General features: G+C 42.2%; 40 protein-coding genes and 1 tRNA gene. 23 read left to right on the top strand and 18 right to left on the bottom strand.

The features are described from left to right. Nucleotides 1–48 precede the first annotated feature (48 nt). From BM156_RS04430 to BM156_RS04475, 10 genes are all read left to right on the top strand, one after another. Entirely contained in the window at nt 49–1,407 is a 1,359-nt protein-coding gene (locus tag BM156_RS04430) for an alpha amylase family protein (RefSeq protein WP_093918595.1), read from the top strand. Nucleotides 1,408–1,436: 29 nt separating this feature from the next. After that, entirely contained in the window at nt 1,437–2,882 is a 1,446-nt protein-coding gene (locus BM156_RS04435) for a calcineurin-like phosphoesterase C-terminal domain-containing protein (protein ID WP_093918596.1), read from the top strand. 9 nt (nt 2,883–2,891) lie between these two features. After that, nucleotides 2,892–4,310, top strand: a complete 1,419-nt coding sequence (locus tag BM156_RS04440; protein WP_093918597.1) for a DUF5009 domain-containing protein — start codon at nt 2,892–2,894, stop codon at nt 4,308–4,310. A 58-nt stretch (nt 4,311–4,368) separates the two neighbouring features. Further along, the gene (locus BM156_RS04445; protein ID WP_093918598.1) at nt 4,369–6,201 is read left to right on the top strand and encodes a sodium:solute symporter family protein; all 1,833 of its coding nucleotides are present in this window, start codon (nt 4,369–4,371) and stop codon (nt 6,199–6,201) included. After that, a complete protein-coding gene (locus BM156_RS04450) occupies nt 6,188–6,898 on the top strand; it encodes a GDSL-type esterase/lipase family protein (RefSeq protein ID WP_093918599.1) in 711 nt (236 codons plus the stop codon). The genes BM156_RS04445 and BM156_RS04450 overlap by 14 nt, the downstream gene beginning before the upstream one ends. 39 nt (nt 6,899–6,937) lie before the next feature. Further along, on the top strand, nt 6,938–7,873 hold the full coding sequence (locus BM156_RS04455) for a DUF4434 domain-containing protein (RefSeq protein WP_093918600.1): 936 nt from the start codon (nt 6,938–6,940) through the stop codon (nt 7,871–7,873). 12 nt (nt 7,874–7,885) lie between these two features. Beyond that, nucleotides 7,886–9,070, top strand: a complete 1,185-nt coding sequence (locus tag BM156_RS04460) for a n-acyl-d-glucosamine 2-epimerase (protein WP_093918601.1) — start codon at nt 7,886–7,888, stop codon at nt 9,068–9,070. Between the two features lie 75 nt (nt 9,071–9,145). Continuing rightward, nucleotides 9,146–10,288 carry an SGNH/GDSL hydrolase family protein gene (locus tag BM156_RS04465; RefSeq protein ID WP_093918602.1) on the top strand — a complete coding sequence of 381 codons (1,143 nt, stop codon included), beginning with the start codon at nt 9,146–9,148 and terminating at the stop codon, nt 10,286–10,288. Nucleotides 10,289–10,361: 73 nt separating this feature from the next. Continuing rightward, nucleotides 10,362–12,083 carry an FAD-dependent oxidoreductase gene (locus BM156_RS04470; RefSeq protein WP_093918603.1) on the top strand — a complete coding sequence of 574 codons (1,722 nt, stop codon included), beginning with the start codon at nt 10,362–10,364 and terminating at the stop codon, nt 12,081–12,083. 217 nt (nt 12,084–12,300) lie between these two features. Continuing rightward, nucleotides 12,301–13,245 (top strand): hypothetical protein, encoded by a 945-nt coding sequence (locus tag BM156_RS04475; RefSeq protein ID WP_093918604.1) that lies wholly within the window; start codon nt 12,301–12,303, stop codon nt 13,243–13,245. On the opposite strand, the gene BM156_RS04480 is transcribed toward BM156_RS04475, so the two are convergent. The 4 genes from BM156_RS04480 to BM156_RS04495 all read right to left on the bottom strand — a co-directional run bounded on the left by BM156_RS04480 (nt 13,238) and on the right by BM156_RS04495 (nt 15,591). Further along, on the bottom strand, nt 13,238–13,963 hold the full coding sequence (locus BM156_RS04480; protein WP_093918605.1) for a permease prefix domain 1-containing protein: 726 nt from the start codon (nt 13,961–13,963) through the stop codon (nt 13,238–13,240). The two genes, BM156_RS04475 and BM156_RS04480, sit on opposite strands and share 8 nt — an antisense overlap. A gap of 291 nt (nt 13,964–14,254) precedes the next feature. Further along, nucleotides 14,255–14,327: transfer RNA gene (locus tag BM156_RS04485), tRNA-Gln, on the bottom strand. Nucleotides 14,328–14,461: 134 nt separating this feature from the next. Further along, entirely contained in the window at nt 14,462–14,983 is a 522-nt protein-coding gene (locus BM156_RS04490) for a hypothetical protein (RefSeq protein ID WP_093918606.1), read from the bottom strand. Between the two features lie 101 nt (nt 14,984–15,084). Next, the gene (locus BM156_RS04495) at nt 15,085–15,591 is read right to left on the bottom strand and encodes a hypothetical protein (RefSeq protein WP_093918607.1); all 507 of its coding nucleotides are present in this window, start codon (nt 15,589–15,591) and stop codon (nt 15,085–15,087) included. Nucleotides 15,592–15,797: 206 nt separating this feature from the next. Here BM156_RS04495 and BM156_RS04500 point away from each other — a divergent pair, with 206 nt between their 5' ends. Continuing rightward, nucleotides 15,798–16,322, top strand: a complete 525-nt coding sequence (locus BM156_RS04500; RefSeq protein WP_093918608.1) for a NanQ anomerase/TabA/YiaL family protein — start codon at nt 15,798–15,800, stop codon at nt 16,320–16,322. Between the two features lie 9 nt (nt 16,323–16,331). Here the strand turns inward: BM156_RS04500 and BM156_RS04505 are convergent, their stop codons facing one another. Genes BM156_RS04505 through BM156_RS04515 form a run of 3 tightly spaced genes read right to left on the bottom strand, consistent with a single transcriptional unit; the run spans nt 16,332 to nt 19,323 of the window. After that, on the bottom strand, nt 16,332–17,021 hold the full coding sequence (locus BM156_RS04505) for a lycopene cyclase domain-containing protein (protein WP_212733406.1): 690 nt from the start codon (nt 17,019–17,021) through the stop codon (nt 16,332–16,334). Beyond that, nucleotides 17,022–17,855 carry a phytoene/squalene synthase family protein gene (locus tag BM156_RS04510; protein WP_093918609.1) on the bottom strand — a complete coding sequence of 278 codons (834 nt, stop codon included), beginning with the start codon at nt 17,853–17,855 and terminating at the stop codon, nt 17,022–17,024. It abuts the gene before it with no gap. After that, entirely contained in the window at nt 17,833–19,323 is a 1,491-nt protein-coding gene (locus BM156_RS04515; RefSeq protein WP_093918610.1) for a phytoene desaturase family protein, read from the bottom strand. Before BM156_RS04515 ends, BM156_RS04510 begins: the two co-directional genes overlap by 23 nt. Nucleotides 19,324–19,433: 110 nt before the next feature. Between BM156_RS04515 and crtD the strand changes: the two genes are divergently transcribed. The 6 genes from crtD to BM156_RS04545 are packed head-to-tail and all read left to right on the top strand — an operon-like array spanning nt 19,434 to nt 24,647. After that, entirely contained in the window at nt 19,434–20,897 is a 1,464-nt protein-coding gene (crtD, locus tag BM156_RS04520) for a 1-hydroxycarotenoid 3,4-desaturase CrtD (protein ID WP_093918611.1), read from the top strand. Further along, a complete protein-coding gene (locus BM156_RS04525) occupies nt 20,894–21,538 on the top strand; it encodes a carotenoid biosynthesis protein (RefSeq protein ID WP_093918612.1) in 645 nt (214 codons plus the stop codon). Before crtD ends, BM156_RS04525 begins: the two co-directional genes overlap by 4 nt. After that, nucleotides 21,538–22,227 carry a fatty acid desaturase gene (locus BM156_RS04530; protein ID WP_093918613.1) on the top strand — a complete coding sequence of 230 codons (690 nt, stop codon included), beginning with the start codon at nt 21,538–21,540 and terminating at the stop codon, nt 22,225–22,227. The genes BM156_RS04525 and BM156_RS04530 overlap by 1 nt, the downstream gene beginning before the upstream one ends. Then, nucleotides 22,224–22,835 (top strand): 1-acyl-sn-glycerol-3-phosphate acyltransferase, encoded by a 612-nt coding sequence (locus tag BM156_RS04535; protein WP_093918614.1) that lies wholly within the window; start codon nt 22,224–22,226, stop codon nt 22,833–22,835. The genes BM156_RS04530 and BM156_RS04535 overlap by 4 nt, the downstream gene beginning before the upstream one ends. Next, nucleotides 22,828–23,931, top strand: a complete 1,104-nt coding sequence (locus tag BM156_RS04540; protein ID WP_093918615.1) for a glycosyltransferase family 2 protein — start codon at nt 22,828–22,830, stop codon at nt 23,929–23,931. The genes BM156_RS04535 and BM156_RS04540 overlap by 8 nt, the downstream gene beginning before the upstream one ends. Beyond that, nucleotides 23,904–24,647: a tetratricopeptide repeat protein gene (locus tag BM156_RS04545; RefSeq protein WP_093918616.1), complete on the top strand. Its 744-nt coding sequence runs from the start codon at nt 23,904–23,906 to the stop codon at nt 24,645–24,647. The genes BM156_RS04540 and BM156_RS04545 overlap by 28 nt, the downstream gene beginning before the upstream one ends. 11 nt (nt 24,648–24,658) lie before the next feature. Here BM156_RS04545 and BM156_RS04550 read toward each other — a convergent pair whose 3' ends face one another. The 4 genes from BM156_RS04550 to BM156_RS04565 all read right to left on the bottom strand — a co-directional run bounded on the left by BM156_RS04550 (nt 24,659) and on the right by BM156_RS04565 (nt 30,059). Further along, nucleotides 24,659–25,660, bottom strand: coding sequence for an SRPBCC family protein (locus BM156_RS04550; RefSeq protein ID WP_093918617.1), 1,002 nt, complete (start codon nt 25,658–25,660; stop codon nt 24,659–24,661). 105 nt (nt 25,661–25,765) lie between these two features. Next, on the bottom strand, nt 25,766–28,144 hold the full coding sequence (locus BM156_RS04555; protein ID WP_139218212.1) for a TonB-dependent receptor: 2,379 nt from the start codon (nt 28,142–28,144) through the stop codon (nt 25,766–25,768). A gap of 47 nt (nt 28,145–28,191) precedes the next feature. Continuing rightward, complete coding sequence (locus BM156_RS04560) at nt 28,192–29,172, bottom strand: glycosyltransferase family protein (protein ID WP_093918619.1); 981 nt, start codon at nt 29,170–29,172, stop codon at nt 28,192–28,194. 41 nt (nt 29,173–29,213) lie between these two features. Then, nucleotides 29,214–30,059 carry a UDP-2,3-diacylglucosamine diphosphatase gene (locus tag BM156_RS04565; protein ID WP_093918620.1) on the bottom strand — a complete coding sequence of 282 codons (846 nt, stop codon included), beginning with the start codon at nt 30,057–30,059 and terminating at the stop codon, nt 29,214–29,216. 347 nt (nt 30,060–30,406) lie between these two features. Here BM156_RS04565 and BM156_RS04575 point away from each other — a divergent pair, with 347 nt between their 5' ends. The 6 genes from BM156_RS04575 to tpx all read left to right on the top strand — a co-directional run bounded on the left by BM156_RS04575 (nt 30,407) and on the right by tpx (nt 38,686). After that, the gene (locus tag BM156_RS04575) at nt 30,407–31,027 is read left to right on the top strand and encodes an RNA polymerase sigma factor (RefSeq protein WP_093918622.1); all 621 of its coding nucleotides are present in this window, start codon (nt 30,407–30,409) and stop codon (nt 31,025–31,027) included. Between the two features lie 72 nt (nt 31,028–31,099). Then, entirely contained in the window at nt 31,100–32,296 is a 1,197-nt protein-coding gene (locus BM156_RS04580) for a FecR family protein (RefSeq protein ID WP_093918623.1), read from the top strand. A 162-nt stretch (nt 32,297–32,458) separates the two neighbouring features. After that, nucleotides 32,459–35,629, top strand: a complete 3,171-nt coding sequence (locus tag BM156_RS04585) for a SusC/RagA family TonB-linked outer membrane protein (RefSeq protein WP_093918695.1) — start codon at nt 32,459–32,461, stop codon at nt 35,627–35,629. Between the two features lie 19 nt (nt 35,630–35,648). Further along, nucleotides 35,649–37,181, top strand: a complete 1,533-nt coding sequence (locus tag BM156_RS04590) for a RagB/SusD family nutrient uptake outer membrane protein (RefSeq protein WP_093918624.1) — start codon at nt 35,649–35,651, stop codon at nt 37,179–37,181. 310 nt (nt 37,182–37,491) lie between these two features. Continuing rightward, entirely contained in the window at nt 37,492–38,067 is a 576-nt protein-coding gene (locus BM156_RS04595; protein WP_093918625.1) for a peptidylprolyl isomerase, read from the top strand. 100 nt (nt 38,068–38,167) lie between these two features. Beyond that, nucleotides 38,168–38,686, top strand: coding sequence for a thiol peroxidase (gene tpx / locus BM156_RS04600; protein WP_093918626.1), 519 nt, complete (start codon nt 38,168–38,170; stop codon nt 38,684–38,686). Between the two features lie 104 nt (nt 38,687–38,790). On the opposite strand, the gene BM156_RS04605 is transcribed toward tpx, so the two are convergent. The 7 genes from BM156_RS04605 to BM156_RS20670 form a co-directional block, all read right to left on the bottom strand. Continuing rightward, nucleotides 38,791–39,759 (bottom strand): PorP/SprF family type IX secretion system membrane protein, encoded by a 969-nt coding sequence (locus tag BM156_RS04605; RefSeq protein ID WP_093918627.1) that lies wholly within the window; start codon nt 39,757–39,759, stop codon nt 38,791–38,793. Nucleotides 39,760–39,777: 18 nt separating this feature from the next. Next, on the bottom strand, nt 39,778–47,562 hold the full coding sequence (locus BM156_RS04610; RefSeq protein WP_093918628.1) for an Ig-like domain-containing protein: 7,785 nt from the start codon (nt 47,560–47,562) through the stop codon (nt 39,778–39,780). Nucleotides 47,563–47,565: 3 nt separating this feature from the next. Then, nucleotides 47,566–48,258, bottom strand: coding sequence for a hypothetical protein (locus tag BM156_RS04615; RefSeq protein WP_139218213.1), 693 nt, complete (start codon nt 48,256–48,258; stop codon nt 47,566–47,568). A 19-nt stretch (nt 48,259–48,277) separates the two neighbouring features. Further along, the gene (locus BM156_RS04620; RefSeq protein WP_093918630.1) at nt 48,278–48,487 is read right to left on the bottom strand and encodes a hypothetical protein; all 210 of its coding nucleotides are present in this window, start codon (nt 48,485–48,487) and stop codon (nt 48,278–48,280) included. A 687-nt stretch (nt 48,488–49,174) separates the two neighbouring features. After that, on the bottom strand, nt 49,175–50,332 hold the full coding sequence (locus BM156_RS04625; protein WP_093918631.1) for a hypothetical protein: 1,158 nt from the start codon (nt 50,330–50,332) through the stop codon (nt 49,175–49,177). A gap of 48 nt (nt 50,333–50,380) precedes the next feature. After that, nucleotides 50,381–50,584: a hypothetical protein gene (locus tag BM156_RS04630; RefSeq protein ID WP_093918632.1), complete on the bottom strand. Its 204-nt coding sequence runs from the start codon at nt 50,582–50,584 to the stop codon at nt 50,381–50,383. A gap of 12 nt (nt 50,585–50,596) precedes the next feature. Continuing rightward, nucleotides 50,597–51,731 (bottom strand): HYR domain-containing protein (locus BM156_RS20670; RefSeq protein WP_170846859.1); only part of this gene is annotated, 1,135 nt, incomplete at its 5' end.

The following is a 51,731-nucleotide window of genomic DNA, read 5'->3' on the forward strand; positions in this document are numbered from 1 at the left end:
TAAGTGACTAAGAGATAACAACCTTTTAATTTTTTGAAACCTTTAAAGATGAGAAACTCAATTGTTTATTTACTGTTTTGTGTGGTAGCGGTATTTTCGGCCTGTAGTCCGAAAGCGGAGATAAAAAAGGCTAAAGTGGACAAGCCGGCTTTGTTGTGGTTTGATGCAGAAGCAAACTTTGAACGTTTTAGCGATCCTGACTCCATTGATTTTTACCTGGAGAAAATCAAGAATATTGGCTTTACGGATGCTGTTGTTGATATTCGCCCGATTACCGGCGAAGTACTATACAAAAGTAAGTATGCTCCACAGATGAAAGAATGGGCTGGTTTCGAGCGTCCTGACTTTGACTACCTAGGTCACTTTATTAGCAAAGCGCATGAGCTGGGAATACGTGTGCATGCTTCGATGAACACATTTGTTGGTGGACACAATTATTTTGACCGTGGGCAAACTTACACCACAAACCCAGAGTGGGCGACTATGGTGTATACACCCGACCAAGGAATTGTGTCGATCATGACTCAAAAGAAAAAATACTCAGCGATGATCAATCCGATTAATCCTGATTTCCAGGAACACATGCTGAACGTATTAAAAGAAGTAACAGCTAACTATCCGGACTTGGACGGTATTATTTTGGATCGTGTTCGTTACGATGGCATCATGGCTGACTTTTCTGATTTTTCAAAGAAAAAATTTGAAGAATACCTGGGCGAAGAAATTAAAAATTTCCCAACAGATATTTACGAATGGAAAACCAATGCGGACGGTAAGAGCGACTACGTTCGTGGAAAATACTTCAAAAAGTGGATTGAGTGGCGTACCCGCAATATTCACGATTTTATGGCTTTAGCTGGCAAAACAGTGAAGGCTGTTAATCCAAACATTTCGTTTGGGACTTACACTGGGGCTTGGTACCCTTCTTATTACGAAGTCGGTGTAAACTGGGCCAGCGATCAGTACGATCCTTCGCAAGAGTTTAACTGGGCAACTCCAGAGTATAAGAACTTTGGTTATGCCGAAGAGCTTGATCTGTTTACTGTTGGAAACTACTATACCAATGTTACCATGGATGAATACCTGAAGAACAACAACTTGGTGAGAAATGAAACAGATAGTAAAGCAACCCGCAGTACGTGGTATTGTGTTGAAGGATCTTGCGATAAGATTCGCGGCATTATGAATGGTCTGCCTTTCTATGGTGGTATTCTGGTTGATCAGTTTTACGATAACCGTCCTCAGCTGTCTCGTTCTATTGCCATGAACTTTCAGGCATCGGATGGTTTGATGATGTTCGACATCGTTCACATTATCGAGAAAAACATGTGGAAAGAGGTTGAAGATGGCTTTGAAATGGCTGCTGATCCAGATTATTTCAAGCGCGAACCAATATTAAATAACTAATACACATAACGAAAATCAATAGCTCAATCATGATACGAAAGCTTGGTCTAATTCTTATTCTGCTGGCTTGGGGATGGTCTGTTCCACATAGCAGTGTGGCTCAAAAGCAGGACATTTACAAGGGGAAAGTTTCTTGTGAAGGCAAGGGGATTGAGGGAGTCGCAGTTACGGATGGTTTTTCAGTTGTAACAACGGGTAAAAACGGGAAGTACAAATTACCAGCAAATCCAGAGGCGAGCATGGTGTACATTTCGTCTCCGGCAGGTTACACGGTTCCGGTGAATCGTTCTGCGCCTCAGTTTTTTCAGCCAGTTTCTTTTGGCGACAAGATGAAAGCTATTGATTTTCAGTTACAAAAAGAGAATGTCGATGACAGTCATCATGGCTTTGTTGTTTGGGCTGATCCACAAGTTAAAAAGCCGGAAGAGGCTTTGATGGCGCGGGAAGTAGCATCCGATTTACAAGACTTGCTGAAAGGTTATGGAACACGTCCTTTTCATGGAATAGGATGTGGTGATATTGTCGGCGATAACCCGGTACTTTATGATTCGATCAAGAGTTTGCTGACTCCGGTGGGTATCCCTTTTTATCAATCATTGGGAAACCACGATATGCATTACACCGATCGCTCTAACAAAGGAGCCGAAAAAGTTTTTGAAGAAAACTTTGGCCCAGCTTATTACTCATTCAATAAAGGAGAGATTCATTATGTGGTTTTGAACAATGTTTTTTACCTCGGACGCGACTATTTCTATATTGGCTACCTCACGGAGGAGCAATTGAGCTGGCTGGAGCAGGACTTGGCAATTGTTGAAGAAGGAAAAACAGTTGTGGTTGCTTTGCATATTCCAACAGCGCTGAATGAGCAGGATGTGAAGCAGTTTTCTTATTCAACTATATCCCAATCTGTTGTTAATAAGAGGACTTTGTACAAAATTCTTAAGCCCTACCAGGCTCATATTATTTCAGGTCACCTCCATCAAAATGGAAATTTGGAACTAGCTCCGAACTTGTTCGAACACAATGTGTCGTCAGTCTGTGGTGCGTGGTGGCAGGGTGATTATGCTGAAGATGGAACACCCAAAGGTTATGCTGTTTTTGAGGCCGATGGATCGAAACTAAGCTGGTACTATAAAAGTGCCGGAAAAGGGGAAGACTATCAGTTCCGGGCATATCCCGTAGGCGATAATCCTGAACAACCCGAGTTTTTTACGGTGAACGTGTGGAATTGGGATCCAGCATGGAAAGTGTTTTGGTATGAGAATGGGACGAAGATGGGTGAAATGGAGGCTTATTCAGGTACCGATCCCGAAACAGCAAAGGCTTACGCCGATAAAGAAAAACTGGATTATAAATGGGTTAGTGCTCGTAAAAATAATCACATGTTTCGTGCAAAATCAAAGTCCAATACGGCATCGATTGTAATTGAAGTGATTGACCGTTTTGGGAAATCCTATAAAACAAAATTGAACTAAGCACCCCGAATGAAAAGAGCCTTATCATTAGATGTCCTCAGGGGACTGTCCATCTTTGGAATGGTACTTTCGGGCACAATTCCTTTTGGAGGAGCTTTGCCTGCCTGGATGTACCATGCGCAATGTCCACCTCCAACACACGCGTTTAATCCTGCCGTTGCAGGAATTACTTGGGTTGACTTGGTATTACCTGTCTTCATATTTTGTATGGGGGCTGCTATTCCACTGGCTTTAAATCGTAAAATAGAAAAGGGAGCCAATGGAATCGTAATTGGAAAATCAATCGTTGCCCGCTTTTTCTCCTTGGTATTTTTTGCCATTTACATCGCTCATATTTTACCCTATGCGATTGGGACAGGTTTGGTTGACTTGGAGGTGTTTGGACAACAAATCTCTGGTTACGATTTACAATGGTTAACCCTGATTGGCTTTGGCTTGATGTTTCCCATGTTTGGGATTATTCGGGATCAGCATGAGAAACGCATCTGGCGACTGGCCGGGTGGGGAGGAGCTGTTATTTTACTGCTTATTTTTCGCTGGGGCTATGGGCAAGAGTTTAGTTTGCACCGAAGCAATATCATTATTCTTTTGCTGGCTAATGTTTATGTGCTGGGGGCTCTAAGTTGGTATTTTACACGGAATAACTGGCTGGCCCGTTCGGTGCTTTTTATCTTTTGGGCAGCTATTCAATTAACTTGTAAATACACTGGTTTTGACCAGGTCATTGATAGTTTTCAGGGAACGTCTTGGTTCTTTCTATTTCGAATGACGCATTATTCTCTGCTAATTATTCCAGCAACTTTCGTCGGTGACCTTTTGCTGAAACGCTTGCAGGAAACACCTGAAAAAGCACAGAAAAAGCCCGCAATTGTTTGGGAGCGTTTATTTCATTTGGGCATGGGATTGCTCGTTGTTTGGCTGACAGTTGCACTTTTTGAGCGGTGGATGATTGCTTTATTTATTAGTTTGCCGCTGTTGCTTGCTGGCTTTTGGCAAATTGTGAAAAAGCATTTGCCGGCTTATCGCTCCATGTTTATTTTGGCAGCGCTGCTATTGTTGCTGGGCTTACTGATCGAACCGGTGGAGGGTGGAATAAAGAAAGATCATGCAACAGCATCGTATATGGTCATGACTTCGGGAATGGCTCTGTGCTTGCTGATGTTTTTTGACTTGGTTTGCCGGTATTGGGAGCAGGGTGGTTTTGTACGCCTGTTTGCAGGAGCAGGAAGCAACCCCTTGATGGCCTATGTGGTAACCACTTGGTTTATGTTCCCATTTTTGAAAGTTACAGCTCTTATTGGAGTGTATAACTTCCTGTACCCTTCTGGATATCCATGGATTGGAGCACTTCGTGCATTTATCCTGGTATTAGCTACGATGGGATTGGTGTATTGGATGGCTAAGAAGAAAATTGTTTGGAGAGCGTAAAACGGTCTGATCAACACGAATAAAACGGATTAATAAAAAACATACTAACTGTAGAAACATGAATTTTAGCATTATTGATATCGGGATTATTATCGGATACATTATCCTGAGTATCCTGATTGGTTTCTGGATCTCTAAACGAGCGAATAAAAACTTACAGAATTATTTTCTTGGAGGGAATCAACTAAAATGGTATTTCCTGGGACTTTCCAATGGTTCCGGAATGTTTGATATTTCAGGGACAGCCTGGACGGTAACCATCTTGTTTGTGTATGGGGTGAAGAGTGTTTGGATTCCATGGCTATGGCCTGTCTGGAACCAGATTTTTATCATGGTGTTTATGGCTGTGTGGCTTCGCCGTTCCAATGTAATGACTGGCGCCGAATGGATTACTACGCGGTTTGGAAACGACAAAGGAGGTCGACTTTCACACATCATTGTAATCATCTTTGCCATCATTAGTGCCATTGGGTTTATTGCCTACTTTTTTGTGGGGATCGGGAAATTTGCAGTCACGATATTCCCCTGGGACTTGTCGCTCACCATTGGTTCAATCCATATCATTTCGGAGTACATGTATGCGACGATTTTACTCGCACTAACAACATTGTATGTAATTAAAGGTGGAATGTACAGTGTGGTAGCAACAGAGGTGATGCAGTTTTTTGTCATGACCATTGCCTGTATTTCTGTGGCTTGGTTTGCGATGACTCATGTGTCTGCGGAAGAAATCAATGCTGCAGTTCCAAATGGATGGTTCGATATTATGCCTTCGTGGAATACGAGCTTGGATTGGACCGGAATTTTTGACCAGGTGAATGATAAAATTGCACAGGATGGCTTCGGAATGCTGGGAGCTTTAGTAATGATGATGTTTTTCAAAGGCATCTTCTCCAGTTTGGCTGGCCCGGTTCCAGGATATGATATGCAACGGGTTTTGTCAACACAAACACCTCGCGATGCTGCCAAAATGAGTGGATTGACCTCATTGGTTCTTTATCCTCCTCGTTATTTAATGGTTGCCGGCTTGGCTGTATTGGGTTTGGTATTTGTTGCGCCAACACTAAAAGCAGGTGGAGGAGAAATTGATTTTGAGAAAATCTTACCCTATGTGATTAACAACTTGTTGCCTGTTGGCCTGAAAGGGATTATTCTGGCTGGTTTGCTGGCTGCTTTTATGTCCACTTTTTCAGCCTTTGTTAATTCGGCACCAGCCTACATCGTTAACGATTTGTACAAACGTTATATCAACCCCCATGCTTCGGATAAAAAGTATATTCGGATCAGCTACATTGCCTCAATCGGAATTGTGATTGTTGGGATTATCTTTGGATTTTTCTCAGCATCGATTAATTCACTGACCTTGTGGATTACCTCATCGCTTTATGGAGGCTATGTTGCAGCCAACGTGCTAAAATGGGTGTGGTGGCGTTTCAATGGTTATGGCTATTTCTGGGGAATGTTGGCTGGTTTGGCTGGCTCAACAGTGAAATTTTTGTTTTTCCCGAACACGCCAGACATTTACATTTTCCCAATTATTCTGCTGATGGCTTCTGTTGGAAGCTTCTTGGGCTGTTTGTTGACGAAGCCGGTTGATGATGAAACGTTGATCGAATTCTATAAAAATGTTCGGCCTTGGGGATGGTGGAAACCGGTACACGATAAAGCACGCAAAGTTTATCCGGGACTGACCAAAAACAAAGATCTTGCTCGAGACAGCTTCAATATTTTTGTGGGTATTGTGTGGCAAATGACTTTGATTGTGGCTCCAATTTACTTGGTGGTACGCCATTACAATGGATTGATTATTTCATTGGTGCTTTTGGTCATTACCTCAGTGATTTTGAAATACAACTGGTTGGATAAAATTAAAGATTATGAGCCAAGCTAAGAGAAAAGTAAGATATGGCTGGAGGCTTATTCTTGCACTTGTTGGTGTATTGGGAGTAAGTGAATTGGCAGCTCAAAACACCTTGCCTTATGATACTTCGTACACCTTTGCCCATTATAAAGTCAGGCGAGCCTTTTACGAGGGGCTTCCCGACGGAAAGAAGGAAATTGTTTTTCTGGGAAATAGCATTACTGAAAATGGCGATTGGAACGAGTTGTTTAAGAACAAACGAATTGTCAATCGGGGGATTGGCGGCGATGTTTGTTTTGGACTCTTGAATCGCTTGGATGAAGTTATTTCTTCGAAGCCCGAAAAAGTGTTCCTGATGATTGGAATTAATGACATTGGGCGAAGTGTACCCATTGATGTTATTGGCGAAAAGGTACGGGAGATTTTGCAGAAAATCAAGGAAGAGTCACCAAAAACTCAATTGGTCCTTCAAAGTGTTTTGCCCATTAATGAAGAGGTAATTTGGTACGATTACATGAAAAATAAATCGGATCGAATTATTTTATTGAACAAAAAGTTTGAAAAGATTGCATCCGAAGAGAATATCCGCTATCTTGATTTGTATTCCGAATTTGCAGATGGAAATGGGCAATTACTCCCAGAATATACGGCTGATGGGATTCATTTGAGTGCCGTAGGCTATTTGCAATGGCGCAAAATTTTTAAGGAGAAGGGTATTAGATTATAAAAAATTACCATTATATAAAAGATATTAAATAGAAGCAGCATGAAGATTAGAGGAACTTTTTTGGATGAGATCAGTCATGATATTCCTCACCAAAATTGGGGGCGAAAGGAATGGGATCAGGATTTTGCCTATATGAAACAGGCAGGCATTAACTCGGTCATTTTAATTCGAAGCGGCTACCGCAAGTGGCTGACCTATCCTTCTGTTATTTTGATGGGGCGGGAAGGAGCTTATCAACCACCGGTTGACCTGGTAAAGATGTTTTTGGAACTGAGCGAGAAATATGGGATGGATTTTTACTTTGGCTTGTACGATTCCGGACGTTATTGGGTGAATGGAGATTTCCGAAAAGAACTGGATCTAAATAAACTATTGGTTGAGGAAGTATGGCAGGCCTATGGACAGATGCCGGCTTTTAAAGGTTGGTATATTTCTCAGGAATGCAGCCGAAATACAGGAACAATCATCGATATGTATGCTGGCTTGGGAGAACATTGTAAAGCCGTATCTGGACAGCTGACTACTCTAATTTCTCCGTACATTGATGGAGTTAAAAATATCAGTCAGTATACCTCTGAAACTGCTCGTACGTCGGGAGTTAGCTTGAAGAAGCATGAAAAAGATTGGGGGGAGATTTTTGCAGGAATTCATAATGCGATTGATATTGTTGCTTTTCAGGATGGGCACATCGAATTTGATGAGTTGGATGATTTCTTACAAGTAAATAAGCAGTTGGCTGATAAGTATGGAATCAGAAGTTGGACCAACTCCGAAACCTTTGATCGCGATATGCCAATCAAGTTTTTACCCATCAAGTGGGAAAAACTCTTGCTGAAGCTTCTGGCTGCCAAACGAGCAGGCATGGAGCAAGCGATAACGTTTGAATTTTCACATTTTATGAGTCCGCAGTCAGCGTATTTGCAGGCCGGACATTTGTATAACCGTTACCAGGAATACCTAAAGGAACTGGAATAATTTTTTACACCCATGAGTAATTTAAATTTCAAGGCGCTTGCCGAGCAGTATAAAAAGGAACTGCTGGATAATGTTGTTCCTTTTTGGTTGAATAAATCGCAGGATCATGATTTTGGGGGCTATTTTACCTGCCTTGATCAGGCTGGAAATGTATTTGATACCGATAAATTTATTTGGTTGCAGGGACGTGAAGTCTGGTTGTTTTCAATGCTTTATAACCAGGTTGAACAGAAGCAGGAATGGTTAGATGCCGCAATTCAAGGAGCAGAATTCCTGAAGAAACATGGACACGATGGCCAGTTGAACTGGTATTTCTCGCTTACTCGTGAAGGACAGCCGCTGATTGAACCGTACAATATTTTTTCATACACTTTTGCTTGTATGGCTTTTGGGCAGCTGAGTAAAGCTACCGGTAACCAGGAGTATGCCGAAATTGCCCGAAAAACTTTCGATATCATTTTATCGAAAACCAGTAATCCTAAAGGACAATGGAATAAGGCTTACCCCGGCACACGAAATCTGAAAAACTTCGCACTGCCCATGATTCTGTGTAATCTTGCTTTGGAAATTGAACACCTGTTGGATGAAGACTTTCTGAAAGCAACCATGAAAACTTGTATTCATGAGGTGATGGATATTTTTTATCGCCCGGAATTAGGTTTGGTGGTTGAAAATTTGAATGTTGATGGAAGCTTGTCGGATACGTTCGACGGGCGTTTGCTTAATCCCGGCCATGCAATTGAAGCCATGTGGTTCATCATGGATTTGGGTGTTCGTTTAGAGTGTCCTGAGTTGGTGAAAAACGCCAATGACATTACTCTGAAAATGATTAAACATGGGTGGGATGAGAAACACCAGGGAATTTTCTATTTCATGGATCGCTTGGGACATCCTACGCAGCAGCTTGAGTGGGACCAAAAATTGTGGTGGGTGCATATCGAAACACTCATTTCCACGCTGAAAGGCTATCACCTGACTGGATCTGAAGAAAGTTTGGCTTGGTTTGAGAAAGTGCACGAATATTCCTGGACGCACTTTAAAGATGAAGAGCATCCGGAATGGTTTGGTTACCTGAATCGCCAGGGAGAGGTGCTGCTGCCTTTGAAAGGAGGTAAGTGGAAAGGCTGTTTCCATGTGCCACGAGGTTTGTATCACTGCTGGCAAACGCTGGAAAAGATTGATCAGAAATTAAAATAAAAATGGTTCATGAGGAGTGTTCGAAATGCTCCTCATGAATTCAACCTTTTCTAAAACCAACAAACGAATAAACATATGAAAACCTTCCAGATAAAACGTATCCTGTTGATGACGGGTGTGGCTTTATGCCTTGTCCTGTCCGCTTTTTCTTCTGATAAAAATCGTTTTGTTCCGGCCAATGATGATGCTTTTCAGTACATGGGGCGTGTCGATGCGCAAAACAATTTCGTTCGGTTTAATTGGCCTGGCGTAACTGTGCGTACCGATTTCTCCGGAAAAATCTTGGGTGTCCGCTTAAAAGGAGGCGACCGAAATTATTTTAACGTTTGGGTTGATGATTATCCGGCTTATGTGGTACATGCTAAAAATGATACCGTTTGGTGGTTTCCCGGAAAACTGACTAAAGGAGTCCATCAGCTAAGAATCGTGAAACGCACCGAGGCTGATATGGGCATGGCCGAGTTTTACGGATTGTTTATTGGGGGCAAAGAAGAGTTAAAAGCTCCAGCTCCTCTTCCGGAACGAAAAATCATGTTTATAGGAAACTCAATCACTTGTGGTTATGGAACTGAAGGGAAAAGCAGGACGGAGCGTTTTAAACCAGCTACTGAAAATTGTGAGAAATCATATGCGTCAATTATAGCCCGGGCTTTTGATGCCCAGTTTCATTTGGTTGCGCATTCAGGTTTGGGAATGGTCCGGAACTATGGCGATCCGGAAAAATTATCGGTGAAATTGAAGCCCATGCCAGCTCGTCTGGATTACTTGCTTGACAATGATTCAACGAAACGGTATGATTTGGAAAGTTATCAACCACAAGCCATTGTGGTAAATCTTGGAACCAACGATTTTTCAACTCAGCCTTTTCCAGATGAAGCCGACTTTGTGCGTGCGGGAAAGAAGTTGTTGCATCGTTTGTTGAAAACTTACCCCGGTGTGAAGATTTTCTGTATCACGGGCCCGATGATGGATGAACCTTGTTTTACCTATACCAAGAGAATGGTGCATGAAGTACGAATTGAAACAAACTCCGGAGATGTGGTTTTTGTGGGAGTACCGCGTCAGTTGATGAACTTGGAAAAGGACTTGGGATCAGACTCACATCCTTCGTACCGCGGACAGCTAAAAACAGCCGGAATGATTTTGCCTGTGATGGGAACTGTGATGGGCTGGGACTTTTCATTGGAAGAAATACGATCCGTGTTGGAAAAACAATAATTTTTTGGAGTAAATCATATTATAAAAATAGGGCCCGGTTTTGACCATCTTATTTGCTTAAAACTAAATTAACATGAAGAGACGTAATTTTATTGGAATGCTTGGAGCTACAGGAGGATTGTTAGCTTCTGCTCCATTAGTGGCCAGCCCGGCTGTCATACCTGTCGATGCGGCAAGGCAAAAAAAACGGAAAGCTGATCGCGAAATGAAAGCCGACCTGATCATTGCAGGTGGTGGAATTGGTGGGTGTGCATGTGCTTTGGGTGCTTTGCGCAATGGCCTTTCTGTAGTAATGACCGAAGAAACTGATTGGATTGGGGGACAAATAACTCAACAGGGAGTCCCACTTGATGAACACCGTTGGATTGAAACTCATGGGGCAACTCAACTGTATCGCGAGTTTCGTTCTGCCTTGCGGCAATATTATAAACGCAACTACCCATTGACTGATGATGCAGCTGCCAGGGAGAATTTGAACCCGGGAGATGGTGCCGTATCTCGTCTGTGTGTTGAACCCAAAGTGGCTCTGGCTGTGTTGAATGCCATGTTTGCACCTTATATCAGTTCTGGCCAGTTAACCCTTTTGTTGGAGCATAAAGCAACCCGTGCTGATATTGATGGGAATCAGGTGAGAGGGCTTGAGGTGGAGAACCGCCAAAATGGAAAATTGCTTGTGCTGACCGCTCCCTACTTTGTGGATGCAACTGAAATGGGCGATTTATTGCCTCTCACCGGAACAGAATATGTAACCGGAACAGAGTCGAAGAAAGAAACGGGAGAGCTTCATGCTCCTGAAGTTGGTGATCCGGAAAATGAGCAGGCTTTTACCTTGTGCTTTGCCCTGGATTATCGTCCGGGTGAAAATCACGTTATTGACAAGCCTGAAAACTATGATTTTTGGCGTTCTTATGTGCCGAATTTGACTCCGGCATGGCCGGGGCGTTTATTGGATTTGACTTATTCTACGCCATCCACTCTGAAACCTAAAACACTCGGATTTCATCCGGAAGGTGGACGTACGGGAAATGTTATGAACCTATGGAACTATCGAAAAATCATCAATCGGCACAATTTTAAACCGGGCTTTTATGCTGGTGACATGACCGTGGTGAACTGGCCGCAAAATGACTACCTCTTAGGGCGTTTGGTTGATGTGAGCGAGAAAGCGTTTCAAAAGCATGTTGAAGGTGCTCGTCAACTAAACTTATCCTTAGTTTATTGGCTGCAAACCGAAGTGGAACGTCCTGATGGTGGCGCTGGCTGGTCTGGAATTCGTTTACGGAAAGATGTGATGGGAACCGAAGATGGAATGGCTAAGTACCCTTACATTCGTGAAGGACGAAGAATTAAATCTTTGTTTACGGTTCTCGAAGAACATGTGGGAGTTGAAAACAGAACTTTGGTGAAAGGCAAAGAAGCTGCCGCTACTTGCGAAAGTTTTTACGACAGTGTAGGAGTGGGATCGTATTACCTGGACTTGCATCCGTCAACCAAAGGAGATAACTACATTGATTTGCCTTCCTTGCCCTTTGAAGTTCCTCTGGGGGCCTTAATTCCTCAGCGAATGGAGAACTTGCTTCCGGCAAGTAAAAATATTGGCACAACTCACATTACTAACGGTTGTTACCGACTTCATCCGGTTGAATGGAATATTGGTGAGGTTGTGGGAATGTTGGTTCAGTTTGCTTCTAAGAAACACGTTACTCCACGTGATGTACGTGAGAATAAAGATCTTTTGGCCGATTTTCAACGGTTTGTACATTTGCAAGGTGTTGAAACGAAATGGCCGCAATAGAATCGTACTAAGCAGATACATAATTTGGAATGATTTTAGGTTGAAGGAGAAAGAGACCGGACAGCTTTGGGGCTGCTCTGGTCTTTTTTATGGGAAAATTTACGAATAGATGGTGATAGGAAAAATTGTAACTATCATTACTATTTATATGAACAAAAGCTTTTGAATAACTGTCTAAGAATGAAAAGCGTGTTACGACTAACCTTAATTGGACATTATGAAAAAAGGACTTTCTTTTCGTTTTGGGATTGTATGTATTCTTCTGGGAATTATTCTTTTAGCTCTTTCTCCCCTCTATTTTTCCCACTTAGTGGAATTTTTTCGCGTTTATATTTCTGATGATCAGGTTGTAACGTCGTTAGGCGTTCGGCAAATTAGATTTTTGTTGTTTGCTGCTATTGTCTTTTGGGTTGGTCTTGGATTATTCTTCATATTCAATGTGGGAAGTTGGCTTTTGCGTATGCTTCAAGTAAAACAGGTTGCAGCTGATGTTAAACGCGTTTTCTTTAACGATCCTGTAAGTAACTATCCCCGAATGGGAAAATATTTTTTCTGGATTAGCAGTTTGATTGCACTGGGAATTCAGCTGGCCGTCATAATTTGGGGAGAGCCTGAGTGGGAGGGGACAACGGATAAGAATAGTTCGGCGCTTTTTGCTGTTGCTGTGTTGATTTTGCTTGCGTCATTAGTTCATTTACGAAAGCTTGGTGTTGATCAGCGCATGCGGAGAAAGATAAGATGGGGAGTGATTCTAGCAACTTTTTTGTTTTTTTTCTTATATGGCGAAGAAGTAAATTGGGGACAGCAGTATTTTGAGATTAAGACAACTTCTTTTTTCAAAATGAATTTCCAGCAGGAAAATTCATTGCATAACTTTTTCAATCCCTTGTTTAGTTATGCCTATGCGGCGGCAGGAATGGGGATTTTTATGGTTTTGACCTACTTCTGGTTTGTTCGTCAAGCAAATGGGTGGTTAACCAAGTTATTTGTCCCTCCTGTTGCATTTTTAATCTTCTTTTTAAGCATGGCGGGCACTGTTTATACCGGAGAAAGTGATGAGCTTTACGAAGCCTATTTAGCGGTATTCTCCGTCCTGTATAGCTTGCGGATTTGTTGGTGTCTGAAAAATCCGAATAAATCATTGATGTTACAGACTACTTAGATCCTCTTTCAATAGTGCTTTTGGTTTGTTTAAAATACTTCATATGCAGAAAGAAGAAACTGAGACATATGATCAAGGGAAAGCTATAATTGAAATAGAAGTTTATGTCGTAGAATTGATTGCCAATAGGCCCCGATGCTCTGATAAGCTTTTTTGATATAGGGAGCAGGCAGGTATCGATAATACCAAAGCCAATTGTTGTAATTAGAAGGTAGAGTATGTCACGGGGTTTCATTTTTATTCGTTCAATGAAGGCAACTGTCTTCTTTTCACGGAAATAGATGCTTGAGGCAAAAAGTAAGTAAAAGAAGTGGGCCCCTGTTAGGTAGCTGAGTACAATTTTAATGCTCGTATGTGAGTCTATTTTTAAGGCTAGTAGGCTTATTAATAATAGTTTTGAAGAGAACTTTAGAAAGTAAAATGAAAGAAAGTAAATTAAAATTCCAGCTAAAATGATCAGAGATTTCTTGATCTGCAGCACGGCATTATTAGCTTTCTGATAGTCTTCTTCCCACTCTTGGCTTGATCCGAGCCGTTTCTTTGCCACCCAAAAGGCTTCTTCATTATCCAGATCTTTCGCTTTTAAATCATCAATAAGGTCAAGAAGATGGCTTTCCAGTTCATCTACGTCAGCTTCAGTAACCGATGGATTGTTACTCAGAGCCTTTTTCCAGTTGTGTATCTTTTCTTTTAAATTGAACTCAGTATTGTTTTCCATCTATAAGATGTTTGTTGGGAGTCTTTTAGGAACGAAGAAAGATTGATCTCTTCTTCTCTTCAAACTCAATAGACTGTAAAAGTACAAATACTAATAGTTTTTCATAATGATTTTAATGATTTGTTTGAATGGCGTGTGTGAACGATTGGATTGTTTTTTGCTTGGCTGGCGGGTATTCTAATCTGATAGTTTGCTGGTTGGAAAAATAAGAAGGGAAGGTTGACCCCCAAAAGATAAGTTGAAAAAGAAGCATAAAAAAACACCTTAGAATTATCTAAAGTGTTTTCTCTGTTGACCCACCAGGGCTCGAACCTGGACTCTTCTGAACCAAAATCAGACGTGTTGCCAATTACACCATGGGTCAGTCCTCTATTGTCTTTTCGTTAAAGACGCTGCAAAAATATAAAAAGAAAATATACCGACAAGCGTTTTCAATGAAAAAAATGAAGATTTTTTTCGGCCTGTAAATAATCTGGTTGAGAATGAGGATCTTCGATTTTAGCTAGCTGAATAAAGTTTTTTTAACAGCCTTTTTCCGCGGGATCGAATGGCCGGCGACTCGTGTTTTTCCAACTCATGTTCGAACAGCTGAATCAGCTCAGGCTTGAGTTCTGGCTCTTGCTCGGAAATTTCGAAAAGAATTTGCATACCATGTACCCGGTTGGCAATTGGGCTGGTCGCCTTGTCGACAAGCTCCAGGCAATACGCTAATAAAAAAGACAAGTGTTGCTGGTCGATGGGGTTGAGGCTGATCAATTTCAATAAGTGACGTAATTTGCTGTCACAAGAAGTTGTTTTAAGTGCTTCAGTTAGTTGCCCGAGGTAGGGACGAATAAGCTCGGGATGCTTTTCATGGATTTTATCGGCAACCCAAATGGCACGCCAGTTTTCTTTTTGGTCATTGCTCAGACCAATCTCAATCAGAGCATCCAGTTGATTCGGATAATCAATTAAATAGTTGATTAAGAGGTGAATGTTTTCCCAATTGTCTAAAAGGGAATAAAACTCTTTTCTGTTCATGTTTTCAGTGTCTTCATGGTTGCGGTTGCATGATTGGGCAAGCCGCAAAAGAAAGACTAAAGATAGCTGATTCGACTAAAAACAGAAAGTATACAGAGGACTTATGCTACTTTTGGAAAAAGTACGACGAAAGCCGAAAATAGCAAAGCCCAACCCAAGATTGAGAGCGTCATATAGGCCATAACATATTTACGACCTGAGTAATAACGGTTCAGTAAGAAGGCACCAACAGGAATACTCAGAAGTATTGGGGTTGTAACAATGATGCCGGCAAAACCATACTGATCGCGGAATCGAATAAACATTCTTCTTTTCTTAATTGACCAGGAAGATTTGGTCTTGGAGCGAGATAGAAAACGGGATAAATCAACTTTAAAGAAACGGCAAACCAGTCGAATAAATTGGTCTTTGTGTTTTTTCAAAAAGCGGATGACTACCGAACTGAGGTAGTAGAAAAAGAAAAATCCGAAGATTCCTCCAAAGGTAACAGCAACAATAGCCTGAATCTCATCAATCCCAATTAATAACGCATAGGGAAAGGTGATGAAATACTTGACCGAGGCTAATAAGAAAACATGAATTAACTTCACAACACCGAATAGGTTCATCCTTCACACTGATTTTTCATGATTTAAGAACTCCAAAGTTGCAAAAATGTTTTATAAGTTGTTGAGAATAAGTTAGATTTTATAATTTGTTAACTTTTGTGTAAATAATTTATTAACGCATAGTGAGGTAAAGATGAGTCGCTTTTTTGTACTTTTGGCGCACAGAGCCTCTTTGAGAGCTTCGAATATTATTTAAAACAAATTTCATGGGTATTGCTCAGCAATGGTTTCACAGCCAGGAATTCAACGAACAATTGAATGTTCAACCACATCCATCAATCAATATTGATCAGTTTTATGCACACGTGCACCGTTTTCCGGAATGGTGGCAATCGGTTTTTGAGTTTTTAAAGTCAGATTTCAGTTCTTTAAAACCAGGTCGGTATCCATTGGTCGGAGATCAGGTATTTGCGATGATTTCAACTTACGAAACAAGAACGAAGTCAGCTTCCAAGTGGGAAGCCCACCGGCAGTTTATCGACCTGCAGTTGGTTCTTGTCGGAAGCGAGATGATGGGACTTTTGCCCTTGAACAAAGCCGTTAAACCTGAAGAATATGACGAGGCGAAAGACCTTCAGTTTTTTGAAGAACAGCCAGGCGAATATTTTCAGGCCGCACCTAATTACTTTTTTGTTTTCTTTCCAGAAGATGTCCATCGTCCGGGATTGCAAGTAGAAGGAGCAACTTCTGTAAAGAAACTGGTTATCAAACTGGCTGTTTCAAACGACTAGGTCGTTGTGTTAAAAATACCGTTGCGTTTTCAAAGTCTCATAAATGGTGGTGTTCATCAACAGCAGTAAAAAGAAATAACCAAAATCTTCAACCGGGATGGAGAACACGCGTAGGTTCAAAATGTGTTCCGGGTTGTACTCCACTACCGGTAAGCCCGTTAAAATACCATTGACGATTAGAAAGGGGATTAAGCCGATCAGGTAGGCTGCATAGAACTTGGTGAGGTGCTGCTTAAATCGGTTGCGGAAAATGGTATAGCCCAAATAAATTGCCGTAAACAGAAAGTTGAAAAAGGTGTATAACAACGTTCTGTTGTAGAAACTAATTAGTGCGAATAAAACGATCAATCCCAGGCTTATAGCTGCAAATACATTCGCAGCTTCGTATTTCTCAAAATAGGCTTTCTGTACTTCGTAGATGAATACACAGGCGTAGGGAATGACAAGAAAAAATAACCATTCTTCGATAGGAAGTCCTTTATAGGAATAGCCTAAAAGATAATCTGGATTAAATTGCCAGATTCCGGCTTCGGTAAATTTTACGTCCCATACCAAAAAGACAACAGCAGATATAATGATTGCAGGAAACAAGTATTTCCAATTTCTCCAAAACTGTACTTTTTTATCAAAACTAAGAGCCAAGGGAACAACAATAGTTCCCAGCAACAACCCTGCGTAGGTCATTTGTTGTAATTCCATCTACAAAAGATTAAATGCGTTTTTAAAATAAGCGTTGGCCAAAAGATACATTTTTTTTGAGTTTGAAACCCGGTAACGCTGTTTTAAAATTTGCGAGGGATGGGCTCGTTTTATTTTTCGAAAGAGCCTTAAGTAATAGATGTAAGCGAGATAGACTCCAAAACGGACTTCTTTTTTTAACTGCTTCAATCCTTGGAATGCATCCGTGAAATCTTGCTCTATTTCTTTTTCAATTCGAATTTTTGAAGGTTCGTCAAAACGAGAAAAGTCGATTTCCTCAAAATAAATCCGCCCTTTGTTTTCGAAATCATCTTGAGCATCACGCAGGAAGTTAACCTTTTGAAATGCTGCTCCAAGTTTGCGGGCTGGCTCTTTTAACGTTTGATATTTTTCTGGCTCATCGAAGTAAAACACTTGTAAGCACATCAGGCCTACAGCTTCAGCCGAACCATAAATGTAGGTTTTGAGCAAGTTAGGGGCGTAACTTGTTTGGTGTAAATCCAGTTCCATGCTATAGAGAAAGGCATTAATTAATTCCCGGTCAATTTGGAAGGAGTGTACAGCATGTTGAAAACTATCCAGAATTGGGTTGATGCTAAATCGGCGTGCTATGGCCTTGTCGGTTTCATGTTTAAACTCGTTGAAAATTTCCTCTTGATTTTGCTCAAAAAAAGTATCGACAATTTCATCGGCATAGCGCACAAATCCATAAATGCTGTAAATTCCAGAGCGGTATTTTCTGTTGAGCATTCGAACGCCTAATGAAAAACTGGTGCTGTAGTTTTTCGTTGTAATTCTGCTACAGTCTAAATTATTTTTGCGATAAATGTCCATGGTCGTTAAGTATTCGTTCAGTAACAAGTCGTGAGCTAATAACAGTCATGGGCAATCCTGTTCCGGGAACAGTTGATGCGCCAGCATAATAGAGGTTGTTGTAGCTTTCGTCTTTGTTTGAAGGACGGAAGCCTCCAACTTGGTTCAAGTCGTGTGCTAACCCTAGTCCGCTTCCACGGTAGAGGTTGAAGGTGCTTTCCCATTTGTTGGGAGGATAAATTATCCTCATTTCGGTGTGTTTGGCAAAGTCGAAGCCGGTGCGTTTTCCCATATCGGCTACAATGGCATCGGCAATTTCTTCCGCATCTTCCCAGTTAGGTTTGTAGCGCAAGTCGGGGACTGGGCAAAGGATAAAGACACTTTCTTTGCCTGCAGGTGCATAGTCGGGATTATGCATGGATTGAATGTTGGCATAGTAGTAGGGTTTATCCAGCTTGATGCTGTTCTTAAATATTTTGTTGGCGTATTCTTTAAAATTTCTTCTCAGGAAATAGTTGTGATGATACATCCCCTTTACTTTGGTGTCTAAGCCCAGGTAAATGGTTAGTGGAGCCAAGGTCCATTTTTTTTGATCGAGTTTTGATGGGCGATACCGTTTCCGTTTTAAGATTTGTCCCCGGAAGGCGGCAGCATCCGCATTCACTACAAAAAGGTCAGCTTCCCATTTTTTTCCGGTGCTGTCGATAAAGGCAGTTACTTGTCCGTGCTTTTCTTCCACTTGGGTTATTTCTACGCCAAAATGCATGGTGACCGCTCTCTTTTTTAACTCAGCAACCAAGCCTTCAACAATTTTGTACATGCCTCCTTTGACATTGTGGTAACCATCATGCACAAGTTCGGTGTAGTTGAGCATTGAATAGACCGCGGGCGTATCGAAAGGCGTTGCTCCCAAAAAAAAGCCAACTAGCGAGAAAATGACTTTCACTTCAAACGAATCAAAATTCTTCTCCATTTCACGCCACATCGAGTAAAACATTTTGGGAGCATGTTTTAAAGGCACACGCGTTAATTGCAGGAGATAGCCCAGTAAACTGTCAAAATTTTGTTTGATGACAATGTGTTCAGTATCGTGAAAGATGGCCCCGGCACCTTCTAAAAATCGCTTAACCTTTTGTTCCAGATCTGGTTCGATATTTTGGAATTCCGCAGCGAGCTTTTTCAGATTTTTATGAATGAGATAGGCTTTCTCATCCCCTTCAAAATGAACGGCATAAAGCGGATCGAGTTCGACAAATTCAAAAGGAACTTTAATGTTACATGCGTCTGCAAGCTCCTGAAATTCGTAGCTCATACTGAAAAAGGTGGGAGCCATGTCAAATTTGAAACCATCTTTTTCGAGTAAATTCAGTCTTCCCCCTGGGCGATGGTATTTTTCAACCATTTCAACTTCGTAACCATTGGTTGAAAGCCTTAGTGCAGTAGATAAACCCGCTAGCCCGGTTCCGACAATCAGTACTTTCTTTTTCATTTTGTTTTATGATTTGTCTTTTTTATTAAACAAACTAACATTGAAATGTTTTAATAAGTAGCAAGTTTTTTTTCAATAAGAGTATTATCTTTCTTAAAATTAATGAAATAATGTCTAAAGCACTAGTTATAGGAGCAGGAATTGGAGGAATTGCGGTGGCTATTCGATTGGCTCGACTAGGCATGGAGGTGGAGGTGTATGAACAGTCGGATAGTTTAGGAGGGAAGATCAAGGAATCTGTCCATGCAGGTTTTCGTTTTGACCGGGGGCCTTCGCTGTTTACACTGCCCCATTTGGTCGATGAGTTACTCGATGAAGACCTGAGATTTACTTACCGTAAGTTGGATTTGATTACTTCGTATTTTTTTGAAGATGGAGTGCAGTTGAAAGCTTATGCTGATCCCAGAAAATTTGCAGTTGAAGTGGAACAAAAAACCGGAGTGAAGGCCTCGAAATTGCTTGATTATCTGAAACAATCGGAGCGGATTTATCGGTTGACGGCTCCGATTTTTATTTTCAACTCTTTTCATCGTATTCGCAAGTTGCTCACCTGGGCAAATGGGCTTCGGGCCCTACAGTTTTTTCGGCTGAAGGTTTTTTCGAGCCTGCATCAACTGAATGCAAAGGCGTTTCCCGATCCACGTTTGGTGCAGCTGTTTGACCGTTATGCCACCTATAATGGTTCTAACCCATACAAAACTCCTGGAACACTGAGTGTGATTTCACATCTGGAGCATGAACAGGGAGCTTTTTTTCCTAAAAATGGGATGGCTCAAATTGTGCACTCACTGGCAGAACAAGCGCGGCGGTTGGGGGTGAGGTTTCATATGCAAGCGCCGGTTGAACGTGTTTTGGTGAATAAGGGCCAACTAAAAGGCCTTGTTGTTGAGGGCGCTTTGCAGCTTGCAGATGTGGTTGTTAGCGATGTGGATATTTACCAGTTTTATACGCATTTGATGCCCGATCAAAAACGGGTTAGGCGGATGGAAAAGCTAGAACGATCGTCTTCTGCTTTGATTTTTTACTGGGGCATGAGAAAGTCGTTTCCCCGACTGGATTTGCATAATATCTTTTTTAGTGAAGATTACGAAACGGAGTTTGTGTCGTTGTTTGAGAAAAAGGAAATTTCGGATGACCCAACAGTGTATGTATTTGTTAGTAGTAAAGAGAATCCGGACGATGCACCGGCGGGAATGGAAAATTGGTTTGTGATGGTGAATGCCCCCGAGAATGTGGGGCAGGACTGGGTTGAAATGAACCGGCGAACACGGCAGCATATTCTGACTAAGCTGAATCGTATGTTGGACGAAGAGCTGGAAGAACAGATTGTTTTTGAAGAACAGCTCGACCCGGTAAAAATTGAAGAGCAGACCGGCTCGTTTCATGGTGCCATGTATGGGCCTAGTTCAAACAGCTTGTTTGCCGCTTTTTACCGACATGCCAATTTCCGGCGCGATGTGCCCGGCCTTTATTTTGTTGGAGGCAGCGTGCATCCCGGCGGTGGAATTCCGCTGTGTTTATCTTCAGCAAAAATTGTGGGCGATATGGTTGAAGAAAAAAGGAGGAGCTTATGACAGGAAATGCCAAGCTTATTTTGTGGGTGAAAATCATTTTGGTCATCTTTTACCTCGTTGGAATACTGGGCTTCTCATTGGATCTGACATACGATTTGTTTGTGGCTCTAACACCGCTCAACTTATCACTTACCGCAGTGGTTTTGTTGTACTTTCAACAGCAGTGGTCGGTGAAAACGGCTTTGATTCTGATATTGGTTGCTTGCATTGGCTTTGTAACCGAATGGATTGGCATCAATACGGGCTGGCTGTTCGGAAACTATAGCTATGGACCGGCGCTTGGGCTGAAGCTGATGGATACCCCTCTGCTTATCGGAATCAATTGGTTGTTGCTGGCTTACGGTGTTTTTGTGCTTTTTTCGAAAATCAACCAACGATGGTATTTCCCGTTTTTGGGAGCTTTGCTGATGGTGCTGTTTGATTTTATTATGGAACCAGTAGCCACTGCCTTGAAAATGTGGAGCTGGGAATCGGCAACTATTCCGTTGAAAAACTATTTTGACTGGTACTTGGTTTCACTGTTGATTTTTGCTTTGATGCGTGCTGGGCGAGTCTCTTTGAAAAACCCTTTGGCCGTATGGATTTTGGGGACTCAACTGGTGTTTTTCTTGGCTTTAACCTTCACTTTAAATTTAATCTGATGGGAATTCTAATCGCAATCATCGTGCTAATCTGTTGGTTGGGACATTTGCTCTACTGCCTGCAGCTTTTGCAGGCTGGTGCCTCTTCTGGCTGGACCTACCTGCATGTTTTGTTACAGGCTTACTTATATACCGGCTTGTTTATTACCGGACATGATGCCATGCATGGATTAATTAGCAGAAGCATGAAGGTAAGCATGGTATTTGGCTGGATTTCATCCTTGCTTTTTGCCGGGCTTAGCTATCAAAAACTGCGGACCAATCATTATTTACATCATCAATTTCCGGCTACCGAAAAGGATCCGGATTATTATCCACGCTCGCAGAATTTCTTCGTTTGGTGGTTTGTCTTTCTAAAGCGTTATGCCACCATCTGGCAATTTCTGTTTATGGCGGTTGCATTTAATGTGCTGAAAATTTGGTTTGCTGTTCCGGAGTTGATCGTGTTTTGGATTGTTCCGGCGGTACTGGCTACTTTTCAGTTGTTTTTTGTGGGCACCTACCTGCCGCACCGAAAACCGCACACCGAAAGCATGCAGCCGCACCGGGCACGGAGCCAGCGAGGACCACATTGGTGGGCCATGCTGAGCTGCTACTTTTTTGGCTACCACTGGGAACATCACGAAATACCCCGTATTCCCTGGTGGCAGCTTTATCGTGAAAAAGATAAACGAAAAATTCAGCTATGATCAAAGCCAAACATCACTCCTTTACGATTTGGTTTTTTGACCTCTATTTTCGTTTGAAAATGGTATTTCATTTTCGGGGAATGGAAATTTATGCCAATGAGCAAGCTGATCCGAGGAAATCGATTTTGTTGCTTCAAAATCATTTTAGCTGGTGGGATGGCTACTGGTCATTATGGCTGAGCAAGCGTTTTTTTAAGCGACGATTTCATGTGATGATGCTGGAAGAGCAACTTCGCAAGCGTATGTTCATCAACCGGTGTGGCGCTTTTTCGGTACGAAAGAATTCTCGCGAGCTGATCGAGTCGTTGACTTATGCCGCCGGCGTATTGGATGATCATCAAAATCTGGTTTGTCTCTATCCGCAAGGAGAAATCCAATCGCAGCAGGTTAAAACCATTGCTTTTGAGAAAGGGGCCTCATGGATTTTAAAAAATGTAGACAAACCTGTTCAAGTGTGGTTTTGTGTGACTTTAACGGATTATTTCAGCAGCTCGAAACCCTTGATCCGGTTCTGCTTGAAACAGTATAAAGGTGAGCAGACAAGCCAGCGCATGGAGTTGGCCTACAATTCTTTTCGGGACGAATGCATAAACAAGCAACATGACTGATCTTTTAATCATTGCCTGGGCTGTATTAACTTTTCTTGCTTTGCGCACCTTGGTGGCTTTGGCCAATGTTGTGAGCCAACCTTACCTGCCTGCTGCCCGGAACAAACACAAGGAAAAAGTATCGTTGTTGGTGCCTGCCAGAAACGAAGAGCATAACCTGCCGAACATACTTCGAGCTATTTCACAATTGAATTATCCTGACTTTGAGGTTTGGGTGTGCAATGATCAGTCGACAGACAAAACCATTGATATTTTACAGGAATGGCAGCAGCATGTTGACTGGCTTCATTATTTTGACGGAGAGACTTTACCGCCTAACTGGACAGGAAAAAATTTTGCTTGTCATCAATTGGCCCAAAAAGCAAGGGGGCATTATTGGTTATTTTTGGATGCCGATGTGGCTTTAGCGCCAGATGCGCTGCAAAAAGCAGTAGATTTTTTCAAAGAAAAAAATCTTAGCTTATTATCGATTTTTCCACAACAAATCATGCAGAATATCTCAGAAAAAATGACCGTGCCAGTCATGAATTGGATCTTATTGACTTTGTTGCCGCTGAGGCTTGTGCTGCAAGCGAAAAATCCTTTGTTTGCGGCAGGTAATGGCCAGTTTATGCTTTTTGATGCCAAAAACTACCGACTGAATCGTTGGCACGAAAAAGTCAAGAATCGGAATGTGGAAGATATCTTGATTGTACGTATGATGAAAGAACATCAGGAGCATGCAGCTGTTCTATTAGGAAATGGCGATGTCTTTTGTCGGATGTACCGACACTATGCGGGAGCTTTGCAAGGCTTTGTGAAAAATGTGCACGAGTTTTTCTTTGGTAGTCGTTTGCTGATGCTCTTCTTTGGGCTTGTTGTGGTGGGAAGTCCATTACTTTTATACTTCGCCTTGGGGTGGAAAGGGCTCCTTGTTTATGGTGTTTTGCTTGTGGTGAACCGTTTCCTGGTTTCTCGAGCAAGCCATCAGCAATATTGGGCTAACCTTTTCTATCATCCTTTGCAAATGGTATTTCTGGCTCTTTTAATGATTGAAAATATTCGCCTTCGAATAACTAAAAAAGCAAAATGGAAAGGTCGCAAAATAACTATCTAAATTGGTTGCTGCTTGGCTTGATGGTTTGTCTGTTTACTCCTGTATCTGGGCAGAAGTTGGAGACGTATCAGTGTCGTTTTTTTAACTCCTACCTGAAAGGAGATATGAGTAATTGGATGGACTGGATTCAAGAAATTGAACACGATCATCCGAATGAACAGGACTGGGGGATTCTGGCTTTGCAAGCCCGTTACGGCCTTATTGGTTATTACTTCGGAACTGGTCAAAAAGAGCTGATAAAAGATGTACTTCAAGATGGGGATAATCGCTTAGACAGTTACTTAGAACAAGCGCCAAACAATGCCAGGCTCTTGAGTTTAAAAGCTGCTTTCGATTCTTTCAAAATTGGTTTGGCTATGTATAAAGCACCATTTCTTGGCCCTAAGGTGGTTGGCTCCATAAGACAGGCTATGGAGGGTGATCCGAATGAACCAATGGCTTGGCTGGAAGAAGGAAATGCTCTTTACAATCGTCCAGCTCTATTTGGAGGTGATAAAAAGCAAGCTATAGCAGCTTATCGTAAAGCGCAGAGGTTATTTGAGCAAAGCGCAGAGGTTTGCAATTATTTAAAGGTGCTGGTTGAAGTTTTTATCCTAAAAGGATACTACGAGACTAACCAACACACTCTTTACCTAGAGTCTAGGCAGAGGCTTGAACGGCTGTATGGAGAGCTTAACTGGGTGGATGATTTCCTTGTTTCAAAAATTGTTGATTAGCTTATCATTGTTTAATTGATCGGGTAATAAATTCCTGTCACCCATTTTGATTCATCGGGCACCTGTTGTGGATCTGTGAGGTACTTTTCCATTGGGCCTCCCGTTAAGATGAAATGGTTGTCGGTAATCCATTGTTGAATGAAGTTGTGAGTCTTCTCCAGGTTCGAATAAGAACCGAAGTGATCTGCCGCAGCATAAGTTCTTCGGGGCATTTTACCGGAGATGATTTCTCCTTCGGGAACAACGGCACCGTCAACGGGAATACCACATTCCAGATCAACTAAGGTTCCATCAATCTGATGATAAATGGCGTAAGGCATATCGGTTCGCAATAAGCCTTGGTCGTTTATAAACTGCATGAGTTGTCCGTAGTAAATTCCCATTTGGGTTGAAATATCTTCGAGTTGAACGTGCTTTCGGATACTGACATAATCAAATTCGGGGACTGTTACCAGTTCAACGATCGGGCGTTTTTCCTGAACAATGGTTTCTGAAACGATTTTGAGGTTTTCAATTCCTTTTTTGAAATCCGGGCCAATCATGGCATCAAACATAAGCCCCATCCAGCGGGCCAATGGGTTGTTGCCAAGGTCGGTGTCAAAAGCCCACGTGATCGTCGTGGCTCCGTTGTGTTCATCAAACAAGAAGTAGCCGGTAGCTGTGCCCTCCTCCATAAAATCCATTTCGGTGGCAATCGAATCGTAGGGAACCGATGCGGTAATGGTCAACTTCCCCGAGCCAACATTTTTCTCGTCACTTTCCCAAGTGTAGGAGGCATTTTCACCAATCCCTTTGTTTTGGTATTTGATTCTCATGTTTGGATCTAGCTGGTTCCAAACGGCCCATTTATTCCAGTTGCGTAAGTTGTTTATTTGGTTGAATACCACTTTTGCCGGAGCATCAATAACTCCTTGCCGTTCAACGTGCACCTGGCGTGGAAGAAAAAAAGCAATAATGACCATAGCAACAAGAAAGAGTAAGAGTCCGATCAGGAATTTTTTGAGCTTCTTCATGAGTTTTAATTGAATGTTTATTTTCTCCGAAAATAGTAAATCAGAATGATTCAATATACAAAAAAGAAATGGAATATACTTGATTTGAACTTTGGATAAAATGACCTATAAAACAGCCCGGAAAGTTAGGATGACCTGGCGCCTAGGCGCTACAATCCCAGAAGAATAGGGACGGTAACGTTTGTTGAGAATATTCTCAATTCCAACGCTTAGTTGATAATTCTCACTTAGTTGTGTATTTGTTTTTAGATTGATTGTTGCCCAGCCTGGTGAATAAGCTTGGCCATTCTTGTCGCTAGCATACAAATAGGCCTTGTCTTGTTCGCTGGGAGCCAGCTTATCATGACCTAATTTCCCGTTGAAACGAAGGTAGAGATCGAATGATTGACGAGTCGTTTGGTAAATGAGGTGTGAGCTCCCAAAAACCGGAGCAACATGGCGAACCGGCTGTTTTTCGCTATCCTCTCCCCAAGTTGTTGTAATGGTGCTCCGTGTTTTCCACTGGGACGCAAGAATCCACTCCATGCTAAAGTCACCTCCATAAATGTTGGCGTAATCTGCATTGACAAGCGCTTCAACTTGGCTGAGTTCATTTTCATACCAGATTGAATCTTGCCCATTGAGTTGGTATGGGCGCCTGACCATCGCATTGTTCAAGTAGGTGTAATAAAGATTTAGCTCGAAGCGGGCCAGGTTCTTGATACTGCGCAAAATGCCAATCTCGAAATTGCGAACATATTCGGGCTTCAAATCTGGATTGGGAACGATGACATTCCCCGGACTGGAGTCGAATACTTTGGCAACATCATCAATGTTCGGCGAGCGAAATCCTGAGGAGATGGCTGCATTTAATTGCCACTGAGGTGTCGGATGAAAGACAAAACCCAGGTTCCCGGTCACGGCCGTGTGGGTATTTGTGAATTCATCGTCCGGAAAATCGAAAAAACGTTTGTCGAATTTTCCGCTGAGTTGGTTGACAGATAAGCGGCTACCAGCGTTTAAGATAAATCGTTTGCTTACTGAGAGTTTGTAACTGGCGTATGCGGCTATGCTTGAAGTTTGTGAGCCGTCTGGATAGCGGGAACTGGTTGGAATGCTCGGTGAATCATTTGTAAAGTCCACCTCACCTTCGGATTGAATCCAATTGAAATTGCCTTCGAAACCATAAAACAAGGTGTTGTTTTGATCGATTTGCTTGTCCAGGTCGAGATTAAGTGTGAGGATATCCAAGTGTTCCTGTCGCTTGGTAAGTTCTTCGCTAGCCAAACGTCGGTCGTTTCTACTTTCGTCATAAGCTTGCCAACCAATAACAAGCCGGGCTTGGTTAAAAAGGAGGGCGTTGGCTGTCCATTGGGTGTCGAAAGCATGCAGTTTCCATTTTTGGGGGCCATAAAACCACTCGGCATATTTCAGTTGCTCGTTGCTGTATTGAATTAAGCGGTCGTAACGAGGAATATCGGATGTGGCTGACCAATGAAAGGCGTAATTGAAATCCCATTTTGAGTTGGGGCGATACCGAAATTTCTGCATGAAATTAAACTGGCTGTATCCTGTTTGAACCTGCTTTCGACTATTGTCATTCGAAAGAATCTTATCATCTTCAACGTATTCCGGACGGAGATAACTTTCAGGGCCATGCTTTCCCATCAGTAAATCATCAAAATCCGAAAAAGTTAAGCTTGTTAGGCTTGCCAACTTATCAGTTCCGAAGTTAAAATCGGCATGAACTGTTTTCTCAAAGTTGGCACTGGCATAACGCACAAAGGCATTTCGAGCCTGCTTGTAGTTTGACGAAGTAGAAAGCTTGGGGCTTAGGGTTTTGAAATGCAAGACGCCTCCTAAGGCATCGCTTCCATACATCACCGATCCTGGTCCAAAAATCACTTCAGTTTGTTCCAGACTGGCTGCATCCAGCGAAATAACGTTTTGCAGGTTGCCGTTTCGGTAGATTGCATTGTTCATGCGGATACCATCAACGACAAGAAGCAGGCGATTGGCTGAAAGGCCTCGGATCATTGGGCTACCTCCTCCTAGCTGACTCTTTTGAATGAAAACTCCGCCCTTGGAGTCCAGTAAATCGGCTGTCGTTTGCGGGTTAACCCGCGCTATTTCCTGTTGACTGATGCTGATAATTTGTTGAGGGACTTCCAAACGAGATTGCGCCCTTCGATTCGCAGAAACAACAACTTCATCCAGTTTGACCGGATCTTCTTTTAAGTTGACCACAAAGTTGTTTTGGACTAAGCTATGCCGGCTGATTTGTAAATCAAGGTAAGCTGTATGTGTAAAATGAAATAGCGAATCGGATTGGAAATTTGTTAAATCGAGCGTTCCTTGACTATTGGTTATTCCATTGTTTTTGATTGAATGAACAATAACACCCTCGATTGGGTGGCCTGATTGGGCATCGACAACAACTAGCTTTTGAGCACGACTCTCAAAAACGATGAATAACAGCATGCACAGTACGATAAGTTTGGTCACCAGCGGTTGATTTTTGAAATAAACAACTGTGCGGAACCCAACAATAATTATGCCGATTGTAGCAGTTTTTTCAGAATTTCAAAAGTCTGATCGGGATAATGAATCGGAGCAGGTTGATTTTGTTCCAACCAATGTTGAATGGCTTGATGCTGATTTTTGAGTCCAGTGAGTACCGGAATTTGCATAGCTTCCAGAAAAGCCGCGTTGCAAGCTTGTTCGTACTGATTTTTCATGGGGATAACACAAAGCTTTTTGCCCATGTAAAGAGCTTCGGCTGGAGTTTCAAAACCGGCTGTGCATAAAATACCTTTGCAGGTGGTAAATGATTTGGTGAAGTGAGCTAAAGAAACAGGTCGAATCCAAATATTTCCTTCGCGATAAGCGTGTTTGGTGTGCTTTGAGAAGACCTGCCAGTTGATGTGTTGAAATGGAGTCAGGGCACTAATAATGGCTTGATCGCTATAAGCCGGAAGGTAAACGGTAAAGTGGTTGAGTTGCTGAATAGCTGCCTGGCGAATGGTTGAACGAATAACTGGGGTAAAAAAGGAATTGCCCAGCGATTGAAAATGAAATCCGAATGTCGGATTGCTTGGAGCATAGTGCTTTAATATGAACTTCCCTAAAGTATCCTGATTTTTCGGTTTGGGAGTATGGGGATGGAGAACTGCGTTTTGATGACTGAGTCCAATGCATTTCTTTTTTCGAAGCTTACAAGCCCAGGCTGAGATCGGTTCAAAATCGGAGATTACATGATCGTAGTCATGGACTGGCAATTGCGAAATGCCTTTCCAAAATCGCCATGGTTTAGCTTTCTTTAGGGTTTGGGTGATATCAACTCCTCCTTGCTGCCCGAAAATGAAACTAAGCCCGTAAAGTTGATAGTCAATTGCAAATGGCAGTTGGAGGTCTCCCTGAATACCACTGACAAGTACATGTGTTTCTCCCAGTTTTTGAAGGAGAGGAACAAGCTCTGTTGCCCGCGCCAAATGTCCATTTCCGGTCCCTTGAATTGCATAAAGTATTTTCACTTAATTGTCATTATTTAATAACTGGATCCGCCAAGCGTTGTTTATTGCATGTTATTTAGTGTTAGCTCTTGAACGAGCAACTGATAAAGCTCTTTCTGGCTTGGTATATCGAGTTCATCCTGTAAATCTTCATCTTTCGACTCATCAGTAAAATGAATCAAGCTCCAGTTCTCATTGACATATTCTGCGGCAGTCAGATGTTCAACCCAGTCGCCACAATTTAAGTAACGAACCACGCCATTTTCGGTAATCACCTGCTTGTCGCAGGGAACATGGGTGTGCCCGCAAATAACAGTTTGGTAGTCGCGTTCACTGGCCGTTTGGGTGATCACCTGCTCAAATCGCGATAGTTGAGGCTTCTGCTTAATTAACTTTTTCTTCAGGCTTTTATAGAAAATAACCTCTTTGATGCGAAAGAACCGAAGGATGGAATTAATAAACTTATTAACAATCGTTAGGAGTCCATAGGTTGCTGCTCCAAATTTAGCCAACCACTTGGCCTGGTGAATGATGTGATCAAAAAGGTCACCATGGAAAATCCAGGTTTTTTGGCCATCCAAATTCAGAACAAGTTGATTCACGATTTCAAGATTTCCCATGCGGGCTCCATTGAACTTTCGCAAAAACTCATCATGATTACCGGTGATGTAAACGATTTTTACACCTTTTTCCAACATCTTGATAAACTGCCGGATGACTTTTAAGTGGGCTTTGGGAAAGTAATTTCGGGAGAACCGCCAAGAGTCAATAATGTCGCCATTCAAAACCAGGGTTTCCGGTTGTATTGTTTTCAGATACTTCAACAATACTTTGGCTTTACTGGCATGAGTTGCCAAATGGATATCCGATATCACCGAAACGTCTAATTGCTTAAGTACTTGTTTCATCGATTCGTAGATGTTTATAGCGGCAAATTGATTAAAACATGTTAAGTCCAGATTGTCTGAACATTAAACAATCAAAAGCAAATGAGAGAAGGTGTTAAGAAACTGTTTAAGTTCATGCAACTAATTACTAAACATATTGAAGTTATTTGTTGTTTCTTATCTTGTTTTTACTTTGAATGTTCTTGCTTGATTCATAGCTTTGTAATGAAGATGCCAAGGTTTTTGAATTTTGATAATGAGCATCTTTCAAAGCGGTATCATTTCAGGGAAATTGACGATTCGATCAAGGGTGTTTCAATTATTATTGTTACACTTGTAATGCTAGACTACACACTTAACCTAAATTTATGTCAGCTCGTTTGAAAGACAATGACCAAACGTTATGGGCCAGATTTTTGAACGGTAATGATCAGGTTTTGTCGTTAATTTATTTGCGACACGTCAATGCCTTGCTTGATTATGGCTGTAAAATTACGTCGAATCGTGACCTCGTAAAAGACGCTATCCAAGATATTTTCTGTACAATACTTCGAAACAGACAAACGCTATCCGCTACGGATAATATTCGGCTTTACTTGTTTAAAGCGCTCAAGCGAAAGTTGATTCGGGAAATCCAAAAAAGTCATAGGACGCAGCAGGTAGAAGGTGAACCCATTGTGGGCTTTAACATTTCCTTCCTTTATAGTTTCGACCACACGGATTTCGAATTATCGCCAACACAAAAGCAAGAATTGGTTGATGCCATTGAAGCTTTAACCGATCGACAAAAAGAAGCAATTTACCTACGATTTACGCGAGGCCTGGACTATCGGGAAATAGCTGTTATTCTAAATTTAAATTACCAATCAGCCCGGGCACTCATTCATCGGGCAATTTCAAAACTTCGGGATATCCTGGCAGATAAGGCAGAATTGTTTAGTCAGGTTTTATGGGTTCTGTTTCAATCCCATAGAAAACCTGTTTTTTAACAGGTTATTTTTTTCTCAAAAACCATCAACAGAATGATAACTGCTGTCTTATAGGGGCAGAATACAGAATCAATGGACAAATACAAGAACTATACGGTAGAGGACTTTTTAGCCGATGATTATTTCATTCAGTGGCTAAATGATCCAGAGGAAGAGCATGAGGCGTTTTGGACCGAGTTTGTTACGAAATACCCCAAGCAAAGATTGAATGTGGAACAGGCCAAATTTATTGTGAGCATGTTTCAGCATGAGCAAGAGAAATTGAGTTTAGACGAAACCTTTGATATTTGGAACGATGTGGTTCGTAGTAACAAACGTTCGAAGGTTGGCCGTTGGGGAAAATGGATGCGCTATGCGGCCATTATGGTGCTGGTGTTTGTTTCTGGTGCGGTCTCATTTTATGTGTACGAAACAACCCGGGAAGTACACTACGAATTATCAGAAGTGAATGACCCGAACCAAGGGGAAGCCAAAATTGTGCTGTCTGATGGAACGGAAATCTCGCTGGAGAAGAATGAATCGGAGATTACTTACGACAGTTTTGGAAGCCAGCTGGTTGTGAATAACGATACCATTACGCAATCACGAAATGAAGGCAAAGAGTTGATGAATAAGGTAATCATTCCTTATGGTAAAAAATCAATGATCATGCTTTCGGATGGAACAAAAGTATGGCTAAATGCAGGAAGTCAGTTGGTTTATCCTTCTGTTTTTCTTCGAAATAAAAGGGAAGTTGTTTTGGTGGGGGAAGCCTATTTTGATGTTGCTAAAAATCAAGACAAGCCATTTTTTGTTCGAACAGCCGAGCTAAATGTTCGTGTGTTGGGGACAAAGTTTGATGTCTCGGCTTACCCTGAAGATGACTTTGTTTCAACAACCTTGGAAGAGGGAAGTGTTGGCCTTGAAATTAAAGGGAAAGGGTTATTGGCAGAGGATAAGCAAATTCTGCTGACGCCAAATCAGAAGATTAGCCTGAATAAAGCAACACGAGAAACAACTGTTCGGGTGGTGGATGTTAGCATGTACACCTCTTGGAAAGAAGGAATCCTAAAATCAGAATCAGAGGATTTAATTCGATTGATTAAGAAGATTGAACGCTATTACAATATTGAGATCAGCCTGAAAGATCCGCTTGTTGCCGGATACAAAATTTCAGGGAAGCTTGATTTGGAAAACAGTGCTGAGGAAGTTTTGAACATCATTAAACTAACGGTTCCGATTGACTGGACCAAGAAAAGTAATGGAGACTTTATTATTATGAGTAAATAACAACCAAACCAATAAAAAAACCGGAGAATATGGCGGTACTCCCCGGTTTAAACCAAAAGGTTTGATTATTAGTCGTTAAACTAAACGTTCAAATTTATGAAAAAAAAGTTGTATGAAGGGGGCTTTCACGCAAGTGGAGGGTTCCAAAAAACGTTCCTTATTATGAGGTTATCTGTACTATTCCTATTAGTCAGTGTTTTAAGCGCTGTTGGGAACAGCTATTCGCAAAACACAAAATTCTCACTTAGACTTAACAATGCGACAGTAAAACAGGTATTTACTGAGATTGAGCAAAACAGTGAATTCATTATTGTCTACTCCGATGATATTCTGGATGTATCGAAGGAAGTGTCAGTGGTGGTAACCAATTCATCTGTCGAAAAAATTCTGGATCAAATGTTTGCCGGAACCCCGATTGACTACACCATCAAAGACCGGCAGATTGTGATAACTCAAAGGGTGGATTTGCCAACTTTGGGAGCGATGCTTCAAGGCGACAAAGTGGTTCAAGGAAAGGTGGTTGACTCAGAAGGGATCGCACTTCCCGGGGTGACCATTGTTGTCAAAGGAACCAGCGTTGGAACCATTACCGACTTTGATGGAGCTTTTAGCTTAGAAGTTCCCGCAGGATCAGAAATGCTGGTCTTTTCTTTTGTTGGTTTCCAAACGCAAGAAGTACTAATCGGTAATCAAACCGTCTTTGATATTAGTTTGGCTGAAAATATGTTGGAAATCGAGGAAATCGTCGCAGTTGGTTATGGTACGCAATATAAACGAGAGGTTTCTGGTTCAATTTCCAGTGTTTCTGAAAAGAATTTCAACAAAGGTGTTAATAGCACGGCAGTCGATCTGCTTAAAGGAAAAGTTGCTGGTTTGTCAATCACGCAGGGAAGTGGTGACATCACCGAAGATCAAACAATTCGTTTGCGCGGAACTTCTTCTTTGACCGGAAGTAGTAAGCCTTTCATCGTAATTGATGGCGTTCCGGGAATGAGTTTGAACTCAGTAGCTCCTCAGGATATTGAATCGATGAGTGTTTTGAAGGATGCAGCCTCTGCTGCAATCTACGGTTCACGGTCTGCCAGTGGGGTAATTTTGATTACCACCAAAAAAGGATCGGCCCGTCAAAGTCAAGTGGAGTATGAAGGTTATTTGGGCATTGACAACGTGATCAATACGCCGGATGTGCTTACTGCACAAGAGTGGCGCGACTATACTTCAGCCAATGGAATTGATACGGAAGGGTTGGATCTGGGAGCCAACACCGACTGGTTTGATCAAATTATGCGAACTGGAGTTACTCAAAATCATAACGTGTCGTTCTCTGGCGGAGCTCAAAACCACAACTATCGGGCTTCGTTTTCTTACCTCGATCAGCAGGGAGTTGTTGAAGATAACAGCATGGAACGCTATAATTTAAGAATGGTTTTTAACCAGAAAGCATTGAATGATAAACTTGACGTTTCGGTAACAGGATCAATTACCCAGCGGGATTATACGCCAACAGATACCCGGAATTTTGTATTGGCTTATAACATGCTTCCAGTGGTTCCTGTAAAAACAGAGGATGGAGAATGGTATGACACTCAGGAGTATGATCAGGGAAACCCTGTGCGAAATATCGAATACAACAGCGATCAGTATAAAAACAATATTTACTACGGAAATATTCGGGCTGACTTGGAAATTGTGAAAAACCTTAAAGCTTCGCTAAGTCTTTTAAAAGAACGTGAAAATTCAGACCGGAGTCAGTATCTGCATTCAGGAACAGAGCGTGGTCGCAACGATTTAGGGTTTGCTTTGCGCGAAGCCTGGACCCGTGACAAGGACATGTTGGAAACAACCATCAACTACCGGAAGGAATTTGAAGAGAGTAATTTGAATATTTTGGGAGGTTATTCTTACGAAGAAAACACCTATCAAAAATCAGGAGCACAAAACCGCCAGTTTGTAACCGACTTTTTTGAAGCCAATAACATTGGTGCTGGAGAAAATCTTCGAGCTGGCGATGTTTGGTCAGAAAAGAATATGAATAAGCTGATTTCGTTCTTTGGGCGGGTGAACTATAGCCTGAAAGATAAGTATGTGTTAACAGCAACTTTAAGACGAGATGGTTCTTCTAAATTCGGAGAAAATCATCGCTGGGGAACTTTCCCTTCGGTATCTGCTGCTTGGCACATCAACGAAGAAGGTTTTATGAGCGGAGCTAGCTTTTTTGATGATTTGAAATTCCGCGTAGGTTATGGGGTATCGGGTAATCAAGATGGTCTGGATCCTTATAAATCTCTGGAGCTTTACGGAACTTCAGGACAGTATTATGATGATGGCAAATGGTATAAAGCGTACCAGATCGATCAGAATGCCAACCCAAATCTGAAGTGGGAAGAGACTTCGATGTTTAATATTGGTTTTGACTACAGTATTGCCAATGGGCGTTTGCATGGAACAGTCGAATATTACGACAAAAAGACCGAAGATTTGCTGTATACCTATTCTGTTCCTGTTCCTCCTTATTTGTATCCAGAGATGGTTGCCAATGTTGGAAGTATGTCAAATAAAGGATTCGAGGTGCTCATTTCTGGAGATATTATTCGTTCGAAAGACTTGCGTTGGAATGCTTCTTTCAACATTGCACACAATAAGAACAAGATCACAAAACTTTCAAATAACGAGTTTTCAACCAGTTCAATTAAAACCGGAGATGCCTGGATTCGTGGAGGTTCATCCAATACCACCCATATTGTAGAAGAAGGCAAGGAAGTTGGTACTTTTTACGGTTGGAGATGTTTAGGTCTTGATGAAGATGGTATGTACATCATGGATGATATGGTTGACGGAGAGCCTGGTTTGAGTGATGAGGACCGGACTTACATTGGCTCTGCTCAACCCAAATTCACTTATGGGTTAGCCAATATCATTAACTATAAAAACTGGGAACTCAATTTCTTTTTCCGTGGTGTTTATGGCAACGACCTGCTGAACTTCTCAAAAATGTCCTATGCTACAACTCAGTGGTTGCCAGGAGCCAATGTTTTGCATGATGCTTTAACAATTGGTTTGTCCGATAACCCTAAGTATAGCAGTTTCTATATTGAAAAAGGTTCTTTCTTGCGTCTTGACAATGCGAGCCTTTCTTATAGTTTCGACTCTACTCCAATCAAAGGAGTTGATAAGTTACGAGTTTTTGTTACTGCTCAAAACCTTTTCACTATCACGAATTACGAAGGTTTGGATCCTGAAGTTGAAATGTCAGGACTTGATCCAGGTGTGGAAGGTCGTGAGTACTATCCAAAATCCAGAAGATTTTCAATTGGACTAAATCTGGCATTTTAATTAACTAAACTTTAACACGATGAAAATTAATAGAATAATATCATTATTACTGGTTGTCGTATTTTCCTGGGGGTACCAGGGGTGCACCAATCTAGATGAAGAGGTATATGATAAATTACCGGTGGAAGAGTTTGGAAAAACTCCTAATGAAATCAACTCGCTGATTGCTCCAATTTACCGGACTTTTAAAAATGTATTTCCTAGTAATTATCTCTTGTTGAGTGAATGCTCGGGCGATATGGCAGTAACACCAACACGTAAAGGTGGCGACTGGTGGGATGGCGGTCAGTTTAAAGAATTGCGTTTTCACTCTTGGACACCGAGTACCAGCTTGGTTGTTAGCTCATACAATGCAGCTATGGAGAGTATTACCTTGTGTAATAAGGTGTACAAGATGATCGATGTTAATGAGTCGATTGAAAACAAAGAGCAGATTTTAGCAGAAATCAGGGGTGTACGCGCTTTCTGGTATTATATGCTGGTTGACTATTATGGTAATGTCCCTATTGTTACTGACTTTGATGATACGTCTTTGCCTTCAACAAAATCGAGGACAGAGGTTTATGACTTTGTTGTTACTGAATTGAATGCGATAAAAGACTTGGTGCGTGATGATGTCAGCTCTTCAAGTTATGGAAAAGTAACAAAGGGAATGGTTTATACTTTGTTGGCCAAAATGTACCTTAATGCAGAGGTTTGGAATCCGGATGGAGGTGCAAAATGGCAGGAATGTATTGCTGCTTGTGATGAAGTTTTGGACTTAGCTTACATTATTGAGCCTAATTTTAAAGCCAGCTTTGCAGTTCAAAATCAGACTTCTCAGGAAATTATCTTTCCAGCCGTTTTTAGTACAAGCGATGGCGGAAACCATATCCACAAAAGAACGCTGCATTACCTAGATCCAGTCGCCTTAAACTTGAAAGTTGGGACTTGGAATGGTGTTAGTGCCATGCCTGTATATGTGAAGTCTTTTGATGAGGCTGACAAGCGGTTTGATTGGTCATTCTTGACCGGTGAGATGAAAGATCCGGCAACTGGAGATGTTTTGATTACTGCTCACGGACGGCCACTAATTCATACACTCGATATTGAGTTGAAATACAATATTGATGAGGATGGCTGGGGACAAGTTGAGCAAGAAGAAGGTGCCCGTTGTAGTAAGTGGGAGTTCGAAAATGGCCTTAATGGCGATATGGAGAATGACTTTGGCATTTTCCGCTTGGCTGATGTTTACTTGATGAAAGCTGAAGCATTAGTTCGTTCTGGAGCTGAAAATGCAGAGGCAACTCGCCTAGTGAATGAATTGAGAAAGCGGGCTTTTGATGATGATGCTAAGCTGTTGAGCTCAGTTACATTGGATGATATTTATAACGAGAGAAGATTTGAGTTGGCATGGGAAGGATTTACTCGTCAGGATATGATTCGGTTTGGCACGTTCCTCGATCCAATTGACGGTTGGAAAGAACAAACGGCTGAGAAGTACCTGTTGTTCCCAATTCCTCGTACAGCATTGGATGCAAATGAAAATCTAACCCAAAATCCAGGCTACTAAGCCTAATAAATGACAAGTATCCGCATAAACCCTGCGGATACTTTCTGTTTTAGAGATTTCGAGTTGGTTAAATATAATACTCTCAGGATCACCAGGATTTTGAGTTTTTGCGAATAATAGCCGCTACCCAGAGGGGTAGCGGTGTCGTAAAGGCTTTAAAAAATTGTCCTGAGGTTGACAGAAATAAGAAAGTCGTGTGCAATATGCCGCGACTTTTTTGTTTCTTTAAAGGTGTCCTGCCTTGGTGGGATAAGGATTGATTATAAAACTGACGCTTTAGCTAGTTTGCTGGAGTTAAAAAAATAGACGAATGAAGTTAATTGGCTCTTTACTTGTTTTACTAACCCTTTTCTCGTGTCAATCACCAAAGAAACCCCAAGTACAAATCGTTACAAATGTCGGGACTATCATGCTGGAATTGTATCCAGAGAAAGCTCCAGTTACGGTGGAAAACTTTTTGCAGTTAGTTGATGAAAATGCTTATGAGAATGCTTCTTTTTACCGGGTTGTCCGCATGGATAATCAGCCGGTCAACCCCGTTAAAATTGAGGTGATCCAGGGAGGATTGCAGGATGATCAGCTGGTAGAAACCTATGAGACAATCAAGCACGAAACCACCAACGAAACGGGCGTGAAACATCTTGATGGAGTTATTTCGATGGCGCGTAACGAGCCTGGCTCAGCATCAACCGAGTTTTTTATCTGTATTGGAGACCAGCCGGAGTTAGACTTTGGTGGAAAAAGAAATCCCGATGGTCAAGGGTTTGCAGCTTTTGGAGTCGTGACTGATGGGGTGGATGTTGTTCGCCAAATTCAGCATGGAAAAGCAGCAGGTCAATCACTTGAAACTTCTGTGATGATTGAGCGCATTGAACGTGTGAATTAAAAGCTGCCTTCAGGCTAAACCCAAAACCGATTTTTTTGTTTTTATAGTTCAGTTCTTAGTTGAACGATATATAAGATTATAAATTATTATTTCAAAAAAAATGAAAGAAACAACCGGAAAAATTACCTTCCAAGGAAACCCTTTAACCTTAGTTGGAGAACCCATAAAAGTTGGCGATAAAGCACCTGATTTTGTTGGATTGAGTGCTGGATTGGAACCTGTGAAATTAAGTGATTATGATGGAAAAGTTCGCGTATTGGCAATTTATCCATCGATTGATACCGGAGTGTGCCAGGCACAAAATCGAAGGTTTAATCAAGTTGCTTCGGATTTAGGCGACGCCGTTATTTTATCGATCTCTTGTGACTTGCCATTTGCCCAAGGACGCTTTTGTGCTGCCGAAGGACTGGATAAAGTTGTTACGCTGTCAGATCACAAAGAGGTAGATTTTGGAACAAAGTATGGCTACCTGATTAAAGAATTACGGTTGATGGCTCGTGGAACGGTCGTGATTGACAAAGAAGGAATTGTCCGCTATGTAGAGTATGTACCGGAAGTGACTGATGAACCGGATTATGAAAGTGCGCTGAAAGTGGTTGAAGAGTCACTTCGGGCCTAGGCATTCCTCTTTTATAGTTTGATTGATTCGCTATAACAATAAAAAAAGCTGGAGATATTTCTCCAGCTTTCTTGTTGGTAAGCATTTTAATGGTCCTAAAAATGCTAGAAGAATCTCTTCTTTGTATACGGGCGTTTATAGAAGTCGTATTCATAAATGAGCCTTATTTCGTGGGTTCCTAGTTGATATTTTCGGAATTCCTGGGCGACGGAATAATCAACGGCATAGCCAATGCGCAGGTTTTTCAATACAGAAAGTTGCATAACCGCTGCTACGGTGTGATTTGTGCGGTACATGGCCCCAATCCAAAACTTATTGTAGAACATGAAATTGGCGGCAAGGTCGGCTTGTACAGGAGCTCCAATGGCGCCTTTCACCATGAAGGATGGTTTAAAGCGAATTTGTCGTTGTTTCCCAAAAATGTATCCCCCAATCAGGTAGGCATAACGCAACTCGGCCAATGAGGAGTAGTTATTGCGGTTGGCCCTGAAATCATTTTCAATAATCTGCGGAATAGACAAACTTATGTAATAGTCTTTGGTGTAAACCATTGCCCCAATGCCCCAACTCACCATGAAATTGATGTCCACATCATCCATAAACATGGGGTCGTCAATGCCATCAGGATAAAGCTTATATTGCGTAAGCAGGTTATCGTAATTGATGAAACCGGCCTTGAGCCCTAAGCGCAAGTAGGTTTTCCAGTCCAATCGAACTTGGTAGGCGTAGTCGGCCGTAACGGTGAGTTTCTTCTCGTAGCCAATCCGGTCGTCCACAATATTGAGTCCAATACCGTTGTTTTCATTTTTCACCGGAGTGTAGAAACAAACCGATCGGGTCAGCGGTGCTCCATCGTGTCCAACGTAGTAGCGGCGGGTAAATACCTGTACGCCGACTTTCTCCCACATCCCTGCATAGGCTGGATTAACCGTTTGTATGCTGTTCATATATTGCGTAAATATCGGATCGGATTGCGCCCGACCTGAAAAACTCCATACCCCTCCCAACAAGATTAGAATGAGTATTCTAAATCCGCGGAAAAACTGTTTCGATATGTTGAGAATCCTTAACATTTCAAATAATAATGACCATTAATAAGAAACCATCACAAACCCTTTTTCTGTATTTCCGTCCCCTTTGACGAGTACATACAGGTAGTTGCCTGGCTTCAATTTTTCTCCACTAAACGCACCTTCATTGGTACGACTTCCATCCCACCATGCTTTTTCAAAGCTTCCCCAATAACTGAGGTTTCCATATTTGTCATGTTCATACATCTTGTTCCCCCAACGGTCAAAAATTAGAAGTTTCGCATTCGGGTAATTATCGATGCAATAGATTTGGAAGAAATCATGAATTCCATCTCCGTTTGGGGAGAATCCTTCCGGAATGAACATGGTACATTCTCCTTGATAGTCGAGATATTCCGGGTGACCATCAAAGTCCAGATCATCATCAAAATATATATTGTTGTTGTTCAAATCTTCATGTGCTGTAGGAATCATGTCATTGTCATCATCGGTATCGCGCCAGTCACGGGTACCGTCATTGTCGAAATCCTGCAAGTGTGGATTCGTTCCAAATGGGTCATCCAAGTCGTTCTCATTGAATCCGCCCAGGAAGTTATCGTAAGCATCGTCTAAACCATCACCATCAATATCCGAAATTTCAGGAACAAGCTCAGCAATTCCTTTCGCTCCAATGTCGTAACCTTCAATGTAGTCAGGTACATTGTCATTGTCTGAATCCGTATCGACATAATCCGGATCTCCATCACCATCGGTATCTGTTGGGTCGAGTCCTAATTGAGAGCCTTGTTCATAAATGTCATCCAAACCATTTTCGTTATTGTCGATTCCGCTTGGAGGAATGTATTTGTTCTCTTCCTGTGCCTCAATAATGTCGATAATTCCATCGTTATCGGCATCAATATCGAGACTATCCGGAATACCGTCACCATCGGTATCTACCGCGCGGTCTCCTTCCACAACGTCGATAATACCATCATTGTCATCGTCAATATCGATATGGTCTGCAACACCATCACAGTCTGCATCGGCGAAGATGGTGATGTAAACTGTGGTTTCAGAGCACAATGGATAAGGATTGTCATCGCAAATTTGATAACGGAAGCTATCGATAAAGGCATCGCCGCGTTCAAACTCGTAACGGAAAGTGCCATCAGCAAAAATGGTAACGACTCCCTGGCTTGGCTCAAGCGTTGGCGTTGTGTTGATGATGATTTGATCGCCATTCGGATCATAATCGTTGTACAACAGGCTTCCGAAGATGGTATAACAGCCTCCTGCAAATTGATCAACAGTTGCAACCGGAGCGACGTTTGGAACCAGAACGGTTAAGCTAACGGTTGCTTCGTCGCATTTTGTCTCACAAGGAACGCCATCATCGCAAATCTGATAAGTGAACTTATCTGGACCAGTGTATTGGTTGTTCGGAGTATAAGTGATGGTGTTGTCGCTATTGATTTGCAAGCTTCCGTGTGCTGGATTTTTAGTAATAGTGATTGAGCTTGGAATAATGCTTCCATCTGGATCGTAGTCGTTATCCAAAACAGCAATGGTTGTGCTGATATTCATGATGGTTGTGTCCACATCATTAGTGGCAACCGGTTGCTGGTTATCTGCAATAACGGTAACGTTGGAAGTACACTCATTGGAGTTACCATTAACATCGTACACTGTGATGGTTACTGGGTTGAGGCCAATGTCTGCACAAGTGAGCAGGTCTTTGCTGATTTCAATGCGTTCAACTCCACATTCATCCCAGATGTCACTGCTGATTAGGTCGTAAGTTAGTGTGAATTGCTCACTTCTGTCGAGCAGAACTTCCAGATCATGGCAGGTTACTCGAGGCTTGATGGTATCCAATACGGTAACATTGAACTCGCAGCTTGCGGATAAGCCATGAATATCTGTAACAGTGATAACCTCGGGTTGTGTACCAACATCTTCACAGAAGAATTCGGTTTGGCTGAGGGAGATGTTGTCAATGCCGCAATTGTCGTCAACTCCAGTCAGCACATCGTCAACACCTAAATTGGCTTGGCCATTTTCGTCAAGATACAGGGTGACTGACTGGCAGGTGATCTCCGGAGCAAAAGTATCCAGGATAATGATCGTTGCCTCACAGGTACTTACGTTGCCACTTAAGTCAGTGACGGTAAGGGTTCCCGTTGCTGTTGTCCCGACCATTTCACAGTCAAATATCATTGGGCTGAAGTCTAAAACAAGGTCATCGAATGATGTACAGTTGTCGTATGATCCCTGTGCAATTTCTTGAACATCAATATTAGTCAGCTGATATTGACCATTTTCATCAACGCTGATTTCAATCGAGTTACAGATGGCTTTAGGAGGTATGTCGTCTTTCGATTGGAATACCTGAATCGCTGTAGCTGGGTTGCCACAATAGTCCCGAATCCGGTAGATTCGTTCAAGGGTTATGCTTTGTCCACTTTGGCTGCTTTGTTCCGAGACATACTCAAATGTTGAAACATCATAGCCTAGGTTGTCGGTTGCATAGCCGCCCGCAGCATCAAACTCGCTGTAAGTTGTGTAAGGAGCTGGCCAATTGGTAGAGCATTGTGTATGAACAGCCGGAGGCGCAGTCAATGTCGGATCTTCATTATCGTTCAAATTCGGTTCGGAGACTGTTACTGAAATGTCGTTTTCACATCCTGAGATCTGGTCTACAACGGTTACTTGGTAAGTTCCGGCATACAAGTTGGCAATGTTGCGGGTGGTCGCTCCATTGCTCCAGGCGTAGCTGTACGAGCCTGAGCCACCAGTGACTGTTAACTGGATTGAGCCACTATTGTCTCCCTTACAGTCAATGTTCATCGGAGTGGCATCCAAACTCAATGATTGCTCAATGGTGATGTCAATTGTTGTACTCGTCGCACACTGCCCCGGATCAGGCGTAAATGTGTAGGTGTCTGTGCCTAGGTGGTCTGTTGAAATAACAGCTGGCGACCAGCTACCCGTGATGTTGTTGTTTGAAACTGTAGGCAGTGCAGGAGGCGTTGTTCCTAAACAGTAAGGCCCCATTGGATCAAATATCGGTACTATCTCATCGGTAATCTCGACGGTAACTGTGTTTTCAACTGCACACTGCCCCGGATCAGGTGTAAACACATAATCAAAGAATCCGGTTTGGTCGGTGGAAATTGTTGCCGGATTCCAGCTTCCGGTGATGCCTCCCACCGAGGTTGTAGGAAGTGCTGGTGGCGCGCTGTTCACGCATAGTTGTGTTTGCAGGTTGAATGATAAAGCATCAGGCTTGTTGATGATAACTTGAACGGGTTCAATGTTTGTACAGTTATTAGCACTTTCAACTTGGATGTAATATGTTCCTTCAACGCTTATCGTTGTTGGATCTGAAATTTCATTCGTGGCGGCTTGGTCATGCCAGTAGGTTTTCACCAGTGCTGGGTCAAGTCCTGGCGTAATTTCAGATGTCGTAAGGTCAATTACATCCGGTTCGCAAACAGCTATTGGATCTTGAATGATCAAATCAGGCTCCGGATAAATGGTGACTTCAACGGGTTTAACATCATAGCAGTCATTGCCAACGTCAACACGGATGTAGTAAGTTGCTCCTACGCTAATCTGCTCAGCATCCGATTGGCTCAATGGTTGAGAGGTGTTACTGTCTAACCAATAAGAAATGACGGCTGTAGCTGGAATTGTACTTCCGGCAGTAACCGAAGGTGCTGTAATATCGACCGTTCCTGGTTCGCAGATAGCTAATGGGTTTGTGGTGACTAAGTTGGGCGGCTTACTAATTACAACATTAACTGGTTTTATAATTGGACATAATCCGTTTTGGGTTGCTTTGATATAATATGTTCCACTCTTGTTGATAGCATCATAATTGGTCAATGGTGTTGTTGCGTTTTGATCTAGCCAGTACGTTAATGGAAGATCAGTGCTGCTTCCTTGCGTAATTATCGGATTACTCAAATCAATTGTTTTAGGCTCACACACTACAGGTGGGTCTGTTATGACTAGTTGAGGACGAGGATTGACTATTACTTCTACTGGTTTTATTTCAGAGCAATTTGATCCAGCTACTATTTCTATATAGTAGGTACCCGTTGAGCTAATATTTTCAGGGGAACTGACAGGGATTGATGCTGCTGCATCTTTCCAATAGCTAATGATTGAAGATGGAGGGATGGTGCTCCCTGATCTTATCGTTGGATCTGTTAGGTCGACTATTCCCGGCTCGCAAATTGCTGGTGGATTCGTGATAACGAGTTGTGGTTGTTCGTTAATGAGAACATTAACCGCAGCAATGGCTCTACACCCTGTTATTTGATCCTCACCCATAATGTAGTAGACTCCACTTTCTGAAATAGCGGAATAGTTATCCAATGGGATTGAGGCATCTGCATCCTGCCAATAAGAGAAAGTTAAATTTGGATCACTTCCAATTGTAATTAATTCATCTGTCAAATCAACGGCTGCTGGTTCACAGACAGCTGGAGGATCGGAAATAACTAGATTTGGTGTTGAATTGATTGTAACCTCAACTTTTTCAATACTAGTGCAATTGGTTGTTGGATTGGTTGATTTGATGAAGTAGCTTCCACTTGAAGTTACATTATTGTAGTTATCCAAAGGAATTGTTGCTGCAGCATCTTCCCAATAAGTCAAAACCATACCGGGTTCACTTCCTGCTGTGACTTCAGGGAGTGAAAGATCAACAGTTGATGGCTCACAAACTGGATCGGGATTCGTAATAACGAGACCAGGTAGAGGAGTGATTGTTACAATGACCGGTTTTACATCAAAACATCCTCCTGGAGCCTGAACTTTAATGTAATAGGTGCCATCAACTGCAATTTCGGTAGGATTGTCAATGGAAATTGTTGTGTCTGAATCCATCCAATATGAAATTGTAGGTGGTGATGGAATAATACTTCCAGCAGTGATTGAAGGCAGTGTAATATCAACAGTTGTTGGTTCACAAACTGGGGCAGGGTTGGAAATGAATAATTCAGGTTGAGGGCTTACGATTACTTCTACTAACTTGACGATTTCACAGCCGGTTGTTGGATTGTTTGATTTGATGTAGTAGCTTCCACTTGAAGTTACATTATTGTAGTTATCCAACGGAATTGTTGCCTTAGCATCTTCCCAATAAGTCAATACCATACCTGGTTCACTTCCTGCTGTCACTTCAGGGAGTGAAAGATCTACAGTTTCTGGTTCACAAACCGGATCGGGATTTGTGATAACGAGACCAGGACGTGGATTGATTGAAATATTGACTGGCTGAACATCAGAACATCCACCAGGTGCTTGTAATTTGATGAAGTAAGTCCCAGATGTTGCAATGGCTGTATAGTTTGTTAGCGGAATTGTTGCCATAGCATCTTCCCAGTAGGTTGTGTCAGAAGATGCAGGGACTTTACTTCCTGCCAAAATAGCTGGATCAGTTAAGTCGATAGTTGCCGGCTCACAAACCGGATCAGGATCTGTAATGGTTAATTCCGGTTGTGGGTTAATGGTGATATTTACTTTTTGAATATCATAGCAGCCAGTTGTTGGGTTCGTTCCTTTGATGTAGTATGTTCCGCTAACTGCAACTGCAGTATAATCTAGCAATTGCTCTGTCGCATTAATGTCTTTCCAGTAGCTGAAGTCAAGTCCGGCATCGCTTCCAGCAGTTCTGGCAGGATCAGTTAAGTCAATGGTTGTTGGTTCACAAACCGGATCAGGATCTACGATAACGAGATTTGGTATTGGATAGATGGTTACTGTTATTGGTTTAATATCATAGCAGCCAGTTGTTGGATCAGTGCCTTTAATATAGTAAGTTCCGTTTACAGTTATTGCGTTATAATTATCTAGAGGCTGTGTTGCATCAATATCTTCCCAATATGAAAGAGCTATTCCGACTGCGCTTCCTTGAGTAACTGATAGATCTGACAGGTCAACAATGTTTGGCGCACAGACCTCTTGTGGATCATTAAGAATTAGTACTGGTTGAGGATTGATAACAACCGTTACTTCTTTAACGTTATAGCATCCGGTTGTTGGATTCTCTGCTTTTATGTAATAGTTGCCACCGGTATTAATTGTTTGGTAATTGCTTAATGGTAAAGTGGCGTCAAAATCTTCCCAGTATGTGAATAGGAGTCCAGTTTCGGATCCTGTCGTTATTGATGGATTAGATAGGTCAACCGTTTCTGGTTCACAAACCGGATCAGGATTTACAATCACCAGATTTGGGAGCGGGTTGATTGTAACTTCTACCAGTTCTATGATCTCGCAGTTGGTTGTTGGATTGGTTGATTTGATGTAGTAGCTTCCACTTGAAGTTACATTATTGTAGTTATCCAACGGAATTGATGCTGTAGCATCTTCCCAATAAGTCAATACCATACCTGGTTCACTTCCTGCTGTGACTTCAGGGCGAGAAAGATCTACAGTTTCTGGTTCACAAACCGGATCGGGATCTGTAATTATCAGTCCAGGACGTGGATTGATTGAAATATTGACTGGCTGAACATCAGAACATCCACCAGGTGCCTGTAACTTGATGAAGTAAGTTCCAGATGTTGCAATGGCTGTATAGTTTGTTAGCGGAATTGTTGCCATAGCATCTTCCCAATAGGTGGTATCAGAAGAAGCAGGGACTTTACTTCCTGCAAAAATAGCAGGATCAGTTAAGTCAATGGTTGTAGGCTCACAAACCGGATCAGGATCTGTAATGGTTAATTCCGGTTGCGGGTTAATGTTGATATTTATTTCTTGAATATCATAGCAGCCAGTTGTTGGGTTGGTTGCTTTGATGTAGTATGTTTTGCTAACTGCAACTGCAGTATAATCTAGCAATTGCTCTGTTGCATTAATGTCTTTCCAGTAGCTGAAGTCAAGTTCGGCTTCGCTACCAGCAGTTCTGGCAGGATCAGTTAAGTCAATGGTCGTTGGTTCACAAACCGGATCAGGATCTGTGATGACCAAACTAGGCATTGGATTGATTGTCAGTGTTACGGGTTTAATAGCATAGCAGCCAGTTGTTGGGTTAGTGCCTTTTATGTAGTACGTCCCGCTAGTTGCGATGTCAGTATAATTTTGCAATTGTTCTGTTGCATCAATGTCTTTCCAGTAGGTAAATTCAAGCCCTGTTTCACTTCCTGCAGTAATTAATGGGTCTGAGAGCTTGAATGTTTCAGGTTCACATATTGGACCGGGGTCATTAATTACAAGATTTGGAATTGGATTGATTGTCACCTCGATGGTTGATACAGCCGGTTCACAGGTGCCGTTATTCAGTAGACCTTGTGCGGTAAGGGTGAGGATAACTGATCCATTTTGTTTATCATTTTCTCCAGCGGTATAGCTTGGATTAAGTAAGGTGGCATCGTCAAAGGTACCATCTCCGGAGCTTGTCCATTCAAGCGAGCTGTATTCTGTGGCGCTTGCTTCAGTCAGTACAATCGGATCATCAACACAAACTGTTAGTGGATTTCCGGCATCGGCTTCCGCATCCGGATAAACTTCTACCTGTCCAAGCTCATGCACAATACAGCCATGAATGCTTGTTTGTTCGACCGAAAGATCGTAGGTGCCCGGAACAACTTCCCAGTCAATGGTAATTTCGCTTCCTTGTATTGGATTGCCGTCCTTGTCGGTATCGCTAAAGTCGGTACCAGCAGGGTTACTCAGAGCTATGGCATTGCCATCAGCATCGGAGAGCATCCATTTCCAGCTCGATCCAGCTTCTCCGTCAATCCGGTAAGTGCGTTCAATTCCTTGACATACCCGATCAATGACATAGGGCTCCTGGGCCGCCACAGTGGCAGCAAACAGTAGGAGAGTCAATATGTACATCAATCGTTTCATGAACTATTCTTTCAAATAAATTTTCGACTTCGCCGGTAACGGATGAACGGTCAAGCTGACACTGTTTGATGGATCCAGGTTCTCGCCATACTTATCCTTGACTTGAACTACCCGGTAGATTGTTGTTTGCATAGGGCTAACAGCAATTTCATAAGGATTCTCATCAGCTTCAATGCCTGAATAGGTGTTGTAACCTGTAACATTTCCATCGAGATCACTTTCTTCTACGGTGATCTCCCAGGCGGGATTTCCGGTTAAGGTGACGATGATGAGCGCGTCATCATTGATACAGATTTCATTTGGATCCAAGTTCAACTCCGCTGTTGGTAAAGATTCACGGATCTTGATTCGGCCAATTTGAAGGTTGTTGGTACAGCCTTCAATATCTACGGCAGTTACTTTAAAGAAATAGATGCCTGGTTCGAGCCAGGTTACTTGGATTGTTGGCCCGGTATTGATACCATCTACAAAACTAGCCTCGCCGTCAGCAACGGCAGTGCCTGCAACAGTGGCAAAGTTGATGGTTGAATCGTTGTAGATTTCCCAGGTATAGGTGTCTCCTGGTTTGGGTTCAACGCCAATTTCAGTGGTTTGACCTTGGTACACAGGTGTCTGGGCTATGGCAGGAGCCACAGTCAGCAGTACTGGTAAGATTACCAGTGCCAGACAGCTAATATGGTACAAAAGTCGCTTCACTTACTTCGTTGAATTTCTTTTAATTACTTCCGTATTTGCATGTTGCTATTTTCTTTGTAAAAACCTGCTTATAGTCTGTCCTACCTGCTAACCACTGAGCAGAAATAGGACTTAATTCAGAATTGAATTTTTTAGCATCATGCTGGCTTCGTTTCAGACATAGCTTTCCTGTCAAGTCAATTTTTAGGATTGACTTATCCGGATTACTTTGTTGCCATTGCTTATTCATCGTCGTTCCATTTTGCTTTCATTTTTGTGTTTGGTCATATCGATTGAATTGGCTATAGTTATCCTGTTTCAGACTTTTCAAGCCTGAGTTCAGCCTGTCTTTTCCTCATGCAATTGGGGCTTAGGGCATGTGGTTGACGAAATGAAGGTGCTCCTCGGTTACTGAATCCATAAAGGACTTGTTCCGGAGGTTTTCCCCTGTTGTTATTTGTCATGAGTATCACATGTTTTGTCGATCATGCTGTTTGCAAATAATTTGGTGTATTGATTGGTAGATCCGCTCTCTGCCGGGCTTGGCATTGGGCTATACGACTCCTGTTCGGAGTAATTTGTCCGTTGCAAATTTTCCTTCCCGGAAACAGTGTCTTGTACATCATCATATCATTTCATTCATGCTTCATTCCTTGTACATTCCGGATCCAATCTTGGTGAGTCGTCTGTGACAGACTAGGTCGTTGAAGGATGCTATGTCGACAGTTTGTGCATAATCATTCCAGTTGAGTGATTTGTTGATCATTCATTCGGAAGCAGGAACTCTGATTCATTCCCGGCTTAAGCATACTATCTGCTTTCCTTCGCTTCATTTGGTAGTTACATTTTCGTTCCCCGACGGCCATTTCCCACCCCGGAGGCCCGGGGCGGGAAAGGATATCTGGTTATGAAAAAGCATTTAAGTCATTTTTTATGATCAAGGTGTTTTTGTAATTACAGTTGTTGGATCTGGTGCGCCAGCGTCTGGTGTTGCATGGTCAATTTGAGGACGTGGAGTAACGGTATGTTCTGCAAAGTCAGCTTGGTCTGCAGCATCAGTTGCTGTCGTACAGTCATCGTCTTCCATATCCCAGATTCCGGTTTGGTTGTTGTCTTGAGCATCAACAGCAAGGGCAAATATATTGTCTGTTAAAGACTCTTCTGTGTTATTTGAAATAACGACCTTAACAAATAAGGACACACCCGAAACAACCAGAGCAGGGTCGCTGGATGTAAATTGGACACCTGTGGCCCAGTCTGTACCTACGCTTGTTGCATCCCAGTTTGCAGTTGCAGCAACATTGGTCCCGGCTTTGGCGTCAGCTAATGACGGATGAAGGGTAACAACAGCTGTCTGTGTTCCCACTAGTCCACTGATCAGATGGAAAGTTGGTGTAAAATCGGTAACAAAGTTTGCTGCAGCCACTTCAAAATAGAGGATGTCTTTACCATAATTGACATCAATTTCTTTAGTCGTACTGTTATAGGTGGCGCTTCGTACAATGTCTACACATTGAGAGAATGCTGCATCCCAGCCAAGTGTTGAATTAACTGTATCAACATTGGCAATGTCAATGGTAAAGTTGAACTTAGGATTGATTTCGTATACTTGGATATTGTCTGCACAGTTCGTTCCTGTGGCGTATCCAACAACAAATGTTGGAGAAGGATCTGTTCCTGGAGTTCCTTGGTATAGTGTATTGGCTAAGACTTCAGGGGACCACGTGATGTCAATACTATTAGCTCCAGCTGTTGCTGTACCGTAATTCGTTCCTACGTTTAATAGGTCGCCAGAGGCTGTTGTTAGCATGTTTGCTGTATTGAGACCTGTGGCATTGATAAACTCAGGATCTTTAGTAACAAACCAAGTCCATTCATCTGCAGTTTCTGCTCCTGATGATCCATCCATGGTATAAGTATAGGATTGTCCCGGATATGGATGTAGTGGTTCAGAGCCTGCGACACAGCTTAGTGCTGGGATTGGTTGGGAGGCTGTAATTGCTTGATTAAGGACAGTCGCTTGTCCAAAAACAGAATAACTACCGGCAAAGATAGCCAGTACGAATAATGTCAGAGTTAAAATTTGCTTTTTCATAATTGTAGATTTTTAAATGAATAAATGCTTGTTTTTTAAAAGTTTGTTTTAGTTTTTTTGCTGCCTGTGCAGCATCAAAATCGGGTGATTATTGGTTCCTGATTTTTCAGTAGGGCTACTAAAAGCCGATTCGCTTGTTCCGTGCATTGGCATTGGTTTTAAGAAGCAGCGATGCTTCATATCTTTGTTTTTTCTTTTTTTTAAGGGAGACGATTTAAATGGTCCTAAAAAAATCGAACTCCCATTTTTCATAGGCAATAATTTTTAGTTCATTTTTATAATATTAGGTCTTGGTGTTATCGTGATGGTTGTTTGTTTTGGCGCCGATTCGTTGCCGTTACAGTCTTCCACCCAGTAGGTAATGGTGTGAACGATGTTGGTAAAATTGACACCATCTCCAGGGAATTTAATATCACTAGTGTAGGTCGATAGTTGACCTGTTCCAGTGAGGCTCGGTTGCGTTATCATGTTGTGTGGTGGGACTGGATCAGGCGTTGGTGAAAAATCAATTTGCCAACGCACAGAGTAATCACAATCCGGTGCACAATTATCTGTTACTGTTGTTAAGTCCAAGTCCAACGAGGTACTGCCTGCTTCAAATAGGAAGTAGTCCGGTCGAGTTGGGTTAATATCGATTGTAGGGGGGTAGTAAATTGCTTCTGATAGCGCTTCTACGCATTCTTCTATTGGGTTTAGACTGGTGATTACTGGTTCCTGCCCGTCTGTAATCGTAATCGTTTGAGTACACTCGTCATAGCCTGAAATATTATCTGCCCGCCAGGTAATGGTTGTTATGCCTAGTTGAAATTCATAGTTTCCAATAGGCGTAGGGGATGGATCAGGTGCGTTACCGGTGCTGCTGCCAGTCTGAGTCGTTCCATCCGGGTTCGTAATGGTCCAGGTCCAACTAATTGGCGGAGTCCCGGTATTAAGAGTTGGAATGCCCGGATCAAAAGTCGCTGAGCAAACATCAGCGTCGGTTGTTCTTGTAATATCATCAGCACAAGTAATTTCAGGGGCTCCCAAAACAGTGACCGTGAAAGAACAGTTTTTTGTATTCTCATTGGTATCGGTCACTGTGTAGGTGATTCTTGTTGTCCCTAGGTAAAAGAGGTTTGGGTTGGGATAAACACCTGTTCCTGTAAGCTCACTTACATCGTATTGTGTTTCATATCCAGTTGGTGGAACCAATTCCCATGTAAGAACAGGGTCGGGGCAATTGTCTCCCCAGGTCGGAGGATCCAACGAAACATTGGAGTTGTAGGTTTTGTCGTATTCGGCCTGAACAACAATATTCTCAGGACATTCAAGCTGTGGAAGGAGATCGTTAACCGTAATGGTTTGCTCACAGGTGGTTACATTGCCTGAAGCATCGGTAATGGTCCAGGTAACTGTTGTT

The sequence above is a fragment of the Sunxiuqinia elliptica genome (assembly GCF_900113005.1).
Taxonomy (GTDB): Bacteria; Bacteroidota; Bacteroidia; order Bacteroidales; family Prolixibacteraceae; genus Sunxiuqinia; species Sunxiuqinia elliptica.

Coding starts and splice junctions, on each gene's coding strand:
- BM156_RS04460 (WP_093918601.1), top strand. CDS start 7,886: ATGAGTAATTTAAATTTCAAGGCGCTTGCCGAGCAGTATAAAAAGGAA.
- BM156_RS04505 (WP_212733406.1), bottom strand. CDS start 17,021: ATGGAATTACAACAAATGACCTACGCAGGGTTGTTGCTGGGAACTATT.
- BM156_RS04480 (WP_093918605.1), bottom strand. CDS start 13,963: ATGGAAAACAATACTGAGTTCAATTTAAAAGAAAAGATACACAACTGG.
- BM156_RS04535 (WP_093918614.1), top strand. CDS start 22,224: ATGATCAAAGCCAAACATCACTCCTTTACGATTTGGTTTTTTGACCTC.
- BM156_RS04565 (WP_093918620.1), bottom strand. CDS start 30,059: ATGAAACAAGTACTTAAGCAATTAGACGTTTCGGTGATATCGGATATC.
- BM156_RS04435 (WP_093918596.1), top strand. CDS start 1,437: ATGATACGAAAGCTTGGTCTAATTCTTATTCTGCTGGCTTGGGGATGG.
- BM156_RS04625 (WP_093918631.1), bottom strand. CDS start 50,332: ATGAAAAAGCAAATTTTAACTCTGACATTATTCGTACTGGCTATCTTT.
- BM156_RS04630 (WP_093918632.1), bottom strand. CDS start 50,584: ATGAAAAATGGGAGTTCGATTTTTTTAGGACCATTTAAATCGTCTCCC.
- crtD (WP_093918611.1), top strand. CDS start 19,434: ATGTCTAAAGCACTAGTTATAGGAGCAGGAATTGGAGGAATTGCGGTG.
- BM156_RS04595 (WP_093918625.1), top strand. CDS start 37,492: ATGAAGTTAATTGGCTCTTTACTTGTTTTACTAACCCTTTTCTCGTGT.
- BM156_RS04515 (WP_093918610.1), bottom strand. CDS start 19,323: ATGAAAAAGAAAGTACTGATTGTCGGAACCGGGCTAGCGGGTTTATCT.
- BM156_RS04475 (WP_093918604.1), top strand. CDS start 12,301: ATGAAAAAAGGACTTTCTTTTCGTTTTGGGATTGTATGTATTCTTCTG.
- BM156_RS04470 (WP_093918603.1), top strand. CDS start 10,362: ATGAAGAGACGTAATTTTATTGGAATGCTTGGAGCTACAGGAGGATTG.
- BM156_RS04440 (WP_093918597.1), top strand. CDS start 2,892: ATGAAAAGAGCCTTATCATTAGATGTCCTCAGGGGACTGTCCATCTTT.
- BM156_RS04495 (WP_093918607.1), bottom strand. CDS start 15,591: ATGAACCTATTCGGTGTTGTGAAGTTAATTCATGTTTTCTTATTAGCC.
- BM156_RS04585 (WP_093918695.1), top strand. CDS start 32,459: ATGAGGTTATCTGTACTATTCCTATTAGTCAGTGTTTTAAGCGCTGTT.
- BM156_RS04540 (WP_093918615.1), top strand. CDS start 22,828: ATGACTGATCTTTTAATCATTGCCTGGGCTGTATTAACTTTTCTTGCT.
- BM156_RS04455 (WP_093918600.1), top strand. CDS start 6,938: ATGAAGATTAGAGGAACTTTTTTGGATGAGATCAGTCATGATATTCCT.
- BM156_RS04430 (WP_093918595.1), top strand. CDS start 49: ATGAGAAACTCAATTGTTTATTTACTGTTTTGTGTGGTAGCGGTATTT.
- BM156_RS04450 (WP_093918599.1), top strand. CDS start 6,188: ATGAGCCAAGCTAAGAGAAAAGTAAGATATGGCTGGAGGCTTATTCTT.
- BM156_RS04490 (WP_093918606.1), bottom strand. CDS start 14,983: ATGAACAGAAAAGAGTTTTATTCCCTTTTAGACAATTGGGAAAACATT.
- BM156_RS04500 (WP_093918608.1), top strand. CDS start 15,798: ATGGGTATTGCTCAGCAATGGTTTCACAGCCAGGAATTCAACGAACAA.
- BM156_RS04530 (WP_093918613.1), top strand. CDS start 21,538: ATGGGAATTCTAATCGCAATCATCGTGCTAATCTGTTGGTTGGGACAT.
- BM156_RS04575 (WP_093918622.1), top strand. CDS start 30,407: ATGTCAGCTCGTTTGAAAGACAATGACCAAACGTTATGGGCCAGATTT.
- BM156_RS04545 (WP_093918616.1), top strand. CDS start 23,904: ATGGAAAGGTCGCAAAATAACTATCTAAATTGGTTGCTGCTTGGCTTG.
- BM156_RS04525 (WP_093918612.1), top strand. CDS start 20,894: ATGACAGGAAATGCCAAGCTTATTTTGTGGGTGAAAATCATTTTGGTC.
- BM156_RS04510 (WP_093918609.1), bottom strand. CDS start 17,855: ATGGACATTTATCGCAAAAATAATTTAGACTGTAGCAGAATTACAACG.
- tpx (WP_093918626.1), top strand. CDS start 38,168: ATGAAAGAAACAACCGGAAAAATTACCTTCCAAGGAAACCCTTTAACC.
- BM156_RS04590 (WP_093918624.1), top strand. CDS start 35,649: ATGAAAATTAATAGAATAATATCATTATTACTGGTTGTCGTATTTTCC.
- BM156_RS04445 (WP_093918598.1), top strand. CDS start 4,369: ATGAATTTTAGCATTATTGATATCGGGATTATTATCGGATACATTATC.
- BM156_RS04620 (WP_093918630.1), bottom strand. CDS start 48,487: ATGAATAAGCAATGGCAACAAAGTAATCCGGATAAGTCAATCCTAAAA.
- BM156_RS04465 (WP_093918602.1), top strand. CDS start 9,146: ATGAAAACCTTCCAGATAAAACGTATCCTGTTGATGACGGGTGTGGCT.
- BM156_RS04610 (WP_093918628.1), bottom strand. CDS start 47,562: ATGAAACGATTGATGTACATATTGACTCTCCTACTGTTTGCTGCCACT.
- BM156_RS04605 (WP_093918627.1), bottom strand. CDS start 39,759: ATGTTAAGGATTCTCAACATATCGAAACAGTTTTTCCGCGGATTTAGA.
- BM156_RS04550 (WP_093918617.1), bottom strand. CDS start 25,660: ATGAAGAAGCTCAAAAAATTCCTGATCGGACTCTTACTCTTTCTTGTT.
- BM156_RS04580 (WP_093918623.1), top strand. CDS start 31,100: ATGGACAAATACAAGAACTATACGGTAGAGGACTTTTTAGCCGATGAT.